The sequence below is a fragment of the Falsigemmobacter intermedius genome, from assembly GCF_004054105.1.
Lineage (GTDB): Bacteria > Pseudomonadota > Alphaproteobacteria > Rhodobacterales > Rhodobacteraceae > Wagnerdoeblera > Wagnerdoeblera intermedia.
In genome coordinates this window covers 1-56,063 of sequence record NZ_SBLC01000001.1, presented here as the reverse complement: position 1 = coordinate 56,063, position 56,063 = coordinate 1, and the positions used below count along the sequence as shown (strand labels likewise).

Below are 56,063 nucleotides of genomic sequence, written 5' to 3'. Positions count from 1 at the left end.
GCGGACTTTGTGCAATAAATTCCGCAGGATAATCGCGCCCGCTGTGGGGAGAACTGAGCACCAGTCCGCAGCGGGGCTTTTCCGGCTCATAAAGGTCAAAGGCCGCGCGTTTCATGGTATCCTCCTGCTTGGGAACAGCCTAAGCCCCTGAAAAGGCCGGAGTCGAGGGATTTGGAAGAAAAGCGATTTTTCTTTATGCACCCCCCTTGCGGCCCTCTGCGACTCTGGCTAAAAGCCCTCTCAACGAAGCTGAGCCGGCCCGGACAACTTCGGAAAGACGGGCCAGAACGGATCAGCTGAGGGGCGCGTAGCTCAGCGGTAGAGCACTACGTTGACATCGTAGGGGTCACAAGTTCGATCCTTGTCGCGCCCACCATTTAACCGCCCGTTTCGACGGGTATAACGAAACCTGAGGCGCTCGACGCGCCGCGAAGTAAGGAGAGCGTCATGAAAGTCGCAAACTCGCTCCGTTCGCTCAAGCAGCGTCACCGCGATTGCCAAATCGTGCGCCGCAAGGGCCGTGTATACGTGATCAACAAAACCCAGAAGCGTTTCAAAGCGCGTCAGGGCTGAGCGAACGAGCTCTCTTGAGTTTGAAAAGGCCGTGCGATCCGCACGGCCTTTTGCTTTTGCGGCCTCAGGTCCAGGTGACATCGGCCAGGAAGATATAGCCCGCGCCGTAGATCGTTTTGATCAGACGCGGGTTTTTAGGATCTTCCCCCAGTTTGGTGCGCAGCCGCGAGATGCGGACATCCATTGCGCGATCAAAGCTTTCCCCGGCACCGCCGCCGAAATTCTGCTGCATCTGTGCGCGTGAAATCAGCCGGTTCGGGCTTTCGAGAAACATGCGCAGCACCTCGCCTTCGGCATGGCTGAAGGGCACTTCGCTGCCCTGGTCGTGAATCAGCACATAACGGTCAAATTCGGCCCGCCACTGGGCGAATCTTGCGGTCTGCGGGGTGGTGCGGGGCGGATCGCTGCGGGTTTTGCGCAGCCTTGCCCGGATTCGGGCCACCACTTCGGCAGGCTCGAAGGGTTTGATAATGTAGTCATCCGCGCCCAGTTCCAGCCCGGTCACCCGATCCTGCACCTGAGCGCGGCCCGAAATGATGATGATCGCCGCACCTGATTCGAGGGCAAGGCGATGCACCACGGCCAGGCCATCCCGGTCGGGCAGCCCCAGATCGACCAGGCAGACATCGGGGGTGGCGCGGTTGAGCGCTGCCTCAAATTCGGTGGCGCGGGCGAAGGCCGTGACGCGAAACCCCGCCTCTTCCAGGGCGTCAGACAGGATGCGGCGAATCTCGGGCTCATCATCGAGGATGGCGATATGCGGCGTCGTCATCAGCGGCCTCCGGTCGATTTGGGCAAAGTGGCCAGGAAGCCTGAAAGGCTGAGGCCGTCAAAGGGTTTGATCAACAGCGGCCCGCGCGCCGCCGCCGCTTCGCGGCGCGGATCCCCCGGCGGAGAGGAGGTCATCAGAACCACCGGTGGCGCTTCGGGATCCGCCTCAAAGCGGGCCGCCAGATCAAGGCCCGTCATCGCGCCGCTCAGGTGAATGTCAGAAAGCACCAGCGTCAGGCAGGGCAGCCGCATCAGCGCGAGCGCTTCTTCCGCGCTGTCGCTTTCCACCACGCTGTGACCAAGGGCGACCAGCATGGCACGGATGGATTCGCGGATCTCGGCGTTGTCTTCGACCAGCAGCACCATTCCGGGCGCGGGGGCGCGATCCTCAACCACGCGCAGGGGCAGGCGGAGGGTGATCGCCGCCCCGCCGCCCGGAGGGTTGAAAAGTCGCAGGGTTCCCCCGGCCAGTTTGACCCGGTCATAGACCATGGCCAGCCCGAGGCCGGATCCCTCTCCACCTTTGGTGGTGAAAAACGGTTCCAGCCCGCGCTCCAGCGCCTCGGCGGTGAAACCCGGCCCCTCATCGCGGACACTCACCTCCAGCCAGATGTCGCGGACCGGCCGGATCGAGAGGGTCATCCGCCCGCCTTTGGGTTTCATCGCATCGCGGGCATTCAGCACGAGATTCAGAATGGCATCCTGCAACATGCCCGGATCAAAGAGCAGCGGGGCCGCGAAAGGCGCGATCTGCAGATCGGCGGTGATCTGATCGGGCAGCGCCGCCCCGATCAGCGGGCGCAGTTCTGAGATGAAATCGGCGATCCGGACCGGCACGATCTGCAACTCCCGCCGCCCCGAAATCGAGGCGATGCGGTCCAGAAGCACCCCGCCGCGCCGCGCGGCATTCAGCGTGGCATGAACCAGATCCCCTGCACCGGGCGGCAGATCGGCGCGGCTGAGGCGCGACTGCAGCCCCAGAATGATCGTCAGCAGATTGGAGAAATCATGCGCAAGGCCCGAAGTCAGCTGCGCCGCCAGTTCGCGCTTGCGGGTCTGCATCAGCACTTCCCGGGCCTGGGCCTCGGCGGTGACATCGGTTGAAAGGATATAGACCCCGTTCACCGGCCCGTCGCCCTGACGGTCGGGGGTGAAGGCGCTGCGGATGCGTCGGCCGCTCTCTTCTTCGGTAAATTCCAGCACGCTCGCCTCTCCGGCCAGTGCGCGGCGCAGGGCCGGTGAAATATGGGCAAAGGTCTGCGGGCCAAGCGCCTCGTGCCCGGTCAGCCCGATGATATCGGGGCTGCGCGAGGGCGCGACGATGTTCAGGCGGCGGTTCGAATAGGTATAGCGCAGATCGCGGCCGACATGGGCGATATGGGCGGGCATCATCTCGGTGGTCATCCGGGTGCGCGCTTCAATCTCGATCAATTCGCGCCGCGCTTCATCCAGCATGGCATTGGCGGCGGCCAGTTCGCGGTTGGCCAGCGCCAGACGCTGGGCATGGGCCACCACCTCACCGCTCAGCTCCTCTGAGCGGGCGCGCAGCAGTTCCTCCTGGAGCTTCACTTCGGTGATATCTGTGTAGACCGTTACCCAGCCCCCCTGCGCCAGCGGTGAGCCCTCGACCGAGACCCAGCGGCCATTGGGGCGGCGGCGTTCCATGTAATGGGGCACAAAGGTGCGGGCGGCCTGAACCCTGGCCTGCACGGCCCCTTCAATGTCGTCAAAATGGCCATATTCGCCGCGACAGACCATATAGCGGATGGTGTCTTCAAAGCTGACCCCGGCGGTCACATAGGGGTCGGGAAAGCTGAACATCTCCTGGTAGCGGCGGTTGCAGACCGCCAGTCGCAGTGAGGCATCGAAGATCGAAAGAGCCTGGCTGATGCGATTGAGACCGGTGCGCGTCAGCGCGGCAGTGGTATTCTCAGTCAGCGGCACGTCACGGTCCTTCATGAGGGGCCCGGCTTCCGGCCCGCGCCCTGAGTGAATGTTAACAGCCGCCCGCCGTGGCGCAAACTTTTTGTCGCCTGTTACAATTTGTTAGGATTGCGCAAAATTCGGGCAAGTTTTGCCTGTGACCACTGTCTCATCAGCAGGTCAGAACCGGAGACCGCCTGAGGAGGGGCACCGGTTCTGAAAGGCGAGGGGGAGGACAGACGTGGCCGCTGCAGTGACGCCTTCGGGCGATCCTCAATCCATACCGGCGCTTTTGATGCGCAATGCCGCCACCATGGGCGGTCGTCCGGCATTCCGGGAAAAAGAATTCGGCATCTGGCAAAGCTGGACCTGGGCTGAGACCGCAGAAGAGGTGCGCAATATCGCCCGCGGTCTGATGGTTCTGGGTCTGAACCCCGGGGATCATGTGGCCATCATCGGCCGCAACCGCCCCGCGCTTTACTGGTCGATGATTGCGATCCAGATGTGTGGCGCGGTGCCGGTCCCGCTTTATCAGGACGCCGTCGCCGAAGAGATGGCCTATGTGCTGGAGCATTCGGGCGCGCGCTTTGTCATCGCGGCGGATCAGGAGCAGGTCGATAAGGTTCTTGAAGTGCAGTCCCGCGTGCCGGGCATTGAGCAGATCCTTTATCACGACAAGCGCGGACTGCGGAAATATGACCACAGCGCCATGACCTCGCTGGAGGATCTGGCCGCGAAGGGTCTGGCGGCGCAGCAGCGGGTGGACGCTGAGCTGACTGCCCGCATGGCTGCCCTGACGCCGGACAGCAAATGCGTCATGCTTTACACCTCGGGCACCACCGGCACACCGAAGGGCGTGGTGCTGTCAAACCGCAATGTCATTGAGACCGCCAAAGCCGGTGCCGCCTTTGAGGGGCTGACCCCGGATGAGGATGTGCTGGCCTATCTGCCGCTGGCCTGGGCGGGGGATTACATCTTCTCAATCGCGCAGGCTCATGTGGTGGGCTTCTGCGTGAACTGCCCCGAGAGCGCGCAGACCATGATGACCGATCTGCGCGAGATCGGGCCGACCTATTTCTTCGCGACGCCCCGCGTTTATGAAGGTCAGCTCACCTCAGTGATGATCCGCATGGAAGATGCGGGCCGCTTCAAGAAATGGCTTTTCAAAACCTTCATGGATCATGCCCGCAAAGTCGGCGGCAAAATCCTTGACGGCGGCGAGGTCAGCCTTGGTGACCGGCTGAAATACCGCCTGGGCGATCTGCTGGTTTACGGGCCGCTGAAAAACACGCTGGGCTACAGCCGCATTCGCGTGGGCTATACCGCGGGTGAGGCCATCGGGCCGGAGATCTTTGATTTCTACCGCTCGCTCGGGATCAATCTGAAGCAGCTTTACGGCCAGACGGAAGCCACCGTTCTGGTCGCCGGTCACCCCAATGGCCAGGTGCGCCCTGATACCGTCGGCGTGGCCTGCCCGGGGGTTGAGCTGAAGATCGACGACAAGGGCGAGGTTTTCTACCGCAGCCCCGGCACCTTCGTGGAATACTACAAAAACCCCGAAGCCACCGCTTCGACCAAAGATGCCGAAGGCTGGGTGGCCACCGGCGATGCGGGTTATTTCGTTGAGGGCCTTGGCCATCTGCGCATCATCGACCGGGTCAAGGATGTGGGCAAACTGGCCTCGGGCCAGATGTTCGCGCCGAAATATGTCGAGAACAAACTGAAGTTCTATCCCGGCATTCTGGAGGCGGTGGTCTTTGGCAATGGCCGCGACCATTGCACTGCCTTTCTGAACATCGACCTGACGGCGGTGGGCAACTGGGCTGAGCGCAACAATATCTCTTACACCAGCTACCAGGAACTCGCGGGCCACCCGAAAGTCCTTGAGATGATGCAGAGCCATGTCGAAGAGGTGAACGCCAGCCTTGCGGATGATCCGATGCTGGCGGGCTGTCAGATCAAACGCTTCCTCGTGCTGCACAAAGAACTTGATGCCGATGATGGTGAGCTGACCCGCACCCGCAAAGTGCGCCGCAATATCATCGCGACGAAATATGCCGATCTGATCGAGGCGCTTTATTCCGATGCGCCTTCGGTCTCGACCCGCACGGAAGTCTCTTATGAGGACGGCCGTAAGGGCTTTATCTCCGCCACCCTCGCCCTGCGTGATGCGAAGGTTTTTCCCGCGACCCCGAGCCGCAGAGAGGCCGCATGAGCATGGCACAGGCACTCCCGACCGAGGGCTGGATCACCGCAGACGGGCGCAAAATCGGCCCCGTTCTGATGGAAATGAAAAACATCACGCTGCGCTTTGGCGGCGTGAAGGCGATCACCGACATCAGCTTTGACATCCGCGAGGGCGAAATCCGCGCCATCATCGGTCCGAACGGCGCGGGGAAATCCTCGATGCTGAACGTGATCTCGGGCTTTTACGTCCCCCAGGAAGGCGAAGTCTGGTTTCGCGGTGCGAAACGCCCGCCGATGAAGCCCTATGAGGTGGCCCGCCAGGGCATCGCACGGACCTTCCAGAACATCGCGCTTTTTGAAGGCATGTCGGTGCTCGACAACATCATGACGGGCCGCCTGACCATGATGGAGACCAACCTTGCGCAGCAGGCGCTCTGGTGGGGCAAAGCTGCGCGGGAGGAAGATGAACACCGCGCCGCCGTGGAGCGGATCATCGATTTTCTGGAAATCCAGCACATCCGCAAAACCCCTGTCGGCCGTCTGCCTTACGGGCTGAAAAAGCGGGTGGAACTGGCGCGCGCGCTGGCGGCTGAGCCGAAACTTCTGCTGCTTGATGAGCCGATGGCCGGGATGAACGTCGAGGAGAAAGAGGACATGTGCCGCTTTATCCTCGATGTGAATGACGAATTCGGCACCACCATCGCGCTGATCGAACACGATATGGGCGTGGTGATGGATCTCTCGGACCGGGTGGTCGTAATGGATTACGGCAAGAAGATCGGCGACGGGCCGCCCGATGAAATCCGCAGCAACAAGGCCGTGATCGACGCCTATTTGGGGGTGAGCCATGAGTGACACCATTCTCTATGCCATGGAGGTCACCGTGAACGGGCTGATGGCCGGCGTGCTCTATGCGCTTGTGGCGCTTGGGTTTGTGCTGATCTTCAAGGCCTCGGGCATCTTTAACTATGCCCAAGGGGTCATGGCGCTTTTCGCGGCGCTGACGCTGGTGGGTATTCAGAACGGCCAGATCCCCTTTGCGCATCTGATCAACGCGATGTTCGGCACCCAGCTGCATCACTTCGGCTGGAAGGTTCCGGCGGTGCTGGCGATCCTTCTGACCGCGCTGGTCATGGTGGGTCTTGCGATCCTGGTGGAGCGCTATGTGCTGAAGCACCTGGTGAACCAGGAGCCGATCATCCTTTTCATGGCGACCATTGGTCTGGCCTATTTCATGGAGGGTTTCGGCGATGTGATGTGGGGCGCGGATATCAAGAAACTTGATGTCGGCATCCCTCAGGGCATGTCTGAAACCGTCGATCAGATCACCTATAACCTCTTTGGCTACGGCTTCTTTATCGACACGCTTGATATCGTGGCGGCTGTCGTGGCGGTGATCCTCGTGGTCACGCTGACGCTCTTTTCGCAGTATTCCAAACAGGGCCGTGCGCTTCGCGCGGTGGCAGATGACCACCAGGCGGCGCTGTCGGTCGGGATTTCGCTGCGCTTCATCTGGGTGCTGACCTGGTCGATCGCGGGCTTTGTGGCCCTGGTCGCGGGCATCATGTGGGGCTCAAAATCCGGGGTGCAGTTCTCGCTCTCGCTGATCGCGCTGAAGGCGCTGCCGGTGCTGATGCTGGGGGGCTTTACCTCGATCCCGGGCGCCATTGTCGGCGGTCTCATCATCGGTGTGGGGGAGAAACTCTTTGAGTTCTTCATCGGCCCGATGATCGGCGGCGCGACCGAGAACTGGTTTGCCTATGTGCTGGCGCTTCTCTTCCTCGTCTTCCGTCCGCAGGGACTGTTCGGCGACCGCATCATTGAGCGGGTGTGATCATGACCGGAAATCTGTTCGACATGGTAAAATTTCGCGCTGCCGACGCAGCGGAATCCAACTCACTGCAGTTGACTCTCTGCCGCGCACGGTGGTTCACTCTGCGACAGAGTGACGCATTCGGCGCCGCTTCTGACGGAGAGACAGCGCATGAAAAAATTTCTGGCAATTCTCTGCACCGTAGCCTTCTCGGCCTTCTGGGTCTTCGGGGGGCTGACTCTGCTTGCTTATATGGACGCGCATCCGCTGATGCCGCATGTGATGGTGCTCTCGCTGCTGGGGCTGGCCATCGGGATCTGGTCGCGGCTGCGGCTGCTGGCGCTGACGCAGGATCTGCAGCGCGGCGAGCGGGTGTATCAGGCCGAGGCCTGATCCGCTTTTACAATCTGATCTTCATGACGCGCCGTCCTGCGGGGACCGGCGCGTTTTCCGTTGTTTGCGGCCAGGAGGCATAAGATGCTCTATCGTGAAGCCGGGCAGTTCAAAACCTCCTACCGGGCAGACAATCAGACTTTCCCGATCCGCATCGACCGCATCGGCTATTTCGTGCTGCTGGCGGTGGCCTTCCTGGTGGTGCCCTTCTTTGTCACCGACTACATGGCAAACGCCGTGCTGGTGCCCTTTCTGATCTATGCGATCGCGGCTCTGGGGCTGAACATTCTGACCGGCTATTGCGGTCAGGTGAGCCTTGGCACCGGGGGCTTCATGGCTGTGGGGGCCTATGCGGTCTATAAGCTGATGACCGCTTTCCCTGAGGTTAATCTGGCCATTCATGTGCTGCTGGCAGGCGGGATCACCGCGCTGGTGGGCACGGCTTTTGGTCTGCCGAGCCTGCGCATTAAGGGTTTTTATCTGGCCGTGGCGACGCTTGCGGCGCAGTTCTTTCTGGTCTGGCTCTTCAACAAGGTGCCGTGGTTTTACAACTATTCCGCCTCGGGCATGATTACCGCGCCGGACCGCACGCTGTTCGGCGTCAATATCGCCGGTCCTGCGACGGCGGCCTGGGCCAAATATCTCTTCTGCCTGGTTTTTACCGTGGCGCTGGCTTGGCTTGCGCGCAATCTGACGCGCGGCTCAACCGGGCGCAAATGGATGGCGATCCGCGACATGGATATCGCTGCTGAGATCATCGGGGTGAACCCGCTGCGTGCCAAACTCTCGGCCTTTGCGATCAGCTCGTTCTTCATCGGGGTGGCCGGGGCGCTCTTCTTTTCGGTCTATCTTGGCGCGGCGGAAGTGGGCGAAGCCTTCGGCATAAACAAGAGCTTCCTTGTCCTCTTCATGGTGATCATCGGGGGTCTCGGCTCGATCTTCGGAAGTTTCGCAGGCGCGGCCTTCCTTGTGGTGCTGCCGGTGGTGCTGAAGAACATTCTGGTGGGGCAGCTTGGCTGGCCGACCGATCTGGCCGCCCATATCGAGCTGATGATCGTGGGCGCGCTGATCGTCACCTTCCTGATCCTTGAACCGCATGGTCTGGCGCAGCTCTGGCGCGTGACCAAGGAAAAACTCCGGCTCTGGCCCTTCCCGCATTAAGGGCGGCCCAATCAGAAGAACCAGGAAAACCCTGGCCCCTGTCATCAATTCCGGGAGGAGAAATCGGAATGAAAGTCAGATTTGCTGCCCTGGTCGCCGCCGCCATTGCCACTGGCATGCCGGCCTTCGCCCAGGAACTGTTCTTCCCCAGCATGGTCTACCGCACCGGCCCCTTCGCGGCCTCGGGGATCCCGCTGGCCGATGGCTATGCCGATTATTTCACCCTGCTCAATGAGCGTGACGGTGGCATCGGCGGCGTGAAGATTAAGCTGACCGAATGTGAGACCTCCTATAACACCGAGAAAGGTGTGGAGTGCTATGAGGGCTTTAAGGGGCAGAAACCGCTTCTGATCCAGCCGAACTCAACCGGCATTGCCTATCAGCTGATCCCCAAGGTTGAGGCCGATGGCCTGACCATGCTGACCCCGGGTCTGGGGCGCACTTCGGTGAAAAACGGCGCGGTCTTCCGCAATACCTTCAACTTCCCGTCGAACTACTGGGATGGGGCGTCGATCATCATCAAGCACCTGCTGGCAGAGAACGGTGATGATCTGAAGGGCAAGAAGATCACGCTGCTCTATCACAACTCGGCCTATGGCAAAGAGCCGATCCGCACCCTGGAAGAGCTGTCGAAGAAACACGGGTTTGAGTTCAACACCATCCCCGTCGACAGCCCCGGCCAGGAGCAGAAAAGCCAGTGGCTGCAGATCCGCCGCGACCGTCCGGATTTCGTCATCATGTGGGGCTGGGGTGTGATGAACTCGGCTGCCATCCAGGAAGCGGCCAACGTGCGCTACCCGATGGAGAATATCTACGGCTCCTGGTGGTCGGGCTCAGAGAACGATGTGCGTCCGGCGGGCGCGGGGGCCAATGGCTATAAGTCGCTGAATATGCACGGCGCCAACGGCGATTACCCGATCTTCGCGGATCTGACGAAATACGTCAAAGACGCGGGTAAATCGGCCGGTGCGGGCGATCAGATCGGCTCGATCATGTATCTGCGCGGCATCTATGAAGGCGCGCTTGCCCATCTCGCGGTGCTGAAGGCTCAGGCCGACAACAACACCAAAGAGGTGACGCCTGCGATGATGCGCGACGCGCTGGAAAGCATGGAAGTGACCGAAGAGATCATGGCGGGTCTCGGCCTGCCGAATTTCGCGCCGCCCTTCAAGGCCACCTGCGAAAACCACGGCGGTGACGGCTATGCGCTGATCCAGCAGTGGGATGCATCCGCCGGAAAATGGAACGCGATTACCGACTGGATCCAGTCCGACCTCGAAGTCATCGACCCGCTGGTGAAGGCTGACTCGGAAGCCTACGCCAAAGAGGCCGGCATCACGCCGAAGTGCTGATCTGCCAGGCGGCGGCCCTGATGCGGGCCGCCGCCTCCCTGTCGTTTCAAGAGGTTCTGTCATGCTGGATGCAGCCCCGACCCGTGAGACCGTGCTTGAGGTCAACAATATCGAGGTGATCTACAACCACGTCATTCTGGTGCTCAAAGGCGTCAGTCTGACCGTGCCGAAGGGTGGCATCACGGCGCTGCTGGGCGGCAATGGTGCGGGCAAATCCACCACGCTCAAGGCCATTTCGGGCCTGCTGAAATCAGAGCGCGGTGAGGTGACCAAGGGCCAGATCCTCTATCGCGGCGAGAATACCGCCGATAAAGACCCCGCCGATCTGGTGCGCCGTGGCGTGATCCAGGTCATGGAGGGGCGTCACTGCTTTGAGCATCTGACCGTCGAAGAGAACCTGCTGACCGGCAGCTATACCGGCAAAAACCGCGCTCAGGTCGCCGAAGATCTTGAGATGGTTTACAACTATTTCCCGCGCCTGCGTGAGCGGCGCAAATCCCAGGCGGGCTATACCTCGGGCGGTGAGCAACAGATGTGCGCCATTGGCCGCGCCCTGATGAGCCGTCCTGAGACGATCCTTCTCGATGAGCCCTCCATGGGTCTCGCGCCGCAGCTGGTGGAGCAGATCTTTGAGATCGTGCGCGAAGTGAACGCCCGCGAAGGGGTGACCTTCCTGCTGGCTGAGCAGAACACCAACGTCGCGCTGCGCTATGCCCATACCGGTTACATCCTGGAATCGGGCCGTGTGGTGATGGAGGGGACCGCGCAGGAGCTGCGCGAAAACCCTGATGTTGCGGAATTTTACCTCGGCATGTCCGACAAGGGGCGCAAGAGCTTCCGGGATGTGCGCAGCTATCGCCGCCGCAAACGCTGGCTGGCCTGAGGGAGGGCAGATCATGTCCTTTTACGATGAACTTGAGACCCGCAGCCAGGACGCCCGTGAAGCGGCGCAGCTTGCGCAGTTACGTGATGCGCTGAAAGCGGCGGTTTCGGCCCCGGCGGGTCAACATTATGCCGGGGTCGCGGTGCAAAGCCTGGCCGATCTGGCGCAGCTGCCGGTGACGCGAAAATCCGATCTGGTGTCCCGCCAGCAGGCAGAGCCGCCCTTCGGGGGCTTTGCGGTGAAGGGCCTGTCGCATTATTTCCAGTCCCCCGGTCCGATCTATGAGCCGGGCGGCGCGGGCGCCGACTGGTTCCGCCTCGGGCGTTTTCTGCATGCCAGCGGCGTGCGCGGGCATGACATCGTGCAGAACTGCTTTTCCTATCATCTGGTCCCGGCCGGCATCATGTTCGAAACCGCCGCCCGTGCGGTCGGGGCTGCCGTGCTGCCTGCGGGCACCGGCCAGACCGATCTGCAGGTTCGCGCAGCCCGTGATATCGGCACGACCGTCTATGCAGGCACGCCGGATTTTCTGAAGGTCATCCTTGATAAGGCGGATGAGCAGGGCGTTTTGCTGAAATTCGCCCGCGCGGTGGTGGGGGGCGGTGCGCTCTTCCCCAGCCTGCGTCAGGAATATGCCGATCGCGGCGTCATCACCCGGCAGTGCTATGCCACTGCCGATGTCGGCAATATCGCTTATGAGACCGACGCCCTGGAAGGCATGGTCGCGGATGAGGGGATTATCCTCGAAATCGTGCGCCCCGGCACCGGCGATCCGGTGCCGCCGGGCGAAGTGGGCGAGGTGCTGGTCACCAATCTTAACACCGATTACCCGCTGATCCGCTTTGCTACCGGGGATCTTTCGGCGGTGCTGCCGGGGCAGTCGCCCTGCGGCCGGACCAATACCCGCATCAGGGGCTGGATGGGACGCGCCGATCAGACCACCAAGATCAAAGGCATGTTCGTGCGCCCCGAACAGGTCGCCGATTTCGTCGCCCGTCACCCCGAAGTGCTGCGCGCCCGCGTCGTGGCCGGGCGCGAGGGAGAGATGGACAGCATGACCGTGCAGGTCGAAACCCGCGCCTCCAACCCCGCGCTTTATGAGACTTCGGTCTTTGAGACGCTGAAGCTGCGCGGGCGGATTGAACTGGTGCCGCCCGGCTCGCTGCCCAATGACGGTAAGGTGATCGACGACACCCGCAGTTACGGCTGAGCTCGGCGGAAGTTGCGAAAAATGCCTGTTTTTCGGGCAAATGACGTAGGGAAACGAGGTTAAGAAATCTGTTGCCTGACGCGGCGCTCCTCTCATAGCCTTGTGGAAAGCGCTGCCGGAAACCCAAAGAAAATAAGGGGATTCGGCACAGGTTACGACCGGGGTTTCCAGGAATGAGGTCAACAGAAAGCGGTTTTACCGCTCTCTTTGGCATGTCCCGGAGGCCGGCTGACGGAAGGGGGGAACTGCCATGCTGAGAACCTGCGGAGGGCGCCTGTGAGCGCGTCGTCTGACCGCGGAGCGACCCTGGAGGTGGAGCGTGTGAGCCTGGCCTTCGGCGGGCTGAAGGTGCTGCGCGATGTGTCTTTCAAGGCCGAATCCGGTTCGGTGACCGCACTGATCGGGCCCAATGGCGCGGGCAAAACCTCGATGTTCAACTGCATCTCGGGGTTTTACAAACCAATCCAGGGCCGCGTGCTGCTCGACGGCAAAGACGTCTCAAACGTCAAAGCCCATGGCCGTGCGGCCCTGGGCATGGCGCGCAGCTTTCAGAACATCGCGCTCTTTCGCGGCATGACGGTGCTCGACAATATCAAGCTGGGACGTCACGCCCATCTGAAGACCAATATCCTTCAGGGCCTTCTGCACCTTGGTCCCGCCGCCCGCGAAGAAGAGGCACTCCGCGCCGAGATTGAGCGCAAAATCATCGACTTCCTGGAGATCGACCACATCCGCAATAAGCCGGTGGCGATGCTGTCTTACGGGCTGCAAAAGCGCGTCGAACTCGCCCGTGCGCTGGCCATGCAGCCGCGCATTCTGCTGCTTGATGAGCCGGTGGCGGGGATGAACCGCGAAGAGACCGAGGATATGGCCCGCTTCATCCTGGATGTGAAAGAGGAATGGGGCGTCACCATCCTGATGGTAGAGCATGACATGGGCCTCGTGATGGATATCTCAGACCATGTGGCGGTGCTGAACTTTGGCCAGAAAATCGCCGAAGGCGTGCCCTCGGTCGTTCAGAATGATCCGGAGGTGGCCGCCGCCTATCTCGGTTCCGGTGATCCGGCGGCGCTGATGCGGCGTCTGCAGGCAGAGGAGGGCGCGGCATGAGCGATGAGATGCTCTTTTTCACCGAAGTCACCCTGGCGGGCCTGGGCTCGGGGGCGCTGCTGGCGCTGACGGCCCTGGCCTTCGTGCTGATCTATAAGGCGACGCGGGTGATTAACCTTGCCGTCTCAGAAATCCTGATGCTCGGCGGCTATCTGTTTTTCACCTTCGCCGCCTCGCTCTCGCTGCCCTGGTGGGGGGCGCTGCCGCTGGCGATCATCGGCGGTGGCGCAGTCGGCGCGATTGTCGAGCGCGGGCTGATCCGCCCGATGCTGGGCGAAAGCGCGATCTCGGTCTTCATGGTCACCGTGGGACTTGGCTCGGTTCTGGTGGGGCTGGTGGAGGCCTTCTGGGGCACCGATCCGAAATCGCTGCCGAATTTCATCGCCAATACCCCGGTGTTCTTTGGGGAGGCTTACGTCAGCCGCAAGATCCTCGTGGCCTTTATCGCAGCCTCTGTGGTGATCGGTATCTTCCTGATCCTGTTCCGCTTCTGGCGCGGCGGCGTGGCTTTGCGGGCCACCGCCTCGGATCAGGCGGCGGCCTACAGCTGCGGCATCAATGTGCCGGGGGTCTTTTCCATCGCCTGGATTGTGGGATGCGCCACGGCGGCCGGGGCAGGGGTTCTGCTCGGCGCAATCGGCGGCATCTCTCCGGTCATGGGGGTCTTCGGGCTTTCGGCCATGGTGGTGGTGATCGTCGGCGGCCTCGACAGCCTGCTGGGCGCGCTGGTGGGGGGCCTCGCGCTTGGGGTGATCCAGGCCTGGGTCTCTTCCTACATGGGCGGCGAATATGTCTCGCCCGTCACCTTCGGCATCCTGATCCTCACGCTGGTGATCCGGCCCTACGGGCTCTTTGGCACCCATGAAATTGAGCGTCTGTAAATGATTATCGGCACCGCAAAAGAAAGCTACCGCGCCGATGAGGCGCTGCTGACCACCGGCCCGCAGAAGCTCTGGATGGGGATCCTGCTGGCCGGGCTGGTCGTGCTGCCCTTCGTTTTTAACACCTATTGGATCTATCTGGCCTGCCTGGTGATGATAAATGTCATCGCCGCCACGGGGCTGAATGTGCTGACCGGGTTTACCGGGCTGGTCAGCCTTGGCCACGCTGCCTTTATGGCGGTCGGGGCCTATACCGTTGCCTGGCTTGAGAAAAACACTGGCCTGCCGCTTCCGGTGAACCTTTTGGCCGGTGGCCTTCTGGCAGCCGCCGTGGGTGCGCTGGTGGGCCTTCCGAGCCTGCGGATCAAAGGGCTTTATCTGGCCATCGCCACCATCGCGGCCTCTTTCATTCTGCATTTCATCTTTATCGACTGGAAATCGGTCACCGGCGGCACCGCCGGGCTGACGCTGGAGCCTGGCCGCATCTTTGGCTTTGAACTGGTCGAATACCGCCATCTCTACTGGCTGATCATGCCGGTCACGCTTCTGATGGTGACGGGGGCGGCGAACCTGTTTCGCAACCGCATCGGGCGCGCTTTCATTGCGATCCGCGACCGCGATATCTCGGCCGAAGTGCTGGGGATCCCGATCCTGCGCTATAAGCTTCTGAGCTTCGCTCTCGCCTCGTTTTACGCCGGGATCGCGGGCGGGCTTTGGGTGCTCTTCTTTCGCGTGGTGACGCCGGAAAGCTTCCCGCTTGTTACCTCAATCTTCCTGCTGGCGGCGGTGATTGTGGGGGGCATGGGCACCATCATCGGCGGGGTGATCGGGGCGATCTTCATGACCATGGTGCCTGAACTGCTGCGCTATGTGGTGGATTTCCTGTCGCCCGTCATTCCCAACGCCAGCCTGATCCTCTCGCCGGTGCGCACGATTGTTTTCGGCGCGCTGATCGTGGGCTTTCTGGTCTTTGAACCCCAGGGGCTCGCTGAGATTATTCAGCGCATCCGCCGTTTCTTCCGGGTCTGGCCGTTCCGGACCTGAGCTTTCGACTGACGACCACAAGCAACCCAATGACATCCGGGGAGGAACTCATGTCACAGGTTTCACGTCGCTCACTTCTTCAACTGATGGGCGCTACTGCCATGGCCACGGGGGTTCTGGGAGGGACCACCCTGGCTGCCTTTGCCGATGACAGCGAACTGGTGATCGGCGGCTCGCTGCCGCTGACCGGGGTGTTTGGCTTCGCCGGGGTCGCCGTTGAAAAGGCGATGCAGGATTACGTCAAAATCATCAACGACAAGGGCGGCATCGCGGGCCGTAAGCTGCGGCTGGCCTATGAGGATACGGCCTATAAGCCCGACACTTCGGTCGCCGTCTTTAACAAGCTGACGAGCCAGAACGACATCCACCTCTACTATGGCGACTCGACCGCTTTTGCGAAAACCATCTCACCCGAACTCGCCCGGGCCGACCGCATCCTGATGGGCGGTGCCTCTTTCGCAACCGAGCTGAATGATCCCGAAAAGCACCCCAATATCTTCATCCCGGGGCCGGATTATTCTGAGATGTTCTCGATCCTGCTGGAGCATATCGCCAAGGAAAAACCCGGCGCCAAGGTGATCTTCGTCTGCTCTGACTCTGAGTTTGGCCGCGACCCGATTGAGCCTGGCACCGCCCGCGCCAAAGCGCTTGGTCTCGATGTGGGAGAGGTGATCATCACGCCGCCCGGCTCAGTGGATGTCTCGACCGAAGTGCTGAAGCTGCGCCGCGCGCGGCCGGATTACGTGATCTTCCACGGCTATATCAAAGCGCCGCTGCCCGAGTTCATGAGCCAGGCGAAACAGCTTGGTCTTGAGACGAAGTTCATGGGCACCTTCTGGTCGATGGACAGCTCAATCTGGGATGATGTGGGCGAGGTGGCGGACGGCTTCATGGGCATCATGCCCTACCGCTATTACTACGACACCGAGCCTGCGCCGATGCTTGAGACCATCCGGCAGATGCGTCCCGACTATCAGGCGACCGGCTATATGCAGGGCATGATTTCGATGATGATCCTGGTCGAAAGCGCGAAACGCGTGCTGGAAGCCGGGCAGGAGCTGACCGGGAAAAACCTGAAAGCCGCGATGAACACCATCAAGGATTTCGACACCGGCGGCATCATCGGCGTGCCCTTCTCGATGACCGGAAATTCGATCCCGGTGGGTCGCGTTTATCAATATTCGGCGGCGGAGAAGAAGATGAACCCGGTCTCGGACTGGATCAACGTCGGAGCCTGACGCATGAGCACTGCACCGTCTGACCTGATCTTACAGGTCGAGAATATCGAAGTGATCTACAACAAGGCGGTGCAGGCCCTGCGGGGGCTTTCTCTCTCCGTCCCTAGAGGCCAGGTGGTGACGCTGCTGGGCTCAAACGGGGCGGGGAAATCCACCACGCTGAAAGCGATCTCCGGCCTTCTGGGGCTGGAGAACGGTGAGCTGACGGCGGGGAAAATCCTCCTCGATGGCCAGGATATTTCCCGCATGAAGCCGCATGAACTGGTGCGCGCGGGGCTTTTTCACATCATGGAGGGCCGCCGGATCTTTGAGGATCTGACGGTTGAGGAGAACCTGACGGCCGCCACCTTTGCGCTGTCAGGCCGCGGGCTTGCGCGCACGCCTTTTGAGCTGGTCTATGACTATTTCCCCCGGCTTGCCGAGCGGCGCAACCAGCGCGCGGGCTATATGTCGGGAGGAGAGCAGCAGATGCTGGCCATTGGCCGCGCGCTGATCGCGCAGCCCAAGCTGATCCTGCTGGATGAGCCCTCGCTCGGGCTGTCGCCGATCCTGGTGGAAGAGATCTTCACCATCATCTCGCGCATCAACCGACAGACCGGCGTGTCGATGCTGCTGGTTGAGCAGAACGCCAATGTCGCCATGGCCGTTGCCCATTACGGCTATATCATGGAGACCGGGAAAATTCAGCTTAACGGCCCGACCTCGCGGCTGATTGAAGACCAGGACGTGCGCGAGTTCTATCTGGGCCACGGCGGTGGCGGCGGCGAGAAATCTTACCGCAATATCAAGCACTACAAGCGCCGCAAGCGCTGGCTGTCGTGAGGATCTGCCATGAAAGCCAATGACCTGCCCGAACTGACCCTGCCGCAGATGCTGGCGCAGAATGCCCGCGCCCTGGGCACGCGGGTGGCGATCCGTCAGAAGGATTTCGGGATCTGGAACCCGACCACCTGGGCAGGCTATTTTGAGCGTGCTTCCGATGTGGCGCATGGGTTGCGGCTGACGGGTCTGGGAGCGGGCGGGCATCTGGCGATCCTGTCTGAAAACCGCATTGAATGGGTTCTGGCGCAACTCGGCGCCGGGCTGGCGGGGGCGGTGACCGTGGGGGTCTATGCCACCTCGCCTGCCAATGAAGTGGCCTATGTGCTCAACCACGCCGAGGCAGAGGTGATCCTTTGTGAGGATCAGGAGCAGGTCGATAAGGTCCTCGAAGAGCGCGAAAGCCTGCCGCATCTGAAGCGGATTGTGGTGATCGAGACCAAGGGGATGCGGGCCTATGATCCGGATCTGGTGATTTCATTTGAAGATCTGGAGGCCAGGGGGCGGGAGGATCGCAGCCGCAATCCGGGGCTGGTGGCGGATGTTCTGGCGCGCCAGAGCCTCGATGACATCGGGCTGATGATCTATACCTCGGGCTCGACCGGAAAACCCAAGGGCGCGATGCTGAGTTACCGCAATCTGCGGGCCGAAGCATTTGCCGTGCGGGAGATGCTGGGCATCGGGCCGGGGGACAGCCATCTGAGCTATCTGCCGCTTTGCCATGTGGCCGAGCAGATGCTGACCACCATGGGCCCGATCTACACCGGCTCGCGCATCGATTTCGGGGAAAGCCTGCGCACCGTGCAGGAGGATCTGCGCGAGGTCGCACCCACCACTTTCCTTGGCGTGCCGCGCATCTGGGAAAAGCTGCACAGCGCCATTCATATCGGGCTGATGGAAGCGGGTGGCCTGCGCCGTCGTCTGCATGACCGGGGCGTGGCGGCCTGTGCGCCCTTTGCGACAAAGCCGCCCGCAGAGCGCAGCCTGGGAGAAAGGCTGACCTTTCAGTTTTACTATTGGACGGTGTTTCGCGCTTTGCAGAATTTCATCGGTCTGCGCCGGGCGCGGCTGGCCTATACGGGCGCGGCGCCGATTTCGCCGAAGATTGTGGAATATTTCCGCATCATCGGCGTGCCGCTGGTCGAGGTCTATGGCGCGACGGAAACCACGGGGATGGTGCTGGCGCAAAAGCTCTCCCGGCTTGATCCGGGCTCGGTGGGGGTCGCCATTCCCAATGCGGAGATGAAGATCGCCGAAAGCGGTGAACTGCTGGTGCGCTCAGAGGTGGTTTTTGCAGGCTATTGGCGCAACCCGGAGGCCACGGCCGCAACCATCCGCGACGGCTGGCTGCATACCGGAGATGTGGCCGAAGTCCGCGACGGGCAGTTCCGTATCGTGGACCGCCTGAAGGATATTATGATCACCGCCGGGGGCAAGAACCTCTCGCCTTCGGAGATTGAGAATACGATGAAGGCCTCACCCTTTATCAAGGAATGCATCGTGGTGGGTGAGCAGCGGAAGTTTGTCTCGGCACTCATCCAGATTGATGCGGAGACGGTGGGCAAATGGGCCGAAGAGCAGGGGATCGCCTATACGACCTTCCGCTCGCTGGCTGAAGATTCGCGTGTGCGCGATCTGATTGAGCGCGAAGTGGCTGCGGGCAATGCAACGCTGGCCCAGGTGGCTCAGGTGCGGAAGTTCCATTTGCTGAGCAAAGAGCTGGACCATGATGATGGCGAGGTGACGGCCACGATGAAGGTCCGCCGCGCGAGCATCTATGGGAAATATGCGGCTGAGATTGAGGCGCTTTACGGCGGGCGCGCTGCGGCCTGAAAAGCCGGAGGGTGGTGCCGGGGGAGAGATGCGCCTCCGGCGGGAGTATTTGGAAAAAGCCAAAGCCGGAATGTGGCTTTGAACTGAAAAGGGCCGGCGCTTTGCCGGCCCTTTTGCATTCAGGGGAAGACCACGATGGGGGTTCCGACCCGGACCATGGAGTAAATCTCCTCCATCTCCTTGTCGGTGACGGCGATGCAGCCGTCCGTCCAGTCGCGGCCGCGGCCGCGGTTGTTCTTCATGCCGTTTTCGCCGTGGATGAAGATATCGCCGCCCGGGCTTTTGCCATGGGCGCGGGCGAATTCGCGGTCCGCCTGATTGGGGTAGGACATGCCGACCGAGAGGTGAAAGCGCGAGTTCGGATTGAGGCGGTCGATGTAATAGACCCCCTCCGGCGTGCGGCCATCGCCTTCGAACTGTTTATGCCCCTCAGGCGCGAAGCCAAGGCCGATGTTATAGCTTTTGAGGATGCGGCCATTGTGCAGCAGATACATCTGCCGGGCCGATTTATGGACCTCAATCTTTGTGACCGCGGGCCCGTTATAGGATTTGAATTTGGATGATCCGCAGGCGGCGAGGCCGACCGCCATCACGATGACGAGAAAGAATTGAAAGAAGCGCATCACTGCCCGCGAGTTTTTGATTGCTTCTGAGCCGGATGCGATGATCCGGCCCGGAAGGCAATAAAAATCTGCGTGGGAGGGCAGATTGTGAACGGTTCAGCCGCGGCGGAAGGCGGCGACCATTTCGACATGGGTGGCCCAGCGGAACTGATCCACGACCTGGAGGTCCGACATGACATAGCCGGCGTTGATCAGCGCTTTTGCGTCGCGGGCGAAGGTCACCGGGTTGCAGGAGACCATGGCGATGACCGGTACGTTTGAGCGGGCAAGCTCACCGATCTGGGCTTCGGCTCCGGCGCGGGGCGGGTCGATGACCACAGCGTCATAGCGGCGAAGTTCATCCGGGATCAGCGGGTTGCGGAAGAGATCGCGGGTCTCGGCGGTGATTTTATGGGTGCCCTTTGCCATCCGGGCGCTTTGGTCGAGCGCGCGGGTGAGGGGGGCTGCGCCTTCAATGCCATGGACCTCAGATTGCAGCGCCAGCGGCAGGGTGAAGGTGCCGCAGCCCGCAAAGAGATCAGCCACGCGTTTTGCGCCTTTGGTGGTGGCGCAGACGGCATTGACGAGGGCGGCCTCTCCCTCAGCGGTGGCCTGGAGGAAGGCGCCGGGGGCGAGGTGGATCTGGCCGGGGCCTGCGGGCACCAGGGGCTGGGCGCGGGTGGCGGCGGCCTCTCCGTCCCAGGTGATGCGGGCGATGCCGAAGCGTTCGCAGAGCTGGCCGAGATCCTGCAGGAGCATGGCATCAAGGGGTTTGCCGCCGGTCACGGCCAGATCGGGGCCGGAGACCGAGGCGGTGATGGTGATCGACAGCTCGCCCTTGCGCGAGGCGCCGAGTTTGGTGAGTTCTTCCAGCGCGGGGAAGTGGCGTTTCACCTCCGGGTCAAGCAGCATGCATTCGGGGACCGCGATGACCTGATCCGAGCCGCGCATGTGAAAGCCGAGGGTCACCCCGGCCTTGGTGCGGCGGGCTGAGAGTGTGGCGCGGCGGCGGCTGTGGCCGGGCGAGGTGTGGATGGCGGTGATTTCAGCGGTGATGCCCTGGGCGTTCAGCGCATGAAGGACGACGCCTGCTTTCCAACCTGCCACGAAGTCATCATGGGCGTGCTGCAGCGCGCAGCCCCCGCAGGCGCGATAATGCGGGCAGGGGGCTTTGCGGCGGTGCACCGATGGGGTGATGATCTTTGCGCCTTCCAGGCGGTCGCCTTTCAGCTCGCCCTCAACCTCTTCGCCGGGCAGCATGGCGGCCACAAACACCGGGCCGTCGGGGCCTTTTGCGATGCCGTCACCGTGGTGGCCAAGGCGGTCAATGGTCAGTTTCATGGCTTACCTCAGGGGCGGCTGCTGCGCGGGAAGGCTGCGGTTTATGGCAAAAGCGGGTGAATGACCAGAGCGGGCTCAGGCCCTGAGGAAGCCACCGGACTGCCGCGCCCAGAGCCCGGCATAGAGGCCGCCCCGTGCCAGAAGCTCCTGATGGGTGCCTTCTTCGGTGATGCGACCGTCATCGAGAACGAGGATCCGGTCCATTGCGGCGATGGTGGAGAGGCGGTGGGCGATGGCGATGACGGTTTTGCCGCTCATGACGCGGTAAAGGGCCTCCTGGATCGCGGCCTCTGACACGCTGTCGAGCGCAGAGGTTGCCTCATCGAGGATCAGAAGCGGGGCATCTTTCAGGATCACCCGCGCAAGGGCGATGCGCTGGCGCTGACCGCCCGAGAGTTTCACGCCGCGCTCGCCGACATGGGCGTCATAGCCCGTGCGGCCTTCGGGGTCGGAGAGGCTGGTGATGAAGTCATGGGCCTCGGCCAGTTTGGCAGCGGCGATCATCTCAGCCTCTGAGGCTTCGGGGCGGCCGTAGAGGATGTTGTCGCGCACCGAGCGGTGCAGAAGGCTGCTGTCCTGCTGCACCATGCCGATGCGCCGGCGCAGGCTGTCCTGGGTGATGCGGGAGATGTCCTGGCCGTCGATCAGGATGCGGCCGGATTCGGCCTCATGGAAGCGCAGGAGCAGTTTGACCAGGGTGGTCTTTCCTGCCCCGGAGCGGCCGACGAGCCCGACTTTCTCGCCCGGCGCGATTTCAAAGGAGATGTCGCGGATGCCACCGGTGCCTTTGCCATAGCTGTGGCTGACGCCCTCAAAACGGATATGGCCGCCCTGCCAGTCGAGGGGTTTTGCCTCCGGCGCGTCGAGGACAGAGAGCGGCTGGGTAATGGTCTCCATCCCCTCCTGCACGGTGCCGAGGGCCTGGACGAGGCCGGTGGTGGCCCACATCAGCCAGTAGGTCAGATTGTTCAGCCGCAATACCAGGGCGGCGGCTGCCGCAACCGCGCCCACGCTGGCCGCGCCCTGATACCACAAGAGCCCCGCCCAGCCGATCACTGAGATGATCAGCAACCCGTTCAGCATGGTGAGGGTCACATCCATCCGGACGATGATGCGCATCTCTTCCTGAAACTTCAGGCGGGCGTGCTGTATCATATCCTTCGCCGTGGCCTCTTCGCGGGTGTGATGGGCGAAAAGCTTGAGCGAGGTGATATTGGAATAGGCATCGACCACATGGCCGGTCACCGCCGAGCGCGCATCGGCGCTGGCTTTGGCGGCGGGGCCGGCATGGCGGATCGTCCAGCGCACCAGAAGCCCGTAAAGCCCCAGCCAGACCAGCAGCGGCAGCACCAGGCGCGGGTCGGCATCGGCCAGCAGAAGGGCCGCCCCGATCACCGTCACAAGGCCAAAGGACATGGCATCAAAGGTCTGAAAGACCGCATCCCCGGCGGCGGGCGGGGCCTGCATGATGCGGTTGGCGATGCGGCCTGCGAAATCGCTTTCAAACCAGCCGACCGGCTGGCGCAGCACATGACGATGCGCGCGCCAGCGGATCATGGTGCCGAAGTTCGGAAGGATCGTGTTGTGCAGAAGCGCCGTGCCTGCGCCGGAGATTACCGGGCGCAGCAGCGCGATCACCAGGGTCACGGTCAGAAATTCAGGCCAGTGGGTGGCGATCACCTCGGCAGGCGTGCCTGCCGCCATCAGATCGACCAGCCGCCCGACATACCAGATCAGCGCAATATCGCCCGAAGCGATCAGCACAGAGAGCAGCGCTGTGACGAGAAAAACCCGGCAGAAGGGGCGGATATAGTCCTTCAGCCAGGGCCAGAGGCGGCGGGGTGGCGCATCCTGAGGCTCATATCCGGCGAAGGGATCAACGAGATTTTCGAAAAATTTAAACATCGCATCCGTCATTAAACTGCGGCGCGACGGGGTGTCCGGGCGGGGGCCGCCCGGACAAAACTCAGCCGAAGATCAGAGCGCCTCGCTGATCCAGGCCTGCAGCGCGGCCTTGGGGGCGGCGCCGACTTTATTGGAGACGACTTTGCCGTCTTTGAACAGGAACAGCGCCGGAATACCGCGCACGCCAAGCTGAGCCGCGGCGGCCTGATCCTGGTCGACGTTGATCTTTACGATCTTCACCTTGCCTTCATATTCAGCCGAAAGCTCTTCGAGCGCCGGGCCGATCTGACGGCAGGGGCCACACCATTCAGCCCAGAAATCGACGACGACGGGGATGTCGGCATTGACAACTTCGGCCTCAAAGGTCGCATCGGTGACGGGAACGGTGGCCATGGAACTCTCCTCGCATGGAGTTTGCGTTGGGCTGAACCTAGGTTCGCCCCCCCTCAGCGTCAAGGAGGGCAGCGGGAAGCGAGCCGGATCGGTTCAGCGCGGCTGAGGTCAAACCCGCAGGCAGCGCCATAAGTTCCCCCGAGGCGGTCCAGAGGATCGCGGTCTCAATCCGCCGCCCCGGCCAGATCTGCGCAAGGGCATGGGCATAGGCCCCCATCTGACGCAAAATACCCTCCGGCACCTGGTCGGGCGTTCGAGGCACCGTGGCGTTTGATTTGAAATCCACCGCGAGGATGTGATCGTCGCGCACAATCAGCCGGTCGATCGCGCCCTGCAGCACCCGCCCGCCCAGATCGGCATGGATCGCCACTTCGGCCAGAGTGTCCGGTGCGAAGATATGGGCAAGGCCCGGGTTGGTCAGGACCTGACGCGCCTCTGCCAGCAGCTCCTCATCCACACCCGGCAGGCTGGCGGCGATGGAGGGCCAGTCGCTTTGCGGATGTTCCGGCAGCCGTTCCAGCAGCAGATGCAGCGCGGTGCCGCGGTTCATCGCCAGGTCTTCGGCCAGACCGCCTTCACCGCCAAGCGCTTTGGCACCGCCCAGATCAGAGGGGCGGATCGGCAGGGGCATCGCAGGCGGGACGGGGGGCGCACGCCGCGCCCAGTCGGGCAGGGGGATATCCTCCTGAACCGCAGCGGCCTCGGGCGCACCGTTGTCCGGCCAGACACCGCTTTCGAGCCTGAGGCCGGGGCCAACGGGGCTGTCAAAAGGTTTCGCACCCGCCACCCGCAGCCCCTCGGCGATGGCGTTATACCAGCAGTCGGGCTTTTCAGCCTTGCCCGCGGCGGCCACGATCAGCCAGGTCTCGGCCCGGGTCATGGCGACGTAAAGCAGCCGCTGGTTCTCTTCGGTCCAGGCGCGGGCAAGCTCTTCTTTCGCCTGCAGAATCGCATTCGGAGAGGCGCTGTCTGCGGTGCGCCAGACCGGCACATCCCCTTCAATCAGGAGGGTCTCGCCGCCGCCTGCGGGCTTGCGGTCGCCGGTGTCGGGGAGGATGACCACCGGAGCCTCAAGCCCCTTGGAGCCATGCACCGTCATCACGCGGATCCGGTCACCCGCCGCATCGGCCTGGCGTTTCACCTCAACATCATCGGTCTCAAGCCAGTTCAGAAAGCCGGTCAGCCCCGGCACTTCCATCCGCTCATAAGAAAGCGCCTGGCCAAGGAACTGATCGATCCCGTCCTCTGCCTCCGGCCCCAGACGCGCGATGAGTTTGCGCCGCCCGTCATGGCGGGTGAGGATGCGGTCGATCAGCTCAAAGGGGCGCAGATAGTCCGACTGGCCGCGCAGATCATTCAGCACCTCCAGCGTGGCGGCATGGTCTTTGCGGTTGCGCAGCGCCTCCCAGAGCCAGCCTTTGCGGCCCTGCGCCAGATCGTAGATCTGCGCCTCAGACCAGCCAAAGAGCGGCGAGCGCAGCGCGGTCGCCAGCGACAGATCATCTTCCTGGGTGGCAAGGAAGGAAAGGAGCGCCGCCAAATCGCGCACAGCGATTTCCGCGCCGAGTTTCAGCCGGTCCGCCCCGGCGATTGGCAGGCCCGCGGCTTTGCAGGCGCGGATCACCTCATGAAAGAGGAGATTACGCCGCTGCACCAGGATCAGCACATCGCCCGCCCGCATGGGACGCGCGCCCTTATGGCTGGGAAGCTGCGTGCCCGCATCGAGCAGGTCTTTGATATGCTTGGCGATTGTCTCAGCCAGGATCACCTGGGGCGCGCGCGGACCCGGCAGATCCACCGGATCAAACCAGTCGCCGGGTTCCGGATCTTCCTCAGCGCCGATGACCGGCCAGTGATCGACCCGGCCCGGCAGGCTCTGATGAAAGGCGATATGCGAGACCGGTCCCATGCTGCCAAAGGGCGCGCAGGTGGTATCCACCGCCTTCAGCACCGCCGGAGACGAGCGGAAGGAATATTCCAGCGGCAGCGAGCGCAGCCCCGTGCCAAGCGCCTGAAGCCGCTCAGAGAAATGCGCCTGCATGGCGTCGAACTTCTCAAGGTCTGCGCCCTGGAAGGAATAGATCGACTGCTTTTTGTCGCCGACCACAAAGATCGTGCGGGGATTGTCCCGCGCCCCCTGGCCTGCGGTAAATTCCTGCGCCAGCAGTTCAATGACCCGCCACTGGTCCGGGCCGGTGTCCTGGGCCTCATCGACGAGAATATGATCGATGCCACCGTCCAGACGGTAAAGCACCCATTGCGCCACCGAGCTTTCCGACAGAAGATCCCGCGCCCGCAGGATCAGATCGTCGAAATCGAGCCAGCCGCGCAGCTGTTTGCGCCGCTCATATTCGGGCAGGAAGTGATCGGCGAAATCATAAAGGGCTTCGGCTTTCTCCAGCGCACCCAGAGCGATGCGCCGCGCACGGGCCTCCTCCACCCGCTCCATCAGGGCATCGAGTTCGTCGGCCAGATCCCCCAATGCTGACCGCGTGGCTTTGGTCGGAAAACTGCCGATTTTGGCCTTAAACGGCTCTTTGGCCGAGGCGCCGGTCAGCAGCAGACCTTCCAGAAGCTGCAGATCCTTCAGCCCCGGGTTGCGGAAATTGACGGCCGCCCATTTCGCCGCGGCCTTCACGTCATTGGCGGAGCCTTTGCCAAGCGCCTCACCCAGTTTTGAGGCCCATTGCGCCTCATCCCCGGTGAAAACAAAGCCCAGAAGCTTTGCTGGCGTGTCGCCCGGCACGGCATCCAGAAGTCCCGGCAGATCGGCGCGGTTCACAGCCGCATAACGCGCGCGTTTGCCCGCCACATCGGCGGCGAGCGACAGAAAATCCTCGCCGGTATAAAGGTTTGCCAGCCGCGCGATGACATGGGGGGCGCGGTGTTCGGCCATCTCCTCAATAATTTCGGCGCGCAGCAGTTCTGCTGAGCGGTCGTCCATCTCCACAAAGGACGGCGAGACCCGCGCCTCCAGCGGAAAGCGGCGCAGCAGCGAGGCGCAGAAGCTGTGGATGGTCTGAATTTTCAGCCCCCCCGGCGTCTCAATCGCGCGGGCAAAGAGGCGGCGGGCGGCGCGGATGGTCTCGGGCCCCGGCGCCTCAGTCAGACCCAGATCAAGGAGCGCGGCGATAAGGCGCTCTTCGTCCAGCATAGCCCATTCGCCCAGGCGGCGGAACAGGCGGTTCTGCATCTCCGCAGCGGCGGCCTTGGTATAGGTCAGGCACAAAATGCGCTGCGGCTCGGTGCCCGAGAGCAGCAGACGCGCCACGCGGTCGGTCAGAACCTTGGTCTTGCCCGAGCCCGCATTGGCCGAAAGCCAGGTGGATTGCCCGGGGTCAGCGGCCAGGCGCTGCCGCTCGGATGCGGGGTTGCTCATGGCGTCTCCTCAGGGCGGGGCAGATGGTCGACGGGCAGGCGCTCAGGCTCTTCGGTCATGTCCCATTCGCCAAAGCGCGACAGCTGGTCATAGTCTGAACCAAAGGCCTGCTTTTGCATGGCACGGCGCGCCGAATAGCCCTGCGCGGGATCGCTGTAGCTTTCAATCAGCTTCTTCAGCCCCTCACGGGCGCGGGCCAGGCTTTCACTGTCCACCGCCACCGAAGAGGCTTTGGGCGTGCTGCCAAGACCCACATAGGTCGCCGCTGCCACCTGGGCGGGGCCAAGACGCGGGAAGCCGCCGTCCTCGGCCATCATGGCCTGCAACAGAAGCTGCTGGTTGAAATACTGCTGCTGCTTTTCGGAAGGAGGCGTGCCGGTCTTATAGTCGTAGATATGCACCCGCCCGTCGTCCAGCCGGTCGATCCGGTCGGGCCGCGCGGTCAGGGTGAAGGTGGTGCCCGGAACCAGAAGCGCGCCGCCCTTTTCCAGCATCACCGGCTCTCCGGCATGGGCCTCTTCAAAGGCCAGAAACCAGTCGGCAATCCGCGCGATGCGGCTGCGCCAGAGCGCACGGGCGGCGGGCCAGGGGACTTCCGCTTCCAGCACCTCATCGGCGGCGGACATCAGATTCGCATAGCCGCCCGTTTCGGCCTTATGGCCGCCGCGTTTGGCGAAAACCTCCATGACGCGGTGAAGCACCGTCCCGCGCAGCCGGACATCGGGCTCGGCCCTCAGCGGATCGAGTTTGCGCAACCGCAGGATTTCGCGGGCATAAATCGCGTAAGGGTCGCGGATCAGCGTCTCAATTCCGGTCACCGGCAGTGTGGTCGGGCGGGCGGCCAGCGGCGGCACAGGGGCCGGGCGGCGGGCGCGGGGAACTTCAGCCTCAGGGCGCTCCAGGCCGCGGGCCATCTCCAGCCAGACCCGGCCTTTGGCGCGCATGCCGGCCAGGGCCTCGGGGCCGTGTTTATCAGGCAGGCCCTGCATCAGGTTCACCAGCCGGTTCAGCCAGCGGGAGGGGACGGTCTCCGCCTCTGCGCCGCGGGTGGCGCGGGTGATGATGACCTCGGCCCCGGCGACGGCCTGTTGAAAGTCATGCGCCGAAAGACCGATGCGGCGTTCGGGCAGCAAAAGCCCTGCCGCCACGCGCATATAACGGTTGAGCCAGGGGTCGGGCGGCGGCAGCCTGGGCCAGGAGCCGTCGTTCAGCGCGCCAAGGATCAGCAGATCTGAGGGCAGTTCCCGCGCTTCCCGCGAGCCTTTGATGCGAATGAGCGGATGGGCGAGAATGGTTTCGCGCACCTGCTGCGCGGCGATCACACCGTCAAAGAGTGCCGTGTAATCGCCCGGCGACAGCATGCCGCCATGTTCCGATTCACGCTCCAGCGACGCGAGGGCGGCTTCCGCGCCTTCACCCGCCGCCCCTTCCCAAAGCCGTCCGGTGCCCTCTGCGAGATGTCCTCCGGCCAGGGTTTCGGTCAGGCGGCGGTGGCGGGCCAGATGTTCGGTCAGGCTGGTCTCTCCGGCCTGCTCAATCCCGTCAAAGGCGGCTCCGAGCCACATCCCCCAGTCCGGCGCATTCTGAGCCGAGGCCCAGTCGCGCAGGAACTGCGCATCGGGATGCGCCGGGCCTTTACGGCGCAGATGCAGCTCCAGCGTGCGGGTCAGCATCATGTGCGGGCCGCGCGCCTCGGTGCTGGCGACCAGCGGGTGCTTCAACAACCCCAGAAGCTGATCGCCGGTCATCTGCCGCCCGAACAGCCCCGCCGTCATCCGCAAAAGCCGCCCCGGCGCCGAAAGCGCCAGCGGACGGCCTGAGCTGTCATCAGGCACAATTCCCCAGCGGTCGAGAACCGCCGAGACCTGGCGGGCCAGATCGCGGTCCTGGCTGACGAGTGTGGCCGAGCGGCCCGTCTCAGCCGCCTCACGCAGGATCAGCGCGACCGACAGGGCCTCAGCGCGGGGGGAGGGGGCCTCAATCAGCGTCAGCTTCTCAGCGGCGAGGCGCAGATCGGGCAGGTCGCGGCCCTCTTCCAGCCACTGGTCGGTGACCGGGGCGGGGCGCAGCGCGAGGGAGACCAGTTTGTTGCGCTCGGGCGCGGGGGGCAGGGTCTCGGTCCAGGGCCGGATCTGATCGGGGGTCGCCTCAAGCAGATCCAGCAGGCGGCGGGTCCGGTATTGCGGGTGATCCTCAGCGGTCAGCGCATCGCCCAGGCTGTCCCAGAGCGCATGGGGCATGTCGAAATCATGCCCCGGCATGACAAGGATATTGCCCGGAAAAGACAGAACCGCCTTGATCAGCAGCGCCGTCGCCCCGCGCGAGCCGGTGGTGCCTGCGATGATCTGCGGGCCGGGCGGCGGGTTTTTCGCCCAGAACTCCGCGAGTTGCTGTGCCACCATATGGCGGCGCGTCTCGGTCTGCGGGCTGGCATCGGGGCCGAAGAAGGGGGCGATGATGCTGAGAAACCGCTGCGTCCGCGCCCAGTGCAGAGAATGGTCAGAGACGTCAATCGCGGCCAGAGCCTCAGGCGACACGCCTTCGCCCGCCATCTCATCCATCAGCCCCGCCAGGCTGTCGGCCAGGGCATAAAGCGAGGCGCGTGGCGCCAGATCCGGCTCGGCATCCAGCAGCTTTGCGATCAGCTGCGTCAGCTGCAGGCGGCGGCGCAGCGGCGGCTCCGTCGGGGGCAGGCCGGGTAGGGGGATGGCTTCGGCCAGATCGGTGACCAGGCGGATCTTCGGCAGGATCGCGGGCGGCGTGAACTGCGCCCGGACCCGGCTGCGCATGCCTGACGAGTTTACCCAAAGCGTCACCCGTGCCATGGCCTCAGGCGGCTGACCGGCCATACGCGCGCGCAGTCCCCGCACCAGTTCTTCGGCGAAATCGAGGCCGGGCGGCACGCCACAGATCTGGCTTTGCGGGTTCATCGGATCATCTCTTCCGCGATCTCAATGCCCTCAGGGTGGCCGACATCGCACCAGAGCCCCTCGTGCAGAATGCCGTAAGCCGTGCCGGCTGCGATCTGCGCATCCCACAGGCGGTTCAGGGAAAAGACATCCTCGTCAATGTCATGCAGCCCCTCAGGGCAGAGGATCTGCGCCCCCAGATAGGTCAGATCGCCGCCGCGCGAGATACGGCTATCGCAGTCGAGCGAAAAATCCCCGCCGCCTTTGCGGCCGCGAATGCCCTCCGCCCGCCCCAGAAGTAAAAGCGCCTGCATCCGCTCGCCGTCCCAGGCGGCGCTGAGTTCCACAAGCGGGTTGGCCCCGGTCCAGACCGCATCCGAGTTCAGCGTGTAAACCGGCCCCGCGCCCAGCAGCGGCAGGGCTTTGCGCAGACCGCCCCCGGTTTCGAGGATGCGGTCGCTTTCATCGCTGATGGCGATATTGCGGCCCTCCAGATGAGCGCGAAGCTGGGCGGCGCGGTAATGGGTGTTGACCACCACCCGCTCAACTCCGGCCGGACCTGTCAGATCCAGCGCATGGTCGATCAGCGCCCGTCCGGCCACCGGGATCAGCGGCTTGGGCTGATGGGCGGTCAGCGCACCCATTCGGGTGCCAAAACCGGCGGCAAAGAGCATCAGGGATCGGGGCAGGTTCCGCACAGATCTTCGATCCTTTTCAAAGCGGTGGCGTCAGGAGCGGGCAGGCGGGCTGCGATCTCGCGCAATTCTGCCAGTTCCGGTCGCGCAAGGCAGCGCTGCAGATACCCCCAGACGCGGGGAATGAGTTTGACATATCCGGGCTTGCCGAAATGCAGCGAGAGCCGGGTAAAACCGCCCAAAATCCGCAGGTTGCGCTGTGCGCCAAGCACAGCGCAGGCGAGCGCCGTCTGGTTTGGGTCTGCCCCGCGCAGGGCGGCATAATCTGCGATCATCGCATCGGCGAAGGCGGGATCTACGTCGCGCCGCGCATCCTGCAGCAGCGAAATCACGTCATATTCCGGCTGCCCGAGTGAGCCCATCTGGAAGTCCAGAAGACCCGCACGCGCAGCCCCCTCCCGCCCGGGCAGCCAGAGCAGGTTCTCGGCATGGTAGTCCCGCAGCACCAGAACGGGGACTTGCGTGCAATGCGCAGACATGGCTTCCGCCATGGCCGCGACCAGCGGCGCAGGGTCCTGCGCCTCGCCGGTGACGGCACGGGCGTACCAGCTGAAGGCAAGGCCCGCCGCATCGGCCATAAAGCCGGGGCTGTGCGCGGGAAGACCCGCCGGCGGCGGCGCCTTTTGCAGAATATGCAGCGCCTGCAATGCGGTTTTATAAAGTGCGGCCGGATCTGCGCCCCGATCGAGAACGCGGGCATAAAGATCGTCCCCCAGATCTTCGAGCAGCAGAAACCCGTTCTGCTCATCCGCTGCCAGGATCTCAGGCGCAGAAAGGCCAAGGCTGCGCAGATGGCTGGCCATTTTGACGAAGGGACGCACATCTTCACCGCGCTCGGGCGGCGCATCCATCAGCACGAGCGTTTTGTCCCCGAGGCTCAGCCTGTCATAGCTGCGCGGCGAGGCATCCCCGGCAAGAAACCGGCGCTGCCAATGATCATAACCGTTTTGGGCAAGGAAGAGGCGGGAAAGCTCGGCTCTGGAGGTCATGGTTTCAGGAGGGTCCGGATCTGAGGATGGTCGGCAAGCTCTGCGAGCCGCTTTGCCGGGCCGGTCAGGGTGAGCGCGCGCCCCTCACCTTCGGCCTGCCAGGTGAAATGCAATGCCCCCTGCGGCGTCAGATCCCCCAGACGGTCGGGCCATTCAATCAGGCAGACCGCGTTTTGCATGGCGTCATCAAGCCCCAGTTCGATCACTTCCTGAGGGTGGCCCAGCCGGTAGAGATCCGCGTGCCAGATCTCAAACTCCGCGGTGTCATAGACCTGCACCAGGGTGAAGGTCGGGGAGGGCACATCCTCAAAGCGCCCTTCCCGCGCGAGGGCCGCATGGATCATGGCCCGCGCCAGATGGGTTTTGCCAGAGCCGATCGGCCCGTCGAGCAGCAGGACATCGCCTGGGGTGAGCCTTTCGGACAGGGCTTCGCCAAGGGCGGTCGTGGCCTCCGCATCGGGCAGGGAAAGGGTGAGTGAGGCGGGCGCTTGGGTCATGCCTTTGTTCTAGCGCCAAAGCATCGGGCGGGGAAGCGGCTTGCCATCCGTCCGGTGGCAGGCCCGGCGGGTTTAACCTGCGGGGATGGCGCGGGAACGGGGTCTGCGGGCAGGGGGCGTCGCGGGAGTGGTGGCTGCGCGCTGAGCAGCGCTGCGGAAGGTGACCAGAACCGCGTCGCCGGGCAGATGTTTGAGGTGCAGCCTCAGCGCACGACCGTCCCTGCGCCGGATCATTCCTTCCAGCGGGTCGCGCCGCTCGGGCCGCTGCAGCCAGCGCTCAACCTCAGACCAGAGCGGGTCGGGCGTGGACTGGGCACGCCAGGCGGCACAGATCGTGCCGATGCGGTGCAGGGTCAGGCTTTCAGAGAGGTTCTCGTGCCAGAGACGGTCATAGGCGCTGTTGGACAAAAGCACGTCGCCCGATGCGGAAAAGACGATCACCGCCTCCTCCATGGCGTCGAGCACGGATTGGCCAAGCGCAAGATCCGTGCGCAGGCGGCGGGAGCGGCTCACCTCATGGCTGATGTCGTGGATCAGGAGGGTGATGGCGCCGGGCGCAGGGCTGTGGCCCACCACCTGAAAGGTCTGCCCGTCAGGCAGTGGCCAGATCTCTTCATAGCCCGGGCAGTCTTCTGCGCCGATGGAAGCGATGCGGGCGCGCCAGGCGGGGTAATCACGCGGCTCCGGGAGCATATTGCGGTGGCGAAGCTCATCCAGAAAGGCCGAAAGCCTGGGCTGCGCTGCCAGAAACTCGGCCGGCAGGCCGGTCAGATCGGTCAGTGCGGGGTTGAAAAGGCGCAGCTCCCCCGAAGGGGCGAAAACGGCAAGACCGATGGGCAGCCCCGCGAAGGTGAGCGCCAGGGTGCGGACAAAGGCGTTCATGGCATCGTCCCCCGCCGGCGTTTCCTCAGCGGGAAGGGCCAGGCGAACGGGGGCGCCGGGCACATCGAGGCGGCGCAGCCGCCAGCGGCGTGCGTCTGTGCCCGTGCCGAGGGTCAGCAGGCTGCCGTCTTTGCTGCCCGGCGGAAAGGCCTGGGGCAGGGGCCAGCCGCGCCGTGCGGCGGGGCGGTCGCGGATATTGGCGGGCAGCAGCGCATCATAGGCTGAATTTACAGCGGTCACGATTCCCTCGCGCGTATCTTCGGTCCAGAGCGGCAGGGGAAGCGCCTCAAGGATGGCGCGCAGGCGCGCGAGTTCTGCATCGCGCAGGCGGATGGCGGGGGTGTCAGATGGCAGGTCCGGCGCGGCATCTGCCGGTGAGAGGCGGATATGCTGCAGACCGCTGCGCCACTCCCCCCGCAGCAGAAGGCCGCTCTCGGCGGCAGGGCCGATCCGGAGGACGCCTTCGGTTTTCAACTGATGAAGTGCAGCCGCCCCGGGACCGAAGCTCTGCTCCGCCCAGGCGAGAAAGCGGTGCCAGTCCCCCGGCCCCCCCGCAGGCAGGGCGGCAAAAAACGCCCGCCCGGCGGCGCTGGCGTCCAGCAGCCTGTCGCCGTCAAAAAGAAGGGTCAGCCCGCCTTCCGCTGCATCCGGTGGCAGGATCTGCCTGTGGCGGGGCAGCGCGTAAAGCCCGGCGCTGCCCAGAATGAGCATCGACAGGACAAGCCCCGCCAGGCCGAAATAAGGCAGATACGCAGAAATCATGGGTCATCCCGATGCCTGAACCCTCAGGATGACGCCAAAATGTTAAGTTGAGATTAACTCAGGTCTCACAGGTCAGGGTTGTTCCGGTTCTCGCCAAGACCGCCGCTCGTCGTTCCCGAAATCGCGGCAAGGGGCCAGATCAGCTCAACAATCGCGCCTGAACGCTCGGGGCGCTCATGCTGATCGAGGAAGGGATCGCCGCCGTTGCGGAAGGTGATGGCTGCACCCGAGCGCTCCAGCAGCGTCTTGGCGATAAAGAGGCCCAGACCCATCCCGTCATAGCCCGGCCGCGCCTTCACCTCATCCGGGCGCGCGCGCAGGAAGGGATCGCCAATACGGCCAAGCAGATGCGCCGGATAGCCCGGACCATCGTCAATCACCCGCACGATCAGATGCTCATCCGTCCAGTGGCCATCGATCCAGACGGTGCTGGCGGAAAAATCCACCGCGTTCTGAATAAGGTTGCGCAGCCCGTGGATCACCTCTGCCGCGCGACGGATGACGGGCTGTTTTCCCTGGCTCGCATCGGCGGGGCGCAGATCAAAAATCAACTCGCGACCGCGGTTCATATGGGGCTCTGCCGCTTCCCGAAGTACGCTGTCGAGCGGGGCCTGCCGCAGGTGAAGGTCGTCCTTTCCGGCCCGTCCCATGGAGTGCAGAATGTCACGGCAGCGGTCGGCCTGGTCGCGGATCAGCTTTGCATCCTCGCGCAGGTCGTTCAGATTTTCGTGATCGGACAGCTCATCCATCAGCTCCGCGCTGACCAGTTTGATGGTGGCAAGCGGCGTGCCCAGTTCATGGGCATAGGCCGCGACGACACCGCCCAGATCGGTCAGCTTCTGCTCCCGCGAGAGGGCCATCTGGGTGGCCATCAGCGCACTGGCCATATTGCGGATCTCTGCCGAGACGCGGTGGGTATAGACCGCGATGAAAATCGTCGTGATCAGAATGCCAAGGAGATAGCCATAGCTCAGAATGGGCGGAATGGTGATCATCTCACCACTGGTGTAGACCAAAGGCAGGCTGAAGACCGAGGCGCAGACCGAGGCGATCAGAGTGGCGATGCAAATTGTCGTTGCAGATCCGCGTCTTAGGCCGGTTGCGGAAATGGCGACCGGGGCCACCATCAGCAGTGCAAAGGGATTGGTCGTCCCCCCCGTCAGCGCCAGAAGAACCGCCAGCTGCACCAGGTCAAAGAGCAGAAGCGCCCGCAGTTCTTTGCTGCTGAGCCGGTAGTTGGCGGGCAGCAGGGTCGAGGTCAGAAGGTTCGACAGAACCAGCGCCCCGATGGTCACCGCGCAGGCGAAAAGCGGCAGCGCCAGATCAAACCAGAGCGTCACCGTGGCGATCGCCCCGATCTGACCTGCAACGGCGGTCCAGCGCACAAGAATGACGGTCTGCATCCGCACCCATGTGCTGTCCCCGCTGAGGAATTCGGCGTCCGGCTGGACGTGTGGCATTGACATGAAAAGACCCCGGTCGCTTCTGGAGTTGTTGTCTGTCCCGGGTCCGGGGCGTAAAAGGCCGACTTTCCTGCCCGGGCGCAGGGCCGAGTATATACGGAGATTGATCTTCATGACCAGGGTCTATGCCGCGATCGCGGTGGGTGCTGTGGCCGCGCTGCTCGGCGGAACGGCGTGGTATGTTTTCGCGCGCAACAGCGCCGACCCCCTGGCGCCCTGCCGCTCTTCCGTCGTCGCCGGAGGCTCGGGGGCAATCGGCGGGCCCTTCACGCTGGTTGACCACAATGGCACAGAGGTCACGGAAAAAGATGTCCTGACGAAACCGTCTCTGGTCTATTTCGGTTACACCTTCTGCCCGGACGTCTGTCCGGTCGATACGGTGCGCAATGCAGAGGTGATCGATATTCTTGATGAGATGGGCCATGAAGTGACCCCGGTCTTTGTGACCGTTGACCCGGGCCGTGACACGCCCGAGGTGCTGGCCGATTATGCAGAGAATATCCATCCCAGGATGATCGGCCTGACCGGTACCGAGGCTCAGATCGCCGCTGCGGCGAAAGCCTACCGCGTCGTTTACCAGGCCGAAGAAAAAAAGGACGACTACTATCTGGTCGGCCACATGACCTTTACCTATCTCATGGACCCGGAGAAGGGTTTCCTTGACTTCTTCCGCCGCGAAATTCCTGCGGACCAGATGGCGGCTCAGGTCGCCTGCTTTCTGGAAAATTCCTGAGAAAGTGCCGGCTGCCCCTGAGCCGGTCTGCGTGATGTATTTCGGGGCGTGATGTAAACGGAGGGACTGATGTCCGATTTCGATCCTGCTGATCTTGGCGAAGACCGTTCACTGCTTCTCGTTGATGATGATGAAGCATTCGTTAAGCGTCTGGCCCGCGCCATGGAAAAGCGTGGTTTCCAGCCGGAGACGGCTGAAAGCGTGGCCGCCGGTAAGGCGATCGCTCTGAGCCGTGCGCCGGCTTATGCCGTGGTCGACCTGCGCCTGGAAGACGGGAATGGTCTGGATGTGGTGGAGACCCTGCGTGAGCAGCGCCCTGACTGCCGCATCGTGGTGCTGACCGGCTATGGGGCGATTGCGACCGCTGTGGCCGCGGTGAAGATCGGCGCGCTGGATTACCTGTCCAAGCCGGCAGATGCCAATGATGTGATGAACGCGCTTCTCTCCAATCCGGATTCGCTGCCGCCGCCGCCGGAAAATCCGATGTCTGCGGACCGCGTGCGTTGGGAGCATATTCAGCGTGTTTATGAACAATGCGACCGTAATGTTTCTGAAACGGCGCGTCGTCTGAATATGCATCGTCGGACGCTGCAGAGAATTCTGGCGAAAAGAAGTCCGAAGTAAGGAACCGTAAAGACTCCCATGCGTAATTCAGCCTGATGGTAAATCGGGCTGGATTTCTATTTCGATATCCAATATGCCCGTCAGTCATGTCGTTTCAAACGATTACAAAATTTTCAAGTACCGGAATTACCGGAGGGGCGTATGGAACTTGATCTGAACACACTGTCGCTGCGTGAGCTGAAAGATCTGCAGGTTCGGGTGAACCGTGCAGTGGTGACTTACGAAGACCGTCGCAAGAAAGAAGCCCTTGCAGAGCTGGAAGATAAAGCTCGTCAACTGGGATTCACCCTGAATGAACTGCTGTCGGGACAACCGCAGCGTGCCACCCGTGCACGCAGCGGTGGTGGTGCTGCGAAATTCGCAAACCCGCTGAATCCGTCCGAAACCTGGACCGGTCGCGGCCGTAAACCGAAATGGTTTACCGAGGCTCTGGCTATGGGTCAGACTCCGGATGAGATGGCTGTTCCGGAAACGTGATCGCGATAACTGAGATATCAGAAAGGGGCCGTTAATTCGGCCCCTTTTTATTTCGCTATGCGGTTTATAATTTTTACACGCATGAAATAAAAAGATAATTTTGGTTACACAGATCTGTGCTGCCTTAATTGTGTGCATTTTTATTTAATACTCTGTGCATTCGCGAATGATGACAGTTTATTGAACGCTTCCCATATCAGCGCTGATCAGAACAGGAGATTGCAATGTCAGTCGAATTTGCGCTCGATACTTTCGGGGATGTTACCCGCGGTCCTGACGGACAACTTCTGTCGCAGCCGCAGGTTCTGCGGAATGTTGTGGCAGAGGCCGTGCTCGCCGATCAGGTGGGAATTGATTACATCGGTCTGGGAGAGCATCACCGCGACGATTTCGCGATTTCCTCGCCTGAGGTGATCCTTGGCATGATTGCGGGCCAGACCTCGCGCATCCGGCTCGGCACGGCGGTTACGGTTTTGTCGACGGATGATCCGGTTCGGCTGTTTCAGCGTTTCTCGACCCTGGATGCCATTTCTAGTGGCAGGGCAGAGGTGATCCTGGGCCGTGGCTCCTTCACCGAAAGCTATCCGCTTTTTGGTTATGAGCTTCAGGATTATGAGAAGCTTTTTGAGGAAAAGCTCGATCTTTTTATGCGTCTTGTGCGTGAGAAAAAGGTCAGCTGGTCCGGTGAAACCCGCAGCCCGCTGAAGAATACCGCCGTTTATCCGCCGCTCTCGGATAAGGGGCTGAAGGTCTGGGTTGGCGTCGGCGGCAGCCCGGAGTCCGTGGTTCGCGCGGTGCGACATAATGTCCCTTTAATGCTGGCAATCATCGGTGGCGACCCGCGCCGTTTCCGTCCTTTTGCCGAATTATATCGCGATGCGGCCAATCAGATGAATCAAACGGTTCAGCCGATCGGGGTACATAGCCCCGGCCATGTTGCTCCGACCGATGAAGAGGCGGTTGAGCAGGCCTGGGCCGGATATGAGACTTTGCGCAGCCGTCTGGGGCGTGAACGCGGCTGGGGCCCGCCGTCGAAGCGCGAGTTTCTGGCCGAAGTGGCCTCGGGCTCGATGTATGTCGGCTCCCCCGAGACGGTGGCAAAGAAGATCGCGGGGACCGTGAAGGCGCTTGGTCTGTCGCGCTTTGAAATGAAGTACTCGCAGGGCACCCTGAGCCATGAGGCAATGATGCGCTCGATTGAGCTTTACGGCACGCAGGTCATTCCCCGCGTGCGCGAGCTGATCGCCGGGTAAGAGAAAGGCCGCCGGATCTCCCGGCGGCCTTTTTCAGTTCTGGTAGTAATCTTTCAGCTGCATCCGAAGGTCTTTTTTCGAGATCTTCCCCGTGGCGGTCAGCGGGATGGTTTCAACGAAGACCACATCATCGGGCAGCTGCCATTTCGGCATTCTGGCTGCCATGGCCTCAAGGATCGTGGCGGCCGCCACCTCTGAGCCGGGGGCGCGGATGACCGCCAGCAGCGGGCGCTCATCCCATCGCGGATGCGGCACCGCGACGGCGGCGGCCATGGCCACGCCCTCGCAGGCGATGGCGGCGTTTTCCAGATCGATCGATGAGATCCACTCGCCGCCGGATTTGATCAGATCTTTGGTGCGGTCCACGATGGTCAGCTGCCCCTCGGGGCTGATCCGGGCCACATCCCCGGTGCGGAACCAGCCCTCGGTGTCAAAGGCTTTGGCAGAGGCGGCGGGCGCATCATAATAGGCCGCGATCACGCCGTGGCCCCGCACCAGCAGTTCCCCGGTGGCCTGATCGTCATGGGGCAGGCGCCGGCCGTCTTCGTCGACGATCTTCAGCTCCACCCCGAAGGTCCGTTTGCCCTGGGGGGTGGCCTCAGCGATCCGGGCTTCCGGGTCGTCAGCGGGGGTGGGGCGCGTCACCGTGCCGATCGGGCTCATCTCGGTCATGCCCCAGGCATGCAGAGCGCGCACGCCAAAGCCGTCAAAGCTGCGGATCATCGCCTGGGCCAGCGCCGAGCCACCGATATAAAGCACCTCAAGCCGGGCGGGTTTGCGCCCGGTCCTGCGCATCTCTTCCAACAGCCCCTGCCAGACCGTCGGCACCCCCCAGGAGGCGGTCACCCCGGTCTTTTCCATCAGGGCACAGACCGAAGGTCCGTCGAGTTTCGGCCCCGGAAAGACGATATCGGTCCCGGTCAGCGGCGCGGTATAGGGCAGCCCCCAGGCATTGACGTGAAAGAGCGGCACGACCGGCATCACGCAGCGGCCCTGACCAAAGCTGTCGGGTGCCGCAAGCGCCGTCGACAGGGCGTGCAGAATGGTTGAGCGGTGCGAGTAAAGCGCGGCCTTCGGATCGCCGGTGGTGCCGGAGGTATAGCACATACAGGCGGCCGTGCCCTCGGGCACCTCTGTCCAGAAGGGCAGCTCCTCTGACTCTGCAATCAGCTTTTCGTAAGGGGTTGCGCCCTCAGTCACCTGATCGTCGCTCAGGCTGTAGAGTTTGATGCCCTCCGGCATCTGCGGGTGAAGGTCCTGCACCAGGCTGGTGAAGGTGGTGTCAAAGAACAGCGCCTGATCTTTGGCGTGGTTCATGATCCAGGCGATCTGCTCGGGGAAGAGCCGCGGGTTGATGGTGTGGCAGACCGCTCCGATCCCCGCGATGGCGTAGTAAAGTTCAAAGTGCCGATAGCCGTTCCAGGCCAGCGTCGCGATGCGGTCACCCGGCCCGAACCCCTCTGCGCGCAGCGCCGAGGCGAGGCGGCGGATACGTCCGCGTGCTTCTGCGATCGTATAGCTGTGCAGATCGCCCTCAACCCGGGCCGAGGTGATCCTCAGCCCCGGGGTCACTTCGGCGGCGTAATCCAGAATTGCCGGGATCGACAATTCGCGGTGCATCATCAGCCCGGGCATCGGCGCGGGCAGGCCTTCAGTCGTCATCCGTCTCATTCTCCCTTTCCGCCACGGCCTGTGACGGCTTTCGCGCGTGCCGTCCCCTTCAGGGGCCTCCCCGGCTCGCAGCCGGCGCATGGTGCAACGGTGGCCTTCCGCCTGTCCATAATTTTCCCCCCTTTGCTGAAATTCCGGGCACAGGGGTGCGAAAGGCTGGCGGCAATCCTTTCGCTTTTCTATAGCTCACTCTGCGGAGGTTTTCCGCCGGCGGCCCGACCGGGCCTGCCTGAGTTCAGGACCCGAGGATATCCCATGATCCAGCGCATCAACATCGGCCCGCGTATGTCAGAGGCCGTCATTTATAACGGCACCGTCTGGCTGGCCGGTCAGATCGGCGAAGGCGCAACCGTCGCCGAGCAAACCGCTGACGTGCTCCGTCAGATTGACGCGCTGCTGGCAGAGGCCGGCACCTCGAAAGAGAACATCCTTCAGGCGATCATCTGGCTGGCCGATATGGCCGATTTCGCTGAGATGAACTCGGCCTGGGACGCATGGGTGCCCCAGGGCCACACCCCGGCCCGCGCCACCGGCGAGGCAAAACTGGCCGCCCCGCAGTATAAAGTTGAGATCATCATCACCGCTGCGATCCCGGCGAAATAATCCGGCAGTCTGCCGCGCCTCTCACCAGGCGCGGCAGAGGCTCACGGAAAATTTTGATCAAAATTCTTGCCAGAACCGCGTCGCCGCCCCAGGCTTAAGCGCAGCAGGAGTTTTTATCATGTCGCGCATTTCCAATCATCTGCCCACCGCTGAGCTGCAGGCGCTTGACGCCGCGCACCACATGCACCCCTTCACCGCAGGCGCACAGCTTGCCGAAAAAGGCGCCCGCGTCATCACCCGCGCCAAGGGCGTCTTTCTGACCGACAGTGAGGGTCATGAGATCCTTGACGCCATGGCGGGTCTTTGGTGCGTGAACATCGGCTATGGCCGTGAGGAAATGGCCGGGGCCGCCGCAGCACAGATCCGCGAGCTGAGCTATTACAACACCTTCTTCCAGACCACCCATGTGCCCGCCATCGCGCTTGCGGCAAAGATTGCAGAACTCGCCCCCGGTGATCTGAACCATGTGTTCTTCGCAGGCTCCGGCTCAGAGGCGAATGACACCAATATCCGTCTGGTGCGCCATTACTGGGCGCGCAAAGGCCAGCCGGAGCGGCGGGTGATCCTGTCGCGCTGGAACGGCTATCACGGCTCTTCCATGGGCAGCGGCAGCCTGGGCGGCATGAAGCCCATTCACGCTCAGGGGGGGATGCCGATCCCGGAGATTTACCACATCGGCCAGCCCGACTGGTGGTCTGAGGGTGGCGAGATGTCGCCGGAAGATTTCGGCCTCAAGCGCGCGCGTGAACTGGAAGCGAAGATCAAAGAGATCGGGCCGGAGCGTGTTGCCGCCTTTATTGGCGAGCCGGTGCAGGGGGCGGGCGGTGTGATTATTCCGCCCCCGACCTATTGGCCGGAAATCCAGCGCATCTGTGACGAATACGGCATCCTTCTGATCGCCGATGAAGTCATCACCGGCTTTGGCCGCACCGGCCAGTGGTTCGGCAGCCAGACCATGGGGATCCGTCCGCATATCATGACGGTGGCCAAGGGGCTGTCCTCGGGCTATGCGCCGATCGGCGGCTCGATCATCTGCGATGAGGTGGCCGAAGTGATCGCGGGCGATGAGTTTAACCACGGCTATACTTATTCCGGGCATCCTCTGGCGGCGGCTCTGGCGCTGGAGAACCTGCGCATCATGGAGGAGGAGCGGGTGGTGGATCACGTCCGCAACACCGCCAACCCTTATCTTGCGGTGAAATGGGCGCAGCTGACCGATCACCCCATGGTGGGAGAGGCAAAACTCTGCGGGCTCATGGGCTCAATTGCGCTGACGCCGGATAAGTCGCGCCGCGCAGCCTTTGCCGCCGGAGAGGGCAAGGTGGGCTATCTGACCCGCGAGCGCTGCTTTGCCAATAACCTTGTCATGCGGCATGTGGGCGACCGGATGATCATCGCGCCGCCGCTGGTGATCACCACGGCTGAGATTGATCTGCTGATCGACCGCGCCTGGACCTCGCTGGATGAGGCTATGGCTCAGGCGAAGGCCGAGGGTCTCTGGCAGGCGGCATGAGCGGCGTGACCCCGCAGCATGATCTGGCCTGGAAGCGCCTGCGAGAGACGCTCTTTGAGGGGCGGCTCGCGCCGGGGCAGGCGGTGACGGTGGCTTCTCTCGCCGCTGACCTCGGTCTTGGCACCATGCCGGTGCGTGAGGCACTGCGCCGCGTGACCGCTGAGGGGGGCTTCGAGGCCTCCCCGACCCGGCGTCTCAGCGTGCCCGATCTGTCCTCTCACCAGCTTGCCGCCCTGATCCGCGCCCGTGCGCTTCTTGAGCCTGAGGCCTCCGTTGCCGCGCTGCCCCATCTCAGCGCCGCGCAGGTGACAGATCTGCAAAACCTCGATGAGGCTTTGTCGCAGGCGATCCGGCGGGGCGACCGGCGCGACTATATGCGGCTGAATTTTCGCTTTCATTTCAGCCTTTACCGCGCCGATCCCGGATCGGTTCTTGTGCCACTGATCGAAAGCCTGTGGCTGAAAACGGGGCCGCATATGTCGCGGCTTTTTGACTCCGCGCCCGGCTTTCTGCGCGAAGACCGCCATCAGCAGGCGCTCATCGCGATCCGCCAAAGCGATCCTGAGGGGCTGCGGCGGGCCATCGCAGGGGATATATCTGACGCGCTTGAAGCACTCTCACCGGTTTCGGCTTTACCCTGAAGGGGCGCACCCCTTTTGCAGACCGCCCCTCTCGGCTATATATCATGACATCCTGAGAGAATGAGGCACTGGTGATGACTGAGACCTGGACCATGAGCACCCCGCCGGATGATCCGGATGGTGGTTCTGATGCATCCGTCGTCACGAAGACCAGACCGAAGACCCAGCGGCCGCCGATGTATAAGGTGATGCTGCTGAATGATGATTATACCCCGATGGAATTCGTGGTGCATGTTCTGGAACGCTATTTCGGCATGAACCACGCCCAGGCCTTTGAGATCATGCTGACGGTCCATAAAAAAGGCCTCGCCGTGGTCGGGGTTTACAGCTTTGAAGTGGCGGAGACCAAGGTCGCCCAGGTGATGGAGGCGGCCCGCCGCCATCAGCATCCGCTTCAATGCACGATGGAAAAGGAATAGGGCCGGAGGCCCGCTCATGCGTTCTGAACGACTGACTGCCGCGCTCAACAGCGGCGCTTTCGCCTGGCCCGAAGAGGGCCGTGTTCTCATCCTGCGCCCGCGGGCTGAGGATTATTTTGATGGCATTCCTGCAGATCGCCTGCAGGTCGTCACCGGCTTCCGCCCTGATTTTGATGCGTTTTCCGCCCGCCGTATCCCGGTGGCTGCGAAGGTGGAGGGCGCGTTTTCGGCCGCGCTCGTCTGCGTGCCGCGGGCGCGGGATCTGTCGCGGGCCATGCTGGTTGAGGCTGTGGCTGCTCTGCCCGAAGGCGCGCCGGTCTGGGTCGATGGTCAAAAGACCGACGGCATTGAATCGGTGCTGAAAGACCTGAAAGGCGCAGGCCTTGCGCCGGGTGAGGCCTATTCCAAGGCCCATGGTAAGATCTTCATGTTCCGCGCGGCCCCCCTGCCGCAGGACTGGGCGGCGCAGGATCATCAGGTGGATGGCTTCATCACCCGTCCTGGGGTGTTTTCTGCCGATGGCATCGACCGGGGCTCGGCGCTGCTGGCCGCGGCGCTGCCGGAAAAGCTGCACAGCCGTGTGGGGGATTTCGGCGCGGGCTGGGGCTATCTCAGCTCTGAGGTGCTCAAGCGCCCCGGCGTGCAGGATTTGCATCTGATTGAGGCAGAGGCTGAGGCGCTGGACTGCGCACGCCGCAACATCACCGACCCGCGGGCGCAGTTCCACTGGGCCGATGCCACGACCTTTAAGGCGGAGGTGCCTTTCGGCGTCATCGTCTGCAACCCGCCCTTCCATACCGCTCGCGAGGCCGATCCGAAGCTTGGCATCGCCTTCCTGCAGGCGGCGGCGCGCAATCTGACCACCTCAGGCACGCTCTGGCTGGTGGCCAATAAGCAGCTGCCCTATGAGCCGGAATTGCAAAAGCTCTTCCGCGAGGTGGAGATGATCGGCGGCGACAACAGCTTCCGTCTGTGGCGGGCGTCGCGCCCCATTCAGGGCAAGGGCGCGAAATGAGCCTCTCGGTCGCCGGCAAAGTCGCGATCGTGACGGGTTCGGCGCATGGCATCGGGCGGGCCATCGCCCGCCATCTTGCCGACCGGGGCGCGCGGGTGATGTGCGCTGATTTTGACGAAAAGGGCCTCATCGCCGAGCTTGGCGAAGAGGCTTACTCCGAGGGTCCGGTGCGCTGGTTTGCCGGGGATCTGCGCAAAAAACTCAGCATTTCCAACCTGATGTCGGCCACGGTCGATGCCTTTGACCGGATTGATATTCTGGTGAATGCCAGCCGTGCGACGGCGCTTTCTGATCCTTTGTCGCCGGAGGAGGATCAGGTTGAAGAGATGCTGTCGCAAAACCTGATGACGGCGCTGCGGGTGAGCCAGATGGCGGCGCGGCGGATGATTTTGCAGGCGGCTGCGGATACCGAAGGGGCGGCTCCGGCGGGGACGATCATCAACCTGTCGTCGGTGACGGCGCGGGCCACGCGCCCTGAGCTTTTCGGTTATTCGGTTGCCTGTGCGGCCATTGAGCAGATGACCCGTTCGCTGGCTCTGGCCCTGGCGCCGTCGCGGATCCGGGTGAATTGTGTTGCGCCCGGCTCGGTCATGTCGGCCAGTCTGCAGAGCGCTTTGCGCAGCGATCCGGACTGGCGCGAAGAGATCCTTGCGGGTACGCCGCTCGGCCGGATCGCGGCACCTTCTGAACTGGCTGAAGTGGTGCAGTTTCTGGCCTCAGATGCCTCTGCCTTTATGACGGGCCAGGTTCTGACGCTCGATGGCGGGCGCAGTCTTCTCGATGTGGTGGCCGCGCCCGGTCACTGATTATTCCGGGAACTGCGCGCGGCAGGCGGCGATCACCGGGCTGGCTGCGGCCTGGAGCTGGCGCTGCTTCACCTTCATGGACTGCAGCTTCGCGCGCTCAGCATCGAGGTTGACCGAGAGGGGGCGGGTGACCGTATCGGGCACCGCACGCCAGCACATGCGCGGCTCGGGCGCGGCGCCTTCTTTGCGGGGGCGATACCAGCCGCATTGTTCCCAGCTCATCCGGGTGGTTTCCACATCGACCAGGGCATAGCCGCGGCTGAGGGTGGCCTCGGATTCGGCGATCAGGCTGTTGAGCGTGCGCAGATCCTCAGTCCCGCGGCGGATGCAGCGTTCCTGCGGCGTGCCACAGGCCGCCACCAGGGCGGGCAGGGCGAGAAGGGCGAAACGGGCAAAGCGAAGAGCCATGGTGCAACCTCAGTGCAGATCGGGGCTGAGTGTGGGCCCGGGCGGGGAGGCTGTAAAGGTGAGGGGCCATCAATTTTCAGGGCGCGGCGGTCTGAGCCGGCTGCACAGGGATAGCGGCGCGGAAGCGGGGCTGTTAAACCGGGGGCAGTACAGCCCCGGGGGATTTCATGACCGCATCTGTTTCTGACCTGCCATCCGGCGCGGCTGAGGCGCAAAAGGCTCAGGCCGCTGCCTGGTTTCGCAGCCTGCGTGACCGCATTGTGGCGGCTTTTGAAGATCTTGAGGACCGACATACCTCTGGTCCGGGATCCGAGCTGCCTGCGGGCCGTTTTGAGGTGACGCCGACCAGCCGTGCCAATGATGGCGGTGGCGGCATCATGAGCGTGATGCGGGGCGGCCGGGTCTTTGAGAAGGTGGGTGTGAACTGGTCTGAGGTGCATGGCACCCTGCAGCCGCGGGCGCAGAAGGCCATGGCAGCGCGGGGCGTGCCGGGGATGGCAGAAGATCCGCGCTTCTGGGCCAGCGGGATCTCTCTCGTCGCGCATATGCGCAATCCCAATGCGCCGGCGGTGCATATGAACACCCGGATGTTCTGGACCCCCCATGCCTGGTGGTTCGGCGGCGGCGCCGACCTGAACCCGGCTCTGGAATTTGCGGAAGACACCGCGCATTTTCATGCGCAGATGAAGCAGGCCTGCGATGCCCATGATGCGGGCTATTACGACCGCTTTAAGGCCTGGGCGGATGAATATTTCTTCATTCCCCATCGTGGTCGTGCGCGCGGCGTGGGCGGGATCTTTTACGACGATCTGAACACCGGCGACTGGGAAGCGGATTTTGCTTTCACCCGTGCGGTGGGGGAGGCCTTCCTGCCGGCCTTTGTGCCGCTGGTCGACCGCCGTCGGGAAAGGGCTTTTGGTGAGGCAGAGCGCGAGGCGCAGCTGGTGCACCGCGGGCTCTATGCGGAATATAACCTGGTGTATGACCGCGGCACGAAGTTTGGTCTGGAGACCGGGCATGATGCCAATGCGGTGCTGATGTCGCTGCCGCCGCTGGCGAAATGGATCTGACCGCGCCTTTGTGGTGAGCGCCGGGGGCTTCGCGCCCCCGGACCCCCGCGGAGTATTTTCCAAAAAGCCAAAATCAGGCGCGTTTAGCGGCAGGTGTTCTTGAGCATGGACCGGGGGGGCGGCTTGGGCTAAGCCTTGCGGCAAATGCTCTGGCTGCAGGAAATATCATGTCGTCTCATGCCACGCCCGTTCCGATGACTGCGCACCGCTCTGGCCCCCTCAAAGGGGTGGCGCAGGTGCCCGGGGATAAGTCGATCAGCCATCGTGCGCTGATCCTGGGCGCCATGGCCATTGGCGAGACCCGGATCACTGGGCTTCTGGAGGGCGAGGATGTCATCGACACCGCCAAAGCCATGCGTGCCTTCGGGGCGCAGGTCGAGCGTGTGGGCGAAGGCGAATGGGTTGTGAACGGCGTGGGCGTCGGTGGCTTTTCCGAGCCTGCGGATGTGATCGACTGCGGCAATTCCGGCACCGGCGTGCGGCTGATCATGGGGGCCATGGCCACCACGGGGATCACGGCGACTTTTACCGGGGATGGATCGCTCAGGAAGCGGCCGATGAAGCGGGTCACGGATCCGCTGGCGCTTTTCGGGGTGCAGAGTGTCGGGCGTTCGGGCGGGCGGCTGCCGATGACCATCGTGGGGGCGGCGGAGCCTGTGGCGGTGAGCTATGAGGTGCCGGTGCCCTCGGCTCAGGTCAAATCGGCGGTGCTGCTGGCGGGGCTGAATGCGCCCGGAGAGACGGTGGTGATTGAGCGCGAGCCGACGCGGGATCACTCGGAGCGGATGCTGGCGGGCTTTGGGGCGCAGATCAGCACGGAGGTGCGTGCCGACGGGGCGCGGGTAATCCGACTGCAGGGGCGGCCGGAGCTGAAGCCGCAGGTGGTGGCGGTGCCGCGCGATCCCTCATCGGCGGCTTTTCCGGTTTGTGCGGCGCTGCTGGTGCCGGGATCGGATATTCTGGTGCCCGGTGTTTCGCGCAATCCGACGCGGGATGGTCTGTTCCTGACGCTGATTGAGATGGGTGCGGATATCACCTTTGAGAACCCCCGCGAAGAGGGCGGTGAGCCGGTGGCGGATCTGCGGGTGCGTTACAGCGGTGCGCTGAAGGGGATTGAGACGCCGGAAGAGCGTGCGGCTTCGATGATTGATGAATTTCCGGTGCTCTCCGTCGTGGCGGCCTGTGCGACGGGCAGGACCATCATGCGCGGCGTGAAAGAGCTGCGCGTGAAGGAAAGCGACCGCATTGATGCCATGGCGCGCGGGCTTGAAGCCTGTGGCGTGACCATTGAGGAAGATGAGGACACGCTGATCGTGCATGGTATGGGCGAGGGCGGTGTGCCGGGGGGCGCGACCTGTGCCACCCATCTTGATCACCGGATTGCCATGTCGTTTCTGGTGCTGGGGCTGGCCGCGCAAAGCCCGGTCTCGGTGGATGACGGGGCGCCGATTGCGACCTCTTTCCCGGTCTTTGAGCCGCTGATGGCAGAGCTGGGTGCAAAGATCACCCGCGGCGGAGTGTGAGCTGATGAGCCGTTTCTGGAGCCCAGCCGTTCACGCACTTGAGCCCTATGTGCCGGGGGAACAGCCCAAAGGTCAGAGCTTTATCAAGCTCAATACCAACGAAAACCCGTATGGTCCCTCGCCCAAAGCCCTGGCGGCCATGGCTGGGGCGGGGGGCGATGCGCTCAGGCTTTATCCCGATCCGGTGGCGGCAGATCTGCGTCGGGTGATTGGCGGGGCCTTTGGCCTGAGTGCGGATCACGTCTTTGCGGGAAATGGCTCGGATGAGGTTCTGGGCCATGCCTTTGCGGCGTTTTTCCGCGACAAAGGGCCGGTGCTTTTTGCGGATGTGACCTATAGCTTCTATCCGGTCTGGTGTGATCTGCATGGCATTCCCTATCGCCGGGTGGCGACGGATGCGGATTTCAACATCCATATCGCGGATTACACCGGCGAGTGCGGCGGGGTGATCCTTGCCAATCCCAATGCGCCGACCGGGATCGCGCTGCCGCTGATTGAGGTGGAGCGTCTGCTGCGCCAGCACCCGGATGTCGTGGTGCTGGTCGATGAGGCCTATGTGGATTTCGGGGCCGACTCCGCGGCTTCGCTGATTGCGAAATACGACAATCTGCTGGTGGTGCAGACGCTGTCGAAATCGCGCAGTCTGGCCGGGCTGCGCGTGGGCTTTGCGCTTGGCCAGCCGCATCTGATTGAGGGTCTGGTGCGGATTAAGGACAGCTTTAACAGCTATCCCCTGGGGCGTCCGGCGCTGGCCGGGGCCGCAGCGGCGCTTGAGGACCGCGCCTGGTTTGATGAGACCCGGGCCAGGGTCATGGCGGATCGTGACGCGATGAGTGCGGGGCTGCGGGAGCTTGGGTTTAAGGTGCTGCCCTCGCAGACGAATTTCATCTTCGCCTCACATCCGGGGCGCGATGCGGCGGATCTGCTGGCTGAACTGCGGGCGCGGGGCATTCTGGTGCGCCACTTCCGCTCGGAAAAGATCCGCAACTGGCTGCGGATTTCAGTGGGCACGGCAGAAGAATGCCAGGCACTGGTCACCGCGATGGGTGAGATTCTGGCGGCCTGAGGCAGCGTGATAGCCAAAAGAAAAAGCCGGGAGAGATCCCGGCTTTTTGCATTGCGAAAGGCTGAAGCGCAAAGGCTTATGGAGTGCGGCTTACGGGTTGCGCACGCGCACCGCACCGGTTCCGCCCAGGGCTGCACCCGCGACCGCGCCCACAGGGCCTGCAATCACAGCGCCGGTCGCAGCGCCGGTGGTGGCACGGGTGGCGGTGTTGGGCCCGCAGGCCGCGAGCGCGAGGGTCATCGCGCAAAATACGCCGGTCAGGGCACGGGTCATGACAGCTCTCCTGCAGTTTCATTCAATCGCAGGGGTAACGCCGCACCCCACCCTGACGGTTCCGAAAAAACTGAGAGGCCGCGGGGACCTCTCAGAGTGGTCGGATCAATAGACGACCACGGCGCGGATCGATTCGCCTTTGTGCATCAGATCGAAGGCCTCGTTGATGCGCTCAAGCGGCAGGGTATGGGTGATCATCGAGTCGATCTCGATTTTGCCGTCCATATACCAGTCGACGATTCCCGGAACATCGGTGCGGCCGCGCGCGCCGCCAAAAGCGGTGCCTTTCCAGACGCGACCCGTCACAAGCTGGAACGGACGGGTCTGGATTTCCGCTCCCGCAGGGGCCACGCCGATCACGATGGACTGGCCCCAGCCACGATGGGTGCACTCCAGCGCATCGCGCATCACCTGGACGTTGCCGGTGCAGTCAAAAGAGTAATCCGCGCCGCCGATCTGATCGAAGGGGGTTTTGGTCATCTCAACGATATGCTGGACGATTGAGCCCTCGATCTTCTTCGGGTTCACGAAATGGGTCATGCCGAACTTGCGGCCCCAGTCTTCCTTGCTGTCGTTCAGATCGACGCCGATGATCATATCAGCCCCGGCCATTTTCAGGCCCTGAATGACGTTCAGGCCAATTCCGCCCAGACCAAAGACCACCGCCTTCGCACCGATTTCCACCTTGGCGGTGTTCAGCACCGCGCCGATGCCGGTGGTGACGCCGCAACCCACATAGCAGACTTTGTCGAAGGGCGCGTCGTCGCGGATCTTCGCCAGCGCGATTTCAGGCACCACGGTGTGGTTCGCGAAGGTCGAGCAGCCCATGTAGTGATGGATCGGCGTGCCGTCGAGCATCGAGAAACGGGTGGTGCCGTCGGGCAGCAGACCCTGCCCCTGGGTTGAGCGGATCGAAGTGCAGAGGTTGGTCTTGCGTGACAGGCACGAGGGGCATTCGCGGCACTCGGGCGTGTAAAGCGGGATCACGTGATCGCCCGGCTTCAGCGTGGTGACGCCTTCGCCGACTTCGATGACAACGCCCGCGCCTTCATGGCCAAGGATCGCCGGGAAGATGCCTTCCGGGTCTGCGCCCGAGAGGGTGAATTCATCGGTGTGGCAGATGCCGGTGGCTTTAATCTCAACCAGAACCTCGCCCTTCTTCGGGCGCTCAAGGTTTACCTCCATGATCTCAAGGGGTTTGCCGGGGGCCACGGCAACGGCGGCGCGGGTGCGGATCATGGGTTCACTCCTTCAGAAACAACAAAATTGAACGGGCAGGGGAGACAGACGGGAAAACCCGTGGCAGTCTGACCTGCAGCCTGCCGGGGTATTGCTCCGGAACCGCAGCGCGATGCAACACAGGAGGGTGGAAATTGCTGAGGAAACTGAAAGTGCTGCCGATCGTGGCTCTTCTGGCGCTTCCGGGCTGTCTGGAACAGCAGGTCGCCACGCCGGGGCCGCTGAAGCTCGATGACTGCGGCGCGGCGGGATACGGCGGGCTGGTGGGCACACCGCTGAGCCGCCTTGACGTCTCAGCCGTCAAAAGCCCGGTGCGGGTGCTGGCACCCGGTTCGGTGATGACGATGGATCTGCGTCATGATCGCCTGAACATCGAACATGATAAACGGGGCACCATCACCCGCGTTTACTGCGGCTGATCCCCGGCGCGGCAGGCCCCTCGCGGGGCCTGCGGACGGGTTCATTTGCTCAGGCGGTAGCCTTCGTGGCAGGATTTGCAACTCGCAGCGACCGGGCCAAGAGTGCTTTTCAGCCCGTCGAGGGAGGCGGTGTTCAGCGCTTCCGCCGCCGTCACCAGATTTTCAGCCTTCGCGCTGAAATCGTCAAAGGTCTCCCAGATCGCGGGGGCGGCTTCAGCAACGGGATCGGTCTCGGGTGCCTGAAAGCCTGGCACGATCTGCGCTGCGGCGCCGGCCATGGCGGACCTGGCCTCGGTGGCGCGGGCGGCGTCGAAGGTGGTCTTGCCCGAGGCCATATCGCCCAGCGTTGCCATGCTGCCGCGGATCACCTGCATCGTGTCCATCCGTGCTTTGACCGCCGGATTGGTAACGCCGTCTTTGGCAAAAGCAGGAAGCGCCAGCAGCACAAGGCTGAGGGCGGAGATCCGGGTAAGTGATTTCATAGGCCTGAACTCCACGCGTAAATCCTGTGCTGAGACGCACCGCGCGGCAGTCTGACATGCAAAAGCCCCTTCTGCGAAGGGGCTTTTGTTCACAGCTCTGTCAAAACCCAGGGGCTCAGACCGGAACGAAGAGGCCGCGCTCGGCGTCGTATTGCTCAAGCGAGCCTTCACCGATCGAGGTCCAGAGGCCGTGAAGCGTCAGTTCTTCGGCTTCGACGGCGGCGCGCACGAAGGGGAAGGACATCAGGTTTTCAAGGCTGACCAGAACGGCCTGCTTTTCCAGGGCATCGACCTGTTCGTCCTGGGGCAGATGGATCACGCGCTCATAGCCGGGGCGCAGAATATCCATCCAGCGGCCGACGAAGCTCGATTTTTCTTCAAGCGCCGGGGCATGGCCTGAGCACATGTCGTGGCAGCCTTTGACACCGCCGCAGTTCGAATGCGCCAGAACCACAACATGCGCCACTTTCAGCGCGGTGACGGCATATTCCAGCGCCGCAGATGTGCCGTGGTGGTTGCCGTCATCCGTGAAGGGCGGCACCAGGGCTGCGATATTGCGGTGGATGAAAAATTCACCTTCATCGGCACCGAAAATCGAGGTGACATGCACACGGCTGTCGCAGCAGGAAATGACCATGGCTCTGGGGTGTTGTCCCCCCGTCGCCAGACGCTTGTACCAGGCCTTATTGTCCTGCCAGGCGGTGGCGCGCCAGCCATGGAAACGCTGGACGAGATAGGTCGGAAGCAGTTTCGCTGTCATCTGAGATCCTCTTGATGCCCCTCAGATACTGCCGCAGCCCGAAAAATTCGAGAGATTTTTGGGCCGGGGCCTCATCATTCCTTCAACTTTCCAGCGGCAGACTGTCACGGGTGATGGTGAAAACACGTGGGTGTGACTGTGGCGGGCGGAGAAATTATCCGGCTCAGGATGCGGGAGCGGCTTTTGCCCGATCCCGTCTGGGCAGGTCCGGCGGAAATTGTGCGCAATGCCTTTCCGGACGGATATGAAGAACTGCAGGCATTGGCGCGGGCGCTGCTGCGCTGCTGGCTGCGTGAGGATTTTCGCGGCTTTGATGCCGGGCTCAGGCGGGTGATGCGGCTTGCGCCGGATCTGGGGCTGCCGCTGATTGCAAGGGTCGCGGCGGATGTGCGGCACTGCCTGCAGCTGCGGGATGCAACGGCGCTTTCCTCCACCTGGGCGCGATTGTCGCGGCTGCTCGATCAGGCCTCTGACTGGCACGACTGAGGCTTGCAGCCCATCGCCAATCGGCTCACTCTGGGCGGGCCTGCAACCGGAGTCCTCTCATGGCCGAAAACCGTCTCAGCTTTGCCCCTGCCGGAACCCCGGCGCGTCCGCTTTTTCTTGTGACGCCCGAAGGGTTTGCAGAGTTTCTGGCCCGTCAGCCCGAGGGGGTCCAGGCCTGGCTCTCCGCGCAGAACTTCACCGGCGGCTCCGGTGATCCGGTGCTGTTGCCCGCTGAAGGCGGGCAGATCAGCGGTGCGGTTCTGGGTCTGGGGGATGCGCGCAGCCGCGCCCGCAGCCGCTTTGCCGTTGCCCGCGCCGCCGCCCGCCTGCCCGAGGGGGCCTGGCGGCTTGAGGGTGAGCTGAGCGCTGAGGCCCGCGATGAAGCGGCGCTTGGCTGGCTGCTGGCGGGCTACCGCTTTGACCGCTACCGCAGTGCAAAGCGCCCGGCGGCGCAGCTTGTGGCCCCGGAAGGCACCGAGGCCGCCCGCCTCGAACTCATCGCCAATGCTGAGGTGCTGACCCGCGATCTGATCAACACCCCCGCCTCAGACATGGGCCCCGATGAGCTGGAGGCCGCTTTCCGCGCCCTCGCTTTCGCCCATGGAGCGGATGTGACTGTGATCCGCGGCGATGATCTTCTGGCGCAGAATTTTCCGATGATTCATGCCGTTGGCCGCGCGAGCCCGCGCGCGCCGCGCCTTCTTGACCTTCGCTGGGGGGCAGAGGGGCCGCAGGTCACCCTGGTCGGCAAGGGCGTCTGCTTTGACACCGGCGGGCTGGATCTGAAGCCCTCGTCGGGCATGCTGAACATGAAAAAGGACATGGGCGGTGCGGCCACTGTCATGGGGCTGGCGCAGATGATCATGGGCGCAGGCCTGAAGATCCGCCTGCGCGTTCTGGTCCCGGCGGTGGAAAATGCGGTCTCTGGCAACAGCTTCCGCCCGCGTGATATCCTGACCGCCCGCAACGGGCTGACCGTTGAGGTGAACAACACCGATGCTGAGGGTCGCCTGGTGCTGGCCGATGCACTCGCGCTCGCGGTCGAGGAAAGCCCTGATCTGCTGATCTCCATGGCGACGCTGACGGGGGCTGCGCGGGTGGCGCTTGGCCCCGATCTGCCGCCCTTCTACACCGATTGCGCCGATCTGGCCGCAACCCTGTCAGCTGCGGCACAAAAGGTGCGCGACCCGCTCTGGCAGATGCCCTTCTGGGACGCCTATGAGCCGATGATTGAGCCTGGCATCGCCGATCTCGACAATGCGCCCTCGGGCGGCATGGCGGGCTCGATTACCGCGGCCCTCTTTCTGCGCCGCTTCGCGGGCGAGGCACGTTATGCGCATTTCGACATCTTCTGCCATCAGCCCTCTGACGCGCCCGCCCGCCCGAAAGGCGGCATCGGCCAGGGCGCGCGTGCGCTTTTCGAAGCTCTTCCTGACCTTGTGAAAGTCTGACCAGTGGACCGCCGTCTGACGCCGTTTTCCGGCACCAAAGCCCATATCTCGCTGCTTGGCAAAGTAGAGGCCCAGGCCTTTACCGAGGGCCACCCCGCCCGGCTGATCGCCGGGGTGACCGATCTTCTCAAAACGCCCGGCGGTGACCGCGACCGCCAGGTGCTTTACGGAGAGCGCGTGTTGGTGATCGATCACCAGGACGGGCTGGCCTTTGTGATGGCCGATAAAGATGGCTTCTGTGGCTGGCTGCCCGAGGCGGCACTCGGCCCCGATCATCCGGTCACCCACCGGGTGAAAACCGGCTTCAGCCAGCTTTATGAAGGCCCGAAGGTCCAGGCCCGCGATCTGGTGGCGCTGCCTTTTGCGGCCCTGGTCGAGGTGCTGGAAGAAGAGGGCAAATTCGCCCGCACGCCGGAAGGCTATGTGCCCCTCGCCCATCTGGAACCGGTGGAGACCCTTGCCTCAGATCCGGTGAAAGTGGCCGAAAGCTTCCTTGGCACCCCCTATCTCTGGGGCGGCAACAGCCGCGGGGGCATCGACTGCTCGGGTCTTGCCCAGGCGGCCATGCTGGCCTGCGGCACCCCCTGTCCGGGCGACAGCGATCTGCAGGCCATGGCAGGCACAGAGGTCGCCCCTCAGGATCTGCGCCCCGGTGATCTGGTCTTCTGGAAAGGCCATGTCGCGCTGGTCTCAGGCCCTGATGAGATCATCCATGCCACCGCCGCCTATATGGGCTGTGTGCGCGAAAAACTCTCTGCGGCTGAGGCCCGCATCCTGGCAGAGGGCTACGGCCCGATCACTCACCGCCGCCGCCTCTCGAACCGCTGAGCCCGCGCAGATATTCGCGAAGCACCTTTTCCAGCCGTGCGCCCCCCTGCGGGGCCACGGCTTTCGTCTGCTCATGTGAAATGACCTCACTGGCATCAAGCCCCGCGCCCATATTGGTGATGACCGAAACCGCCCCCACCTTCAGCCCCAGAAACCGCGCCAGGATCACCTCCGGCACCGTCGACATCCCCACGGCGTCCGAGCCAAGGATTTTCGCTGCCCGGATTTCCGCCGGGGTTTCAAAATTCGGCCCCGAAAACCAGCAGTAAACCCCCTCCGGAAGCGCCACGCCCACCGCATTTGCGGCGCGTTTCAGATCGCGGCGCAGACCGGGGTCATAGGCATCAACCATATTCACAAACCGCGCCTCTGATTCCTCGCCGATCAGCGGCGAGCGTCCCTTCAGGTTGATGTGATCTTCAATCAGCATCAGCCCGCCCGGAGGAATATCCCCGCGCAGCGAGCCTGCGGCATTGGTCAGGATCACCCGATCCGCGCCAAGCGCCTTCAGCACCTCCAGCGGACGGCGCATGATATTGGCGCGGCCCTCTTCATAGTAATGCGCCCGTCCGCCGAAGATCGCGACCGATACCCCCTCCAAGTCTCCGATCACCAGCCGCGGCACATGCCCCGAGACACCGGTTGCCGGAAACCCCGGAAGGCTCGAATAGGGAATCGCCACACCCTCTGCGGCCTCTGCCAGATGGCCTAAACCTGAGCCGAGGATCAGCCCCAGTTCCACCCGCCGCCCGCCGCTGCGCTGGTCAATGATCGCCAGGGTCTGCTCCACCGCCTGTCCTCCCCTGTCTGACAGCCAATTCCGAAAGGCTGCGCCTGTCGGAGAGCTTTGTCAAAGAATTGCGGAGGAAAGTCGGGAAAGGATGGTGACCCCGAGTGGATTCGAACCACCAACCTGCCCCTTAGGAGGGGGCTGCTCATTAAGACCCTTATCACAAACTACCCAAAACTACCGTGCACGTTCACATACTGATAGGCGCCGCCTCGGCATCAGTTTCTTCGACGACCTATCGCACTACCAGTTGTCATTCTCGTTGATCGAACGAGCAACTTAAGGGGGCACTCCGCTTACTCCAGCACGTTAGAGTTTGGAGGGGAGGTTAGGGCCAAACAGCTTAACGTACGGTAGGGGCGTCCGAGCCCTTTTGTCCAGGTCATCTCAACGGTGATGAGTCTGTTAGACGTAGACTGATGATCTCACAATGAGGTGCAGCCGGCTCTGATGTTGTAACCGCCCCCCGACGGCATCTTTGTGCCAAGGTGGGATCGTCATAATC

General features: G+C 63.0%; 53 protein-coding genes and 1 tRNA gene (1 of these 54 running past the window's edge). 33 read left to right on the top strand and 21 right to left on the bottom strand.

The annotated features are described in order from the left end of the window. Positions 1-115: the start of an N-formylglutamate amidohydrolase gene (locus EP867_RS00270; RefSeq protein WP_128486214.1), read on the bottom strand. Its footprint begins 755 nt before the window's first position; only the first 115 of its 870 coding nucleotides appear in the window; the start codon lies at positions 113-115; its stop codon lies beyond the left edge, outside the window. Positions 116-301: 186 nt separating this feature from the next. On the opposite strand from EP867_RS00270, the gene EP867_RS00265 reads away from it, so the two are divergent. Both EP867_RS00265 and ykgO read left to right on the top strand, forming a co-directional pair. Beyond that, positions 302-376, top strand: a tRNA-Val gene (locus tag EP867_RS00265). 71 nt (positions 377-447) lie between these two features. After that, on the top strand, positions 448-573 hold the full coding sequence (ykgO, locus tag EP867_RS00260; RefSeq protein WP_096520058.1) for a type B 50S ribosomal protein L36: 126 nt from the start codon (positions 448-450) through the stop codon (positions 571-573). Between the two features lie 64 nt (positions 574-637). Here ykgO and EP867_RS00255 read toward each other — a convergent pair whose 3' ends face one another. Together EP867_RS00255 and EP867_RS00250 are read right to left on the bottom strand one after the other, a co-directional pair. Beyond that, complete coding sequence (locus EP867_RS00255; RefSeq protein ID WP_164888721.1) at positions 638-1,345, bottom strand: response regulator transcription factor; 708 nt, start codon at positions 1,343-1,345, stop codon at positions 638-640. Beyond that, a complete protein-coding gene (locus tag EP867_RS00250; RefSeq protein ID WP_128486212.1) occupies positions 1,345-3,303 on the bottom strand; it encodes a hybrid sensor histidine kinase/response regulator in 1,959 nt (652 codons plus the stop codon). Before EP867_RS00250 ends, EP867_RS00255 begins: the two co-directional genes overlap by 1 nt. Before the next feature lie 259 nt (positions 3,304-3,562). Here EP867_RS00250 and EP867_RS00245 point away from each other — a divergent pair, with 259 nt between their 5' ends. The 14 genes from EP867_RS00245 to EP867_RS00180 all read left to right on the top strand — a co-directional run bounded on the left by EP867_RS00245 (position 3,563) and on the right by EP867_RS00180 (position 19,191). After that, on the top strand, positions 3,563-5,482 hold the full coding sequence (locus tag EP867_RS00245) for an AMP-binding protein (protein WP_128486368.1): 1,920 nt from the start codon (positions 3,563-3,565) through the stop codon (positions 5,480-5,482). A 2-nt stretch (positions 5,483-5,484) separates the two neighbouring features. Beyond that, positions 5,485-6,309: an ABC transporter ATP-binding protein gene (locus tag EP867_RS00240; protein ID WP_128486367.1), complete on the top strand. Its 825-nt coding sequence runs from the start codon at positions 5,485-5,487 to the stop codon at positions 6,307-6,309. Continuing rightward, complete coding sequence (locus tag EP867_RS00235; protein WP_128486211.1) at positions 6,302-7,288, top strand: branched-chain amino acid ABC transporter permease; 987 nt, start codon at positions 6,302-6,304, stop codon at positions 7,286-7,288. Before EP867_RS00240 ends, EP867_RS00235 begins: the two co-directional genes overlap by 8 nt. Positions 7,289-7,438: 150 nt before the next feature. Further along, a complete protein-coding gene (locus EP867_RS00230; RefSeq protein WP_128486210.1) occupies positions 7,439-7,660 on the top strand; it encodes a hypothetical protein in 222 nt (73 codons plus the stop codon). 84 nt (positions 7,661-7,744) lie between these two features. Continuing rightward, positions 7,745-8,821, top strand: coding sequence for a branched-chain amino acid ABC transporter permease (locus EP867_RS00225; RefSeq protein WP_128486209.1), 1,077 nt, complete (start codon positions 7,745-7,747; stop codon positions 8,819-8,821). A 68-nt stretch (positions 8,822-8,889) separates the two neighbouring features. Next, a complete protein-coding gene (locus EP867_RS00220; protein WP_128486208.1) occupies positions 8,890-10,173 on the top strand; it encodes an ABC transporter substrate-binding protein in 1,284 nt (427 codons plus the stop codon). A gap of 61 nt (positions 10,174-10,234) precedes the next feature. Further along, positions 10,235-11,056, top strand: coding sequence for an ABC transporter ATP-binding protein (locus EP867_RS00215; protein ID WP_128486207.1), 822 nt, complete (start codon positions 10,235-10,237; stop codon positions 11,054-11,056). Positions 11,057-11,069: 13 nt separating this feature from the next. Then, complete coding sequence (locus EP867_RS00210; protein WP_128486206.1) at positions 11,070-12,266, top strand: phenylacetate--CoA ligase family protein; 1,197 nt, start codon at positions 11,070-11,072, stop codon at positions 12,264-12,266. A 276-nt stretch (positions 12,267-12,542) separates the two neighbouring features. Next, positions 12,543-13,376 carry an ABC transporter ATP-binding protein gene (locus EP867_RS00205; protein WP_128486205.1) on the top strand — a complete coding sequence of 278 codons (834 nt, stop codon included), beginning with the start codon at positions 12,543-12,545 and terminating at the stop codon, positions 13,374-13,376. Next, on the top strand, positions 13,373-14,257 hold the full coding sequence (locus tag EP867_RS00200) for a branched-chain amino acid ABC transporter permease (protein ID WP_128486204.1): 885 nt from the start codon (positions 13,373-13,375) through the stop codon (positions 14,255-14,257). The genes EP867_RS00205 and EP867_RS00200 overlap by 4 nt, the downstream gene beginning before the upstream one ends. Beyond that, positions 14,258-15,301 carry a branched-chain amino acid ABC transporter permease gene (locus EP867_RS00195; protein WP_128486203.1) on the top strand — a complete coding sequence of 348 codons (1,044 nt, stop codon included), beginning with the start codon at positions 14,258-14,260 and terminating at the stop codon, positions 15,299-15,301. 50 nt (positions 15,302-15,351) lie between these two features. Next, positions 15,352-16,539, top strand: a complete 1,188-nt coding sequence (locus tag EP867_RS00190; protein WP_128486202.1) for an ABC transporter substrate-binding protein — start codon at positions 15,352-15,354, stop codon at positions 16,537-16,539. Positions 16,540-16,542: 3 nt separating this feature from the next. Further along, positions 16,543-17,361, top strand: coding sequence for an ABC transporter ATP-binding protein (locus EP867_RS00185; RefSeq protein WP_128486201.1), 819 nt, complete (start codon positions 16,543-16,545; stop codon positions 17,359-17,361). A 9-nt stretch (positions 17,362-17,370) separates the two neighbouring features. Continuing rightward, on the top strand, positions 17,371-19,191 hold the full coding sequence (locus EP867_RS00180) for an AMP-dependent synthetase/ligase (protein WP_128486200.1): 1,821 nt from the start codon (positions 17,371-17,373) through the stop codon (positions 19,189-19,191). 119 nt (positions 19,192-19,310) lie between these two features. On the opposite strand, the gene EP867_RS00175 is transcribed toward EP867_RS00180, so the two are convergent. The 11 genes from EP867_RS00175 to regB form a co-directional block, all read right to left on the bottom strand. Further along, on the bottom strand, positions 19,311-19,814 hold the full coding sequence (locus tag EP867_RS00175) for a L,D-transpeptidase family protein (protein ID WP_128486199.1): 504 nt from the start codon (positions 19,812-19,814) through the stop codon (positions 19,311-19,313). Positions 19,815-19,910: 96 nt separating this feature from the next. Then, positions 19,911-21,134, bottom strand: a complete 1,224-nt coding sequence (locus EP867_RS00170) for a class I SAM-dependent RNA methyltransferase (RefSeq protein ID WP_128486198.1) — start codon at positions 21,132-21,134, stop codon at positions 19,911-19,913. Between the two features lie 75 nt (positions 21,135-21,209). Continuing rightward, positions 21,210-23,039: an ABC transporter ATP-binding protein gene (locus EP867_RS00165; RefSeq protein ID WP_128486197.1), complete on the bottom strand. Its 1,830-nt coding sequence runs from the start codon at positions 23,037-23,039 to the stop codon at positions 21,210-21,212. 72 nt (positions 23,040-23,111) lie between these two features. Then, positions 23,112-23,432, bottom strand: a complete 321-nt coding sequence (gene trxA / locus EP867_RS00160; RefSeq protein ID WP_128486196.1) for a thioredoxin — start codon at positions 23,430-23,432, stop codon at positions 23,112-23,114. Between the two features lie 37 nt (positions 23,433-23,469). After that, positions 23,470-26,811, bottom strand: coding sequence for a double-strand break repair helicase AddA (gene addA / locus EP867_RS00155; protein WP_128486195.1), 3,342 nt, complete (start codon positions 26,809-26,811; stop codon positions 23,470-23,472). Beyond that, complete coding sequence (addB, locus tag EP867_RS00150; protein WP_128486194.1) at positions 26,808-29,741, bottom strand: double-strand break repair protein AddB; 2,934 nt, start codon at positions 29,739-29,741, stop codon at positions 26,808-26,810. Before addB ends, addA begins: the two co-directional genes overlap by 4 nt. Beyond that, positions 29,738-30,418, bottom strand: coding sequence for a nucleotidyltransferase family protein (locus EP867_RS00145; protein ID WP_241656771.1), 681 nt, complete (start codon positions 30,416-30,418; stop codon positions 29,738-29,740). The genes addB and EP867_RS00145 overlap by 4 nt, the downstream gene beginning before the upstream one ends. Continuing rightward, entirely contained in the window at positions 30,394-31,404 is a 1,011-nt protein-coding gene (locus tag EP867_RS00140; protein ID WP_128486193.1) for an aminoglycoside phosphotransferase family protein, read from the bottom strand. The genes EP867_RS00145 and EP867_RS00140 overlap by 25 nt, the downstream gene beginning before the upstream one ends. Then, the gene (gene tsaE, locus EP867_RS00135) at positions 31,401-31,901 is read right to left on the bottom strand and encodes a tRNA (adenosine(37)-N6)-threonylcarbamoyltransferase complex ATPase subunit type 1 TsaE (RefSeq protein ID WP_128486192.1); all 501 of its coding nucleotides are present in this window, start codon (positions 31,899-31,901) and stop codon (positions 31,401-31,403) included. Before tsaE ends, EP867_RS00140 begins: the two co-directional genes overlap by 4 nt. Before the next feature lie 72 nt (positions 31,902-31,973). Further along, entirely contained in the window at positions 31,974-33,545 is a 1,572-nt protein-coding gene (locus EP867_RS00130) for a PAS domain-containing protein (protein WP_128486191.1), read from the bottom strand. A gap of 65 nt (positions 33,546-33,610) precedes the next feature. Further along, entirely contained in the window at positions 33,611-35,005 is a 1,395-nt protein-coding gene (regB, locus tag EP867_RS00125; RefSeq protein ID WP_380049807.1) for a sensor histidine kinase RegB, read from the bottom strand. 115 nt (positions 35,006-35,120) lie between these two features. Between regB and EP867_RS00120 the strand changes: the two genes are divergently transcribed. The 4 genes from EP867_RS00120 to EP867_RS00105 all read left to right on the top strand — a co-directional run bounded on the left by EP867_RS00120 (position 35,121) and on the right by EP867_RS00105 (position 38,095). After that, a complete protein-coding gene (locus EP867_RS00120; RefSeq protein WP_128486189.1) occupies positions 35,121-35,741 on the top strand; it encodes an SCO family protein in 621 nt (206 codons plus the stop codon). Positions 35,742-35,810: 69 nt separating this feature from the next. Next, entirely contained in the window at positions 35,811-36,365 is a 555-nt protein-coding gene (locus EP867_RS00115; RefSeq protein ID WP_128486188.1) for an ActR/PrrA/RegA family redox response regulator transcription factor, read from the top strand. Positions 36,366-36,506: 141 nt separating this feature from the next. Beyond that, on the top strand, positions 36,507-36,842 hold the full coding sequence (locus EP867_RS00110) for an H-NS histone family protein (RefSeq protein WP_128486187.1): 336 nt from the start codon (positions 36,507-36,509) through the stop codon (positions 36,840-36,842). A gap of 224 nt (positions 36,843-37,066) precedes the next feature. Further along, positions 37,067-38,095: an LLM class flavin-dependent oxidoreductase gene (locus EP867_RS00105; RefSeq protein ID WP_164888720.1), complete on the top strand. Its 1,029-nt coding sequence runs from the start codon at positions 37,067-37,069 to the stop codon at positions 38,093-38,095. 33 nt (positions 38,096-38,128) lie between these two features. Here EP867_RS00105 and EP867_RS00100 read toward each other — a convergent pair whose 3' ends face one another. After that, positions 38,129-39,757, bottom strand: a complete 1,629-nt coding sequence (locus EP867_RS00100) for a long-chain fatty acid--CoA ligase (RefSeq protein ID WP_241656770.1) — start codon at positions 39,755-39,757, stop codon at positions 38,129-38,131. 264 nt (positions 39,758-40,021) lie between these two features. Here EP867_RS00100 and EP867_RS00095 point away from each other — a divergent pair, with 264 nt between their 5' ends. The 6 genes from EP867_RS00095 to EP867_RS00070 all read left to right on the top strand — a co-directional run bounded on the left by EP867_RS00095 (position 40,022) and on the right by EP867_RS00070 (position 44,763). Beyond that, positions 40,022-40,369, top strand: a complete 348-nt coding sequence (locus EP867_RS00095) for a RidA family protein (protein ID WP_128486185.1) — start codon at positions 40,022-40,024, stop codon at positions 40,367-40,369. Positions 40,370-40,487: 118 nt separating this feature from the next. Continuing rightward, the gene (locus tag EP867_RS00090; RefSeq protein ID WP_128486184.1) at positions 40,488-41,882 is read left to right on the top strand and encodes an aspartate aminotransferase family protein; all 1,395 of its coding nucleotides are present in this window, start codon (positions 40,488-40,490) and stop codon (positions 41,880-41,882) included. Next, complete coding sequence (locus tag EP867_RS00085; protein WP_128486183.1) at positions 41,879-42,523, top strand: GntR family transcriptional regulator; 645 nt, start codon at positions 41,879-41,881, stop codon at positions 42,521-42,523. The genes EP867_RS00090 and EP867_RS00085 overlap by 4 nt, the downstream gene beginning before the upstream one ends. A gap of 74 nt (positions 42,524-42,597) precedes the next feature. Beyond that, a complete protein-coding gene (clpS, locus tag EP867_RS00080) occupies positions 42,598-42,942 on the top strand; it encodes an ATP-dependent Clp protease adapter ClpS (protein WP_164888719.1) in 345 nt (114 codons plus the stop codon). 16 nt (positions 42,943-42,958) lie between these two features. Beyond that, positions 42,959-43,957, top strand: a complete 999-nt coding sequence (locus tag EP867_RS00075) for a class I SAM-dependent methyltransferase (RefSeq protein ID WP_128486182.1) — start codon at positions 42,959-42,961, stop codon at positions 43,955-43,957. Further along, positions 43,954-44,763 carry an SDR family NAD(P)-dependent oxidoreductase gene (locus tag EP867_RS00070; RefSeq protein ID WP_128486181.1) on the top strand — a complete coding sequence of 270 codons (810 nt, stop codon included), beginning with the start codon at positions 43,954-43,956 and terminating at the stop codon, positions 44,761-44,763. The genes EP867_RS00075 and EP867_RS00070 overlap by 4 nt, the downstream gene beginning before the upstream one ends. Here EP867_RS00070 and EP867_RS00065 read toward each other — a convergent pair whose 3' ends face one another. Next, positions 44,764-45,171, bottom strand: coding sequence for a hypothetical protein (locus EP867_RS00065; protein ID WP_128486180.1), 408 nt, complete (start codon positions 45,169-45,171; stop codon positions 44,764-44,766). It lies immediately after the preceding gene. A 167-nt stretch (positions 45,172-45,338) separates the two neighbouring features. Here EP867_RS00065 and hemF point away from each other — a divergent pair, with 167 nt between their 5' ends. The 3 genes from hemF to hisC all read left to right on the top strand — a co-directional run bounded on the left by hemF (position 45,339) and on the right by hisC (position 48,830). Then, positions 45,339-46,241, top strand: a complete 903-nt coding sequence (hemF, locus tag EP867_RS00060; RefSeq protein WP_128486179.1) for an oxygen-dependent coproporphyrinogen oxidase — start codon at positions 45,339-45,341, stop codon at positions 46,239-46,241. 167 nt (positions 46,242-46,408) lie between these two features. Further along, positions 46,409-47,764 (top strand): 3-phosphoshikimate 1-carboxyvinyltransferase, encoded by a 1,356-nt coding sequence (aroA, locus tag EP867_RS00055; protein ID WP_128486178.1) that lies wholly within the window; start codon positions 46,409-46,411, stop codon positions 47,762-47,764. A 4-nt stretch (positions 47,765-47,768) separates the two neighbouring features. Continuing rightward, positions 47,769-48,830, top strand: coding sequence for a histidinol-phosphate transaminase (gene hisC, locus EP867_RS00050; protein ID WP_128486177.1), 1,062 nt, complete (start codon positions 47,769-47,771; stop codon positions 48,828-48,830). A gap of 90 nt (positions 48,831-48,920) precedes the next feature. Here the strand turns inward: hisC and EP867_RS00045 are convergent, their stop codons facing one another. Further along, a complete protein-coding gene (locus tag EP867_RS00045) occupies positions 48,921-49,103 on the bottom strand; it encodes a hypothetical protein (RefSeq protein WP_124963529.1) in 183 nt (60 codons plus the stop codon). A 105-nt stretch (positions 49,104-49,208) separates the two neighbouring features. Then, complete coding sequence (locus EP867_RS00040; protein WP_128486363.1) at positions 49,209-50,339, bottom strand: S-(hydroxymethyl)glutathione dehydrogenase/class III alcohol dehydrogenase; 1,131 nt, start codon at positions 50,337-50,339, stop codon at positions 49,209-49,211. Between the two features lie 137 nt (positions 50,340-50,476). Between EP867_RS00040 and EP867_RS00035 the strand changes: the two genes are divergently transcribed. Then, positions 50,477-50,761, top strand: coding sequence for an I78 family peptidase inhibitor (locus EP867_RS00035; RefSeq protein WP_164888718.1), 285 nt, complete (start codon positions 50,477-50,479; stop codon positions 50,759-50,761). 41 nt (positions 50,762-50,802) lie between these two features. On the opposite strand, the gene EP867_RS00030 is transcribed toward EP867_RS00035, so the two are convergent. Further along, positions 50,803-51,243 (bottom strand): c-type cytochrome, encoded by a 441-nt coding sequence (locus EP867_RS00030; protein ID WP_128486175.1) that lies wholly within the window; start codon positions 51,241-51,243, stop codon positions 50,803-50,805. Between the two features lie 115 nt (positions 51,244-51,358). Beyond that, the gene (locus tag EP867_RS00025) at positions 51,359-52,003 is read right to left on the bottom strand and encodes a carbonic anhydrase (protein ID WP_128486174.1); all 645 of its coding nucleotides are present in this window, start codon (positions 52,001-52,003) and stop codon (positions 51,359-51,361) included. Positions 52,004-52,129: 126 nt separating this feature from the next. Between EP867_RS00025 and EP867_RS00020 the strand changes: the two genes are divergently transcribed. Genes EP867_RS00020 through EP867_RS00010 form a run of 3 tightly spaced genes read left to right on the top strand, consistent with a single transcriptional unit; the run spans position 52,130 to position 54,768 of the window. Continuing rightward, on the top strand, positions 52,130-52,489 hold the full coding sequence (locus tag EP867_RS00020) for a hypothetical protein (protein WP_128486173.1): 360 nt from the start codon (positions 52,130-52,132) through the stop codon (positions 52,487-52,489). Between the two features lie 59 nt (positions 52,490-52,548). After that, complete coding sequence (locus EP867_RS00015; protein WP_128486172.1) at positions 52,549-53,940, top strand: leucyl aminopeptidase family protein; 1,392 nt, start codon at positions 52,549-52,551, stop codon at positions 53,938-53,940. Positions 53,941-53,943: 3 nt separating this feature from the next. Next, a complete protein-coding gene (locus EP867_RS00010) occupies positions 53,944-54,768 on the top strand; it encodes a C40 family peptidase (RefSeq protein WP_128486171.1) in 825 nt (274 codons plus the stop codon). Here EP867_RS00010 and EP867_RS00005 read toward each other — a convergent pair. Then, a complete protein-coding gene (locus EP867_RS00005; protein ID WP_128486170.1) occupies positions 54,737-55,558 on the bottom strand; it encodes a purine-nucleoside phosphorylase in 822 nt (273 codons plus the stop codon). The two genes, EP867_RS00010 and EP867_RS00005, sit on opposite strands and share 32 nt — an antisense overlap. Positions 55,559-56,063 lie beyond the last annotated feature (505 nt).

What these genes read in the sequence shown, in the direction of transcription:
- ykgO (WP_096520058.1), top strand. Translation starts at nt 448, where the DNA reads ATGAAAGTCGCAAACTCGCTCCGTTCGCTCAAGCAGCGTCACCGCGAT.
- EP867_RS00255 (WP_164888721.1), bottom strand. Translation starts at nt 1,345, where the DNA reads ATGACGACGCCGCATATCGCCATCCTCGATGATGAGCCCGAGATTCGC.
- EP867_RS00250 (WP_128486212.1), bottom strand. Translation starts at nt 3,303, where the DNA reads ATGAAGGACCGTGACGTGCCGCTGACTGAGAATACCACTGCCGCGCTG.
- EP867_RS00245 (WP_128486368.1), top strand. Translation starts at nt 3,563, where the DNA reads ATGCGCAATGCCGCCACCATGGGCGGTCGTCCGGCATTCCGGGAAAAA.
- EP867_RS00240 (WP_128486367.1), top strand. Translation starts at nt 5,485, where the DNA reads ATGGCACAGGCACTCCCGACCGAGGGCTGGATCACCGCAGACGGGCGC.
- EP867_RS00235 (WP_128486211.1), top strand. Translation starts at nt 6,302, where the DNA reads ATGAGTGACACCATTCTCTATGCCATGGAGGTCACCGTGAACGGGCTG.
- EP867_RS00230 (WP_128486210.1), top strand. Translation starts at nt 7,439, where the DNA reads ATGAAAAAATTTCTGGCAATTCTCTGCACCGTAGCCTTCTCGGCCTTC.
- EP867_RS00225 (WP_128486209.1), top strand. Translation starts at nt 7,745, where the DNA reads ATGCTCTATCGTGAAGCCGGGCAGTTCAAAACCTCCTACCGGGCAGAC.
- EP867_RS00220 (WP_128486208.1), top strand. Translation starts at nt 8,890, where the DNA reads ATGAAAGTCAGATTTGCTGCCCTGGTCGCCGCCGCCATTGCCACTGGC.
- EP867_RS00215 (WP_128486207.1), top strand. Translation starts at nt 10,235, where the DNA reads ATGCTGGATGCAGCCCCGACCCGTGAGACCGTGCTTGAGGTCAACAAT.
- EP867_RS00210 (WP_128486206.1), top strand. Translation starts at nt 11,070, where the DNA reads ATGTCCTTTTACGATGAACTTGAGACCCGCAGCCAGGACGCCCGTGAA.
- EP867_RS00200 (WP_128486204.1), top strand. Translation starts at nt 13,373, where the DNA reads ATGAGCGATGAGATGCTCTTTTTCACCGAAGTCACCCTGGCGGGCCTG.
- EP867_RS00195 (WP_128486203.1), top strand. Translation starts at nt 14,258, where the DNA reads ATGATTATCGGCACCGCAAAAGAAAGCTACCGCGCCGATGAGGCGCTG.
- EP867_RS00190 (WP_128486202.1), top strand. Translation starts at nt 15,352, where the DNA reads ATGTCACAGGTTTCACGTCGCTCACTTCTTCAACTGATGGGCGCTACT.
- EP867_RS00185 (WP_128486201.1), top strand. Translation starts at nt 16,543, where the DNA reads ATGAGCACTGCACCGTCTGACCTGATCTTACAGGTCGAGAATATCGAA.
- EP867_RS00180 (WP_128486200.1), top strand. Translation starts at nt 17,371, where the DNA reads ATGAAAGCCAATGACCTGCCCGAACTGACCCTGCCGCAGATGCTGGCG.
- EP867_RS00175 (WP_128486199.1), bottom strand. Translation starts at nt 19,814, where the DNA reads ATGCGCTTCTTTCAATTCTTTCTCGTCATCGTGATGGCGGTCGGCCTC.
- EP867_RS00170 (WP_128486198.1), bottom strand. Translation starts at nt 21,134, where the DNA reads ATGAAACTGACCATTGACCGCCTTGGCCACCACGGTGACGGCATCGCA.
- EP867_RS00165 (WP_128486197.1), bottom strand. Translation starts at nt 23,039, where the DNA reads ATGTTTAAATTTTTCGAAAATCTCGTTGATCCCTTCGCCGGATATGAG.
- trxA (WP_128486196.1), bottom strand. Translation starts at nt 23,432, where the DNA reads ATGGCCACCGTTCCCGTCACCGATGCGACCTTTGAGGCCGAAGTTGTC.
- addA (WP_128486195.1), bottom strand. Translation starts at nt 26,811, where the DNA reads ATGAGCAACCCCGCATCCGAGCGGCAGCGCCTGGCCGCTGACCCCGGG.
- addB (WP_128486194.1), bottom strand. Translation starts at nt 29,741, where the DNA reads ATGAACCCGCAAAGCCAGATCTGTGGCGTGCCGCCCGGCCTCGATTTC.
- EP867_RS00140 (WP_128486193.1), bottom strand. Translation starts at nt 31,404, where the DNA reads ATGACCTCCAGAGCCGAGCTTTCCCGCCTCTTCCTTGCCCAAAACGGT.
- tsaE (WP_128486192.1), bottom strand. Translation starts at nt 31,901, where the DNA reads ATGACCCAAGCGCCCGCCTCACTCACCCTTTCCCTGCCCGATGCGGAG.
- EP867_RS00130 (WP_128486191.1), bottom strand. Translation starts at nt 33,545, where the DNA reads ATGATTTCTGCGTATCTGCCTTATTTCGGCCTGGCGGGGCTTGTCCTG.
- regB (WP_380049807.1), bottom strand. Translation starts at nt 35,005, where the DNA reads ATGCCACACGTCCAGCCGGACGCCGAATTCCTCAGCGGGGACAGCACA.
- EP867_RS00120 (WP_128486189.1), top strand. Translation starts at nt 35,121, where the DNA reads ATGACCAGGGTCTATGCCGCGATCGCGGTGGGTGCTGTGGCCGCGCTG.
- EP867_RS00115 (WP_128486188.1), top strand. Translation starts at nt 35,811, where the DNA reads ATGTCCGATTTCGATCCTGCTGATCTTGGCGAAGACCGTTCACTGCTT.
- EP867_RS00110 (WP_128486187.1), top strand. Translation starts at nt 36,507, where the DNA reads ATGGAACTTGATCTGAACACACTGTCGCTGCGTGAGCTGAAAGATCTG.
- EP867_RS00105 (WP_164888720.1), top strand. Translation starts at nt 37,067, where the DNA reads ATGTCAGTCGAATTTGCGCTCGATACTTTCGGGGATGTTACCCGCGGT.
- EP867_RS00100 (WP_241656770.1), bottom strand. Translation starts at nt 39,757, where the DNA reads ATGACGACTGAAGGCCTGCCCGCGCCGATGCCCGGGCTGATGATGCAC.
- EP867_RS00095 (WP_128486185.1), top strand. Translation starts at nt 40,022, where the DNA reads ATGATCCAGCGCATCAACATCGGCCCGCGTATGTCAGAGGCCGTCATT.
- EP867_RS00090 (WP_128486184.1), top strand. Translation starts at nt 40,488, where the DNA reads ATGTCGCGCATTTCCAATCATCTGCCCACCGCTGAGCTGCAGGCGCTT.
- EP867_RS00085 (WP_128486183.1), top strand. Translation starts at nt 41,879, where the DNA reads ATGAGCGGCGTGACCCCGCAGCATGATCTGGCCTGGAAGCGCCTGCGA.
- clpS (WP_164888719.1), top strand. Translation starts at nt 42,598, where the DNA reads ATGACTGAGACCTGGACCATGAGCACCCCGCCGGATGATCCGGATGGT.
- EP867_RS00075 (WP_128486182.1), top strand. Translation starts at nt 42,959, where the DNA reads ATGCGTTCTGAACGACTGACTGCCGCGCTCAACAGCGGCGCTTTCGCC.
- EP867_RS00070 (WP_128486181.1), top strand. Translation starts at nt 43,954, where the DNA reads ATGAGCCTCTCGGTCGCCGGCAAAGTCGCGATCGTGACGGGTTCGGCG.
- EP867_RS00065 (WP_128486180.1), bottom strand. Translation starts at nt 45,171, where the DNA reads ATGGCTCTTCGCTTTGCCCGTTTCGCCCTTCTCGCCCTGCCCGCCCTG.
- hemF (WP_128486179.1), top strand. Translation starts at nt 45,339, where the DNA reads ATGACCGCATCTGTTTCTGACCTGCCATCCGGCGCGGCTGAGGCGCAA.
- aroA (WP_128486178.1), top strand. Translation starts at nt 46,409, where the DNA reads ATGTCGTCTCATGCCACGCCCGTTCCGATGACTGCGCACCGCTCTGGC.
- hisC (WP_128486177.1), top strand. Translation starts at nt 47,769, where the DNA reads ATGAGCCGTTTCTGGAGCCCAGCCGTTCACGCACTTGAGCCCTATGTG.
- EP867_RS00045 (WP_124963529.1), bottom strand. Translation starts at nt 49,103, where the DNA reads ATGACCCGTGCCCTGACCGGCGTATTTTGCGCGATGACCCTCGCGCTC.
- EP867_RS00030 (WP_128486175.1), bottom strand. Translation starts at nt 51,243, where the DNA reads ATGAAATCACTTACCCGGATCTCCGCCCTCAGCCTTGTGCTGCTGGCG.
- EP867_RS00025 (WP_128486174.1), bottom strand. Translation starts at nt 52,003, where the DNA reads ATGACAGCGAAACTGCTTCCGACCTATCTCGTCCAGCGTTTCCATGGC.
- EP867_RS00015 (WP_128486172.1), top strand. Translation starts at nt 52,549, where the DNA reads ATGGCCGAAAACCGTCTCAGCTTTGCCCCTGCCGGAACCCCGGCGCGT.